The sequence below is a fragment of the Aeromonas sp. s13 genome (assembly GCF_040907905.1).
Classification (GTDB): Bacteria; Pseudomonadota; Gammaproteobacteria; order Enterobacterales; family Aeromonadaceae; genus Aeromonas; species Aeromonas veronii.
This window is the reverse complement of the sequence record NZ_JBFOCS010000068.1, coordinates 57,422-114,294: the sequence shown is the minus strand read 5'-3', so window position 1 is coordinate 114,294 and position 56,873 is coordinate 57,422. Positions and strand designations below refer to the sequence as shown.

Here is a 56,873-nt window from a genome sequence, read left to right as displayed (position 1 = left end):
GCAGTGGTGCCGGGCCGCGCGCCGGATCAGGCGTTGATCAAGCAGCTGGTGCATCTGGTTTATGACGTGCGCCGCGATGATGCCCGTTTCCGTGCCCGACTCGGTCTGCCCAGCAGCTTTGACGAGCAGCGCAAACACTACCCCGAGCGCCGTGAACTATCCTCCCTGCAGGTTGAGGGCGCGTTTGCCGACCAGGCGCTGGGCGAGCTGGGATTTGCGCTGTCACGCCCCTGAATCGGGGACTAGGAGTTGGAAGATAACCGGCAGGGGTGAGCCGTACTGGCTACCTCGCCCCCCTTTTTTACTGAGCTGGCGCAGATACTACTGCGCCGGCTCAGCCATATCAGGCAGCGTCATCTCGCCGTGCGGGAGCCTGCCGACCATGGCGCCACCCGGCGCCATTGCAGCATTATCAGAGGAGAACAGAATGAGCCAGCAGTTTAACGTAGCGGTATTGGGTGCCAGCGGCGCCGTGGGTCAGGCGATGATCGAGATCCTGGAAGAGCGCGAATTTCCGGTAGCGACCCTCTATCCGCTGGCTTCCAGCCGCAGCGCCGGTGATACCGTGCGCTTTGGCGGCAAAAACCTCGAGATCCTCGATGTGGAGGAGTTTGACTGGAGCCAGGTACAGATCGCACTCTTCTCCGCCGGTGCCGAGGTCTCTGCCAAGTGGGCGCCGATTGCTGCCGAACACGGCTGCATCGTCATCGACAACACCTCCTGCTTCCGTTACGACGAAGATATCCCGCTGGTGATCCCGGAAGTGAACCCGGATGCGCTGGCCGATTTTCGCAATCGCAACATCATCGCCAACCCCAATTGTTCCACCATCCAGATGCTGGTGGCTTTGAAGCCGCTGCACGACGAAGTGGGCATTGCCCGTATCAACGTGGCCACCTATCAATCCGTATCAGGCTCCGGCAAAGAGGGGGTCAGCGAGCTGGCAGGTCAGACAGCTCATCTGCTCAACGGCCGTCCGGTGGAACCGACCCTTTATCCGCAACAGATCGCCTTTAACCTGATCCCGCAGATCGACAGCTTCACCGACAACGGCTACACCCGTGAAGAGATGAAGATGGTATGGGAAACCCAGAAGATCCTCGGCGATGCCAGCATTGCCGTGAACCCCACCTGCGTGCGGGTGCCGGTCTTCTACGGCCACGCCGAGGCGGTACACGTCGAACTGCACCAGCCGCTCGATGCCGAACAGGTCAAGGACCTGCTGCGCAGTGCGCCGGGCGTAACCCTGTTTGATGACGAAGGGGACTATCCGACCCCGGTGCGTGACGCAACCGGCAAGGATGAGGTGCTGGTGGGTCGGGTGCGCCAGGATATTTCTCATCCAAGTGGTATCAATATGTGGATCGTGGCCGATAACGTTCGTAAGGGCGCGGCAACCAACAGTGTACAGATTGCCGAGTTGCTGGTTCGCGACTATCTGTAAGGCTGGTCAGATGCCACAGATGCGCAGCAGGGAGTGCTGCGCATCCGGCCTGTGATCAAACCGGGGTGTGACCCATGCCGCACTCCGTCACTTCAAGATTCTGTTGCGATATCAACTGATTAAGTTTTTTCCTACACTCAGGGTCAAGTTGGGTGCTAAATGTGTCGGACTGCTGGCTTGCCAGGCGAGCCTGATTTATATTGAACCGACTGTTTTGGGGTAACTATCCAGATTTTTCAATGTGATAGGGCCGTCATACGAAGGAACGAATATGGGACATTCCCGCATAACATTGGCAACGCTACTCGCATTGGGTCTGCTGGGCACCGTCCAGGCTGAAGACTCGGCGCGGGAGCCTTTTTTTGTCGAGCTAAAAGGCCCTGACGAACCCGCACCTCCCGCCGTCAATTCCCAGCCGCTGGCGCAGCCGGTCGCCAGACCCGTCGCGCAACCGGTGCGTACAACCGCCCAGCCGGTGGTGCGTCAGGTCACTGCCAATGCCGGTAGCTATGGCCCCGTTCGTCCGACCGATACCCTCTGGAGCCTGGCGAGCAAATATCGCCCCTCCAATCGGGTCAGCGTCTACCAGACCATGGTGGCGATTTACGAGAAAAACCCCCGCAGTTTTGCCGATGGCAATATCAACCACATTCTGGTGGGCTCCCGCATTCTGCTGCCGACCGCGGCCGAGGCGAGCGTCATCACTGATGCACAGGCCCGCGCCAAGTTCCGCAGCGACAACGCCAGCTGGAAGGGGTTAAGCCCCAAATATCTGGCTGACAAGCAGGCCCATACCGCCAAACCCGCTGCCGCCAAACCCGTGAAGGTTGAAGCCGCCAAGACCGAGCCGGTGAAGGCTGCGCCTGCGCCGCTGCCAGTGGCGAAAGCCTCCCCCATTCCCGCCCCGGTGGTGGCACCGCAACCGGCGGCTGAAACCAAAGAAGTGGCCAAGGTGAGCGAGCCTGCGCCGAAAGAGGCGGTAGCACCTGCTCCGAGCGCAGCAGAAGGCACCACACCGGCGCCTCTGCCTTCCGATCTGGATAAACCGGTGGGCAAACCGGCCACCGAGATGGCGCTGGCACTGGAAGATGCCAATGCCCAGCTCGGCCAGGTGACCGAGATGAACCACAGGCTCAAGTTGCGTCTGCAATCCCTGACCGAAGAGGTGGAGACCCTCAAGGCCCAGCTGCAGGATCAGACCGCGCTGCAAAAAGAGATTGCCGAGCTCAAGGCCCAACCGGTCCCGCCGGTGGCAGCCGAGCCTGAGCCTGAGAAAAACTGGTTGATGGATCTGCTCTCCTCACCGCTCAACCTCGCCATGATCATTCTGCTGCCGGTGCTGCTGGTATTGGCGCTGGTGACCCTGTGGCTGCGTGCCCGGGCCCGCCGCGAACTGGAAGAGCAGGAGAAGAGCCTCTCCGAATCCACCGCCATGATGATGGATCAGGAGCAGAGCGAGTTTGATGATCTGCTGAGCGTCGATGTGACCGACAACGAGCCGGTGCGCCCGGTGCCGGATCTCAACACCCCGGATGGCTTTATGCCGATGGAGCCTGACGAGCCGGCCGCCAAGCCGGATGTCGATCTGGTGTTCAGCGACGAGGGCGAGATGGAGCTGCAGGGCTTTGAGCCCGAGCGGATGGCGGCCCAGCCAGCCAGTCGTGACCCGGATCTGGTGCCGGATCTCGATCTCGCGCTGGATGAGCCCATTGCGCTGGCCAACGAGCCCGCCATGGATCTGGCCAGCGAGTTCAACCCCAAGCCCAAGGCCGCTGACGAGATCATGAGCGAAGAGGAGCTGCAGGCAGCCCTGTTTGCCGAGCTGGATGCGGATCTCTCAGCCGACCTCGAGCCCGATTTGAGCTCCATCGACGAAGTCGGCTCCGCTGACGACGATCTGGCGAGCTTCGATCTCGGCGATTTCGACAGTGCCCTCGACGAGCCTGCTGCTGGCAAAGATGATAACGCCATTGATCTCAGTGCCGCAGAGGACGCTGACGAGAGTGCGGATGCCATGCTGGCCGAGCTCGGTCTTGAGCCTGTCAAGGCGAAGGAAGCGGAGCTGGATCTGGAGTGGGATCCCAACGAGCTGGCGCTCTCCGATTTCGAAGATGCGTTTGCCGAGGTGGAATCACATCCGGCAGATCTCCAGCCCCGTGAGCAGGCACAGGAGAGTGGCTACGTCGAGATCGACAAGCTGCTGGCCGAAGCGGATGCCACTGCGCCGGAGCAGGAGCCGTATCAGGGCTTCTCGCTGGATGTGGGGCTCGATGGCTTCCCCGAGGTACTGCCGGAATCCACCGGATTTGACGTGGATGCCGACGACGGCGGTGTGGGTGCCAAGCTGGATCTGGCCCGTGCCTACCTCGAGATTGACGACAAGGATAGCGCCCGCGAGCTGCTGCAAGAGGCGGCGGAGCAGGGCAGCGATCACCAGCGCGCCGAAGCCGAGAAGTTGCTCAAGCGGTTGGGCTAAAGCATCTCCCATCACGGGATCAGCAAAACGGGGGCAGCCAGCAGGCTGCCCTCTTCTTTTGGCGATTTGCGATGGGGGTCATGGCCGCGCAGGCTCATAATAGAGGCCAATTGCGCGCGTGGTGGGACTTTTCGGGCTGAGCGCGTATAATCCGCCCCGTTTCTTTCACTGCGTTTTCACAACAAGACAAGTTTATCCATGCGAATTGCCCTAGGTATTGAATATGACGGCAGCCGGTATTTCGGCTGGCAGCGTCAGCGTGAAGTGATCAGCGTGCAGGCTGAACTGGAGACGGCGCTGAGCCGGATTGCCAACCACCCTGTCTCCATCCAGTGTGCCGGACGCACCGATGCCGGTGTCCATGCGACCGGTCAGGTGATCCACTTCGATACCGAGGCGAACCGTGCCGAAGGGGCCTGGACCCTGGGGCTCAATTCCAACCTGCCGCCGGATATCGCCGTGCGCTGGGTCAAGCAGGTGGACGAGAGCTTCCACGCCCGCTTCAGCGCCACCGCCCGTCGCTACCGCTATGTCATCTACAACCACAACTACCGGCCGGCGATCCTCGGCAGTGGCGTCAGCCACTACCACGAGACCATCGATGCGGATTTGATGCACCAGGCGGGCCAGAGCCTGCTGGGGGAGCACGACTTCAGCACCTTCCGTGCCGTCGCCTGCCAATCCAACACCCCGTGGCGCAATGTGACCCATCTTTGTGTCAGCCGCTCCGGCCCCTACATCGTGCTCGACATCAAGGCCAACGCCTTCCTGCACCATATGGTGCGCAACATCACCGGCTCCCTGCTGCTGGTGGGGCAGGGGCTCAAACCGGTGGAGTGGATTGCCGAGGTGCTGGCTGCCCGGGATCGCAATCTGGCCGGGCCGACCGCCAAGGCCGGTGGCCTCTATCTGGTCGATGTGGATTACCCGGCCGAGTTTGCTCTACCGCAGTTGCCGCTCGGCCCGCTGTGGCTGCCCGACTCGGCACCGGGTACGACCAGTTTTTAGTAACTGCGCCCGAAAAATTGTGGTTTAATGACCCGTCATTTGTTGCCATCGAGCTATTAAGTCATTGAACAATCTAGGCTCGATGCGTTTTGTCAGGCACAAAAGCATTAAGGAATTCCATGAGCTGGCTTGAGAAGATTCTTCCCAAGAGCAAGATCACTGCGCCCCGTCGTCACAACATTCCGGAAGGGGTGTGGACCAAGTGCAGTGCTTGTGAACAGGTGCTCTACCGGGCAGAGTTGGAGCGCAACCTCGAAGTGTGCCCCAAGTGTGATCATCATATGCGCATCAGCGCCCGCGCCCGTCTCGAGAGCTTCCTCGATGAGCAGGGTCGTACCGAGATCGGTGCCGAGCTGGAGCCGCAGGATGTACTGAAATTCAAGGATTCCAAGCGCTACAAGGATCGTTTGTCTGCCGCTCAGAAAGAGACGGCGGAGAAAGATGCGCTGGTGGTGATGAAAGGGACCCTCAAAGGGGTACCGGTTGTCGCCTGTTCGTTCGAATTCTCCTTCATGGGTGGCTCCATGGCCTCCGTGGTCGGTGCCCGCTTCGTGCGCGCCGTCGAGGAGTGCATCAAGGAAGGCCGTGGTCTGGTCTGCTTCTCCGCCTCTGGTGGTGCTCGCATGCAGGAAGCGCTGTTCTCCCTGATGCAGATGGCCAAGACCAGTGCGGCGCTGGACAGACTCACCAAGGCGGGCCTGCCCTATATCTCCGTGCTGACCGACCCAACCATGGGTGGCGTCTCTGCCAGTCTGGCGATGCTGGGCGACATCAACGTGGGCGAGCCCAAGGCGCTGATCGGCTTTGCCGGCCCGCGTGTTATAGAGCAGACCGTGCGCGAGAAACTGCCGGAAGGCTTCCAGCGCTCCGAGTTCCTGCTGGAAAAGGGTGCCATCGATATCATCATCGATCGCCGCGAAATGCGTAACCGTCTGGCCAGCCTGCTCGCCAAAATGCTGAATACTCACGTCATCGAAGAGTGAAGATGAGTTCAAACATGCAACAATCCCAAAGCCGGTCGCTTGTCGACTGGCTTTCTTATTTGGAGCAGCTCCATCCGGTCAATATCGACATGGGGCTGGATCGGGTCGGTGCTGTCGCCCGGCGCATGGGTCTCACCCAGCTGCCGTTCAAGGTGATCACGGTGGCGGGCACCAACGGCAAGGGCTCCAGCTGTGCCATGGCGGCCAGCATTCTGATGGCCGCAGGCTATAAGGTCGGCGTCTACTCCTCGCCCCATCTGCTGCGCTTTACCGAGCGGGTGCGGGTCAACGGGCAAGAGCTGCCCGACAGCGATCACTGCGCCGCCTTTGCCGAGGTGGAAGCGGCCCGCGGCGAGATTGCCCTTACCTTCTTCGAGTTCGCCACCCTGGCCGGTTTGTGGCTCTTCTGCCGCGCCGCACCGGATGTGCTGCTGCTGGAAGTGGGGCTGGGCGGGCGGCTCGACGCCACCAATGTGGTGGAGTCCGATGTGGCGATGATCACCTCCATTGCCCTCGATCACTGCGACTGGCTGGGTGATACCCGCGAAGCAGTGGCGGTGGAGAAGGCGGGGGTCTATCGCGCCGGTAAACCCGCCATCAGTGGCGAACCCAATCCGCCTGCGACTATCGCGAGTGAAGCCCAGCGTCTTGGCACCAACCTGCGTCAGGTCGGTATCGATTTTCGTGGCGATGAGCACGAGAGCGGTTGGGATTATCACGGCCTAAACCAGTGGCGGGATCTGCCAAAACCGGCGCTACCGCTGATGAACGCGGTGACCGTGCTGGCGGCGCTGGAATCCCTCGGCTTGCCGCTGCCGGAGTCCGCCATTCGTGACGGGCTGGCCAATGCCCGACTGGCTGGCCGGATGCAGCAGCTGCAAAGTGCGCCGCTGGTGATCGTCGATGTGGCCCATAACCCCCATTCGGCAGCCTATCTGGCCGCGCAATTGCGCAAGATGCCCTGCTCGGGTGTACGCCGCGCCGTGGTCGGCATGCTCAAAGACAAGGACATGGCGGGATCCCTTGCCGAACTCGATGGCCTGATCGGCGAGTGGTATCTGGCCAGTCTCACTGGCCCGCGCGCCGCCACTGCTGCGCAACTGGCTGCGGCGTTGGGGGAGGGCAAAGGGCCTGCCAGGGAGTTTGATGATGTCAGCGCCGCTTATCAAGCAGCGTTGGCCGCATCGAGTCCGGACGATATGGTCATTGTGTTTGGTTCGTTTTACACTGTCGCCGACATTCTGGCGGGTGTCGCCGTCTAGGCCACACCCCGGCTCCCTGGCCTTCGGGCGGGGAGCCAAATCGCATATTGAGTTACGTAAAGGTAGGATTCAACTTGGCCTCGAAGTTTCAAAACCGTCTGGTGGGCACCGTCATCCTGGTGGCCCTGGTTGTTATTTTCCTGCCGGACTTGCTGGATGGTCACAAGCTGGCACAAAAGGAGGAGGCCTTTGCCAAGATCCCGCTGCGCCCCGAGCTGGAGCCTGCCAAGCCTGCGCTGCAGGTCTCGGCAGCCAGCAGCCTGCCCGCCGATCATCTGGCCAGCCAGCAACAGGCCTCTGCGGCCCAGCAGTGGCAAGTGGAAGAGGTGGCTGACCCCATGACCCTCGCCGGTCAGGGCAACGGTGCGCAGCCGGCGACAACCCCTGCCGCACCGGCGCCGGTCCAGCCGCAACAGAATGCTCAACCCAAGCCACAGCCCAAGCCGGAAGTGGTGGCCAAAAAGCCGGTCGAACCGCCCAAGCCAGCCCCCAAGCCGACGCCAGCCAAACCGGTTGAAGTGGCCAAGGCGCCCGCGCCGGCCAAGCCGCAGGCGGGTCAGATCAAGTCCCTCGACGATCTGATTGAAAGCAAGATGACCCAGCCGACCACACCCGCGCCTGCTGCGGCACCGGCACAGGGTAGCTGGATCCTCCAGCTTGGCGCCTTCAAGAACGTCGACAGCGTCAACGCGCTGGTGAGCAAGCTGCGGGCGGCGGGCTACTCTGCCCACACCTCGCCGCGCACACCGGTGCAGGGTCAGCTCAACCGGGTCTTTATCGGACCGGATGTCTCCAAGGCCAAACTGCAGGGGATGCAGGGGCGGATCTCCCAGATGACCGGCCTCAGTGGCTCGGTGGTCTCTTACAATCCGTGACGGCTTGCCGTTGGCAATGGCCCTCTGAAACAAACACCGCGCCACGTGCGCGGTGTTTTTTTATCTGACCGTCGTGATTTTTAAGGACGGCGTCGTACAGGCCACCCCCCGGTTGGGATTTTCGGGCAGTTGGGGTAGTCTGAGCCCTTCTGCTACTCACAGGAGTTCAAGATGATCCTCTCGACGACCCCCACGCTGGAAGGCAAAACCATTCGTGAATACCGCGGCATCGTGGTTGGCGAAGCCATTCTCGGCGCCAATATTTTCAAGGATCTCTTTGCCGGGATCCGTGACATCATCGGCGGCCGCTCCGGCGCCTATGAAAAAGAGCTGGCCCGTGCCCGCGAGATCGCCTTCGATGAGCTGAAAGAGCGCGCAGCGGCCCTTGGTGCCAACGCAGTGGTCGGCATCGATATCGACTACGAAGTGGTAGGGCAAAATGGCAGCATGCTGATGGTCAGCATCAGTGGCACTGCCGTGGTGGTCTGATCGGACATCCGCCTCTGCATGGGCAATGAGCCGATAACCGAGTTATCGGCTTTTTTATTGCCTGTCTGATACGTGGCGGCTGGCAGGAATGTTACTTAACTTATTGATTCTAAATATTTATATTTATTAATAATTCCGCTGACCGGTTTTATTTTTTTTAACTGGGTAGCCCGAGAGGGTCAAGCTAGAGTGCCGCCATCAGGAACGACACCGCTCACGGACGAGGTTCTCTTCTCTTGAAGGCGTATCAAAATGAATCAAAAACCTGCTCTGCTGACCCTTGTCATGTTGGCCATGACCGCCCATGCCGGCAGTGCCCTTGCGGCGCTGCCCAACTTCAGCGCCACCTGTCCCACCGATATCCGGGTCAAGTCGCAAGGGGGCAACGTCTTTATCAATGGCAAGAAGGCGACTCTGAAAACGCTGGCGCCCGCCGCCTATTCGGCCACGAGCGGCAAGGTGGTCATCGGGATCACCTTCGATCTGCCCGCCAGCGAACCCACCCTGGATTACGTCATCAAGCATGATCGCCGGGCCCACGGCTTTTGTACCGTGCACGCCTGGTCGGCGGGCAAGGCAGCCGCACTGCCGATGGCCAAGGGGGACTCGCCCTATCAGGGCAAGTGGATCGCCAAGAACCGCGAGACAGGCGCCACGGTGGCCAATATTCAGGTGGATGGCAAGGAGCAGGTGTGGGTCAACGGAGTCAAGGTGAAGGCCAAGCGGGCCGATGGCGCGCTACAGTTTCGTCAGGGCACCATCCTCTACACCTTGCAGGGGGATCCGCGCATTCGCGATGAGAGCGACTGGAATGACAGCGATGTTCAGAATACCGGCCCCATCCGGCTCGAGTAACAGACACGCCTTGCCACGGCTTGGTCATTGATGCAAAAAACAGAGAGCGGCATGGCCGCTCTCTGTTTTGTTGTCTCTATTGGGTGATAGCCGTGCGGGATTAGATGCCGTGGATGGCGTTGGCTTCCCCATACCAGTCCAGCTTGTCGGCCAGGGTGACCACCGAGCCGATGATGATGAGGCTCGGGCTCTTCACCTGACGGGCCAGTTCGGCCAACTGCTGCAGCTCGCCGCGCACCACCCGCTGACTGAGCTGGGTGCCTTGCTCCACCAGCGCCACGGGGGTGTGACCGGGCATGCCGTGGGTTTGCAGCGCATCCTGAATGCGGGCGGCGTGGGCCAGCCCCATGTAGAACACCAGAGTCTGGCGGGGGGCGGCCAGCGTCGACCACTCCTGGGCGATATTGCCCTCCTTGTCGTGGCCGGTGATGAACTGCACCCGCTGGGCGTGATCACGGTGGGTGAGGGGAATGCCGCTGTAGGCGGCGCAACCCGATGCAGCCGTAATGCCCGGTACTACCGAGAAGGGGATGCCCGCCTCGGCCAGGGTTTCCAGCTCCTCGCCACCCCGGCCAAAGATAAAGGGATCGCCCCCCTTGAGCCGCACCACCTGTTTGCCCAGCTGCGCTTGTTTCAGCAACAACTGGTTGATCGCCTGCTGGGGCACACAGTGGCGGCCCGCCTCCTTGCCAACAAAGATCCGCTCGGCATCCCGGCGAACAAGCGCCAACACCTCCTGCGAGACCAGCCGGTCATAGACCACTACATCCGCCTGTTGCAGCTGCTGCAAGCCGTTCAGGGTAAGCAGCCCCGCATCGCCGGGGCCGGCGCCCACCAGGGTGACGCTTCCCTTGCTCTGTAGTTGCTCATCGAGCAGCTCGGCGACGCTCTGCTCGGCAGCCTGCTGCTGGCCGCGGGCCAGTTGGCGGGTGAGGCGATCGTGGCTAAAGAGCCGCTCCCAGAAGCGGCGGCGGGCCAGCTTGTCCGGAATGAGTTTGACCCGCTCGCGCAGCTTGCCCGCCAGCACCGCGAGCTGGCCGAGGTGTTGCGGCAGCATGGCTTCGAGTTTTTCCCGCAGCTGGCGGCTTAGAACCGGCGCCGCGCCTGCGCTGGAGATGGCCACCATCAGCGGCGAGCGGTCGATGATCGCGGGCATGATGGCGCTGCAGTGGGCAGGAGAGTCCACCACATTGCAGAAGATCTGGCGCAGGTTCGCCTCATGAAAGACCTGCTGGTTGACCTCTTGCTGGTTGGTGGCGGCGATCACCAGCCACTTGCCATCGAGCAGTTCGGGATGAAAATCGGCGGCGCAGACGGTCAGGCGACCCTGCTCGGCCCAGCTCATCAGCTGGGGTTCCAGATGCGGGGCATTGATGGTGATCTTCGCCTTGGCATCGAGCAGCAGGCGCGCCTTGCGCACCGCCACCTCACCGCCGCCGACGATCAGGACCGGCTTGTTTTGCAGCTGACAGAAGAGAGGGAGAAAGTCCATAACAGGCTCCGGATGCTGGCCCGCTCGCAATGCCGCGCCGGGCGAGATAGCAGGGCGCGCCGTGACGCACCCCGGATGGTCGGGGGAAAGATCCCCCGACGGGAATAAAAAAGGGGAAGGGTGATCTACGCCCGGGCCAACGACAGATCCCCACCGGTGTCGGCCACTTGATCACGCTTCCCCAAACGAGGTTTTTCCTATTGCACCGCTTTGACGTGCATGTTGGCGACGTACTGATCTTCGGCCCAGAAGATGCGGTCAGCGACCATGGCTTCCGGGTTGAGGGTGACGCCGCGCAGCACCCGCTCCTTGAACTTGTGATAACCGGCCCGGTCGATAAGGTGACCCATGTGCAGATAGATGGGTTTGCCATCCAGCATCTCGGCCTCGAACTCGAACAGGTTCTTGATCACCGCATGCAGCACCTCTTCGGTCACCCAGTTGAGGAACAGCTTGCCGGTACGGGGGGTCTTCTTGCTGGTGCGCCCCCCCAGCTTGACCATGTAGAGCTGCTTGGGATCCCGCTGCCAAGCCAGGGTCGGGCAGGCCAACACGCACTCGCCACAGCCGATGCACTTGCTCTCCTCCTTGACCGCCTTGCCATGCTTGATGGCGAGGCAATCCACCGCGTGGTGGCTGCATGCCTTGACGCAGGCGCCGCAGCCGATGCAGCGCTCGGCATTGAAGTGGATCTTGGCGATGCCGAGGATACCGAAGTCGGCCATGTTGGCCTTGGCGCAGTCGTTGGGGCAGCCGGCGATCACCATCTTGAGGTGATAGGGGTTGGGGTAGAGGTGTTTCTCCATCCGCTGAGCCATCCCGGTGCAGTCGATATTGCCCTTCTGGCAGATGGTGTTGCCCTGACAGGCGACGATGTTGCGCCCGCCGATGGTCTGGTAACCGGCTGTGGTGTCCTCTACCTCGATGCCGCAGGTCTCCACCTCGATCTCCTTGATAAAGGGTTCGAGGGCGGCGTTGACCTTGTCCATGTCCTGATACTTGATGCCGGGCATCGCCAGCTTCTGGCGGGTGGTGAGGTGGATCAGGCCGTTGCCGTACTGTTCGGCGATCTGCTGGGCCACAGCCAGCAGGTGGGCGGGCATGATCCCGCCGGGAATGCGTACGCTGATCATCGCTTCGCCGCGCACCTTGGAGAGGCGGTATTCGTTCTTGGCGCGGGCCTTGATGATGTCGATATCGAGACTCATGGTGTTCTCCCTCAGTCGATCAGATGCTGGGCCTGGTCAAAACGAAAGACCGGTCCATCCACGCAGATATAGGTGTCGCCCATCCGGCAGTGGCCGCATTTGCCCACGGCGCAGGCCATGCGGCGTTCGTAGTCGACCCAGATGCGATCCTTGGGGATGCCCCGCTCGAGGAAGGCGAGCACCACGAAGCGGATCATGATGGGGGGGCCGACCACGATCACCTGGATATCCTCCTTGTCAGCGAGATCCAGCTGGTCGATGTAGTCGGTGACCCGGCCGATGCGAAACTGCTCGCTCTCCTTACCCTCGTCCAGGGTGACAATGAGGTTCTGCTGCTCGGCCCAGAGCGGCATCTCGTGGCGATAGAGCACCGCCTGCTCGTTCTTGAAGCCGAGGATCATGTCGAGGGACTTCACCTCTTCCGGGTGTTTGCTGAAGCGGCGCAGCAGCCCCTTGACCGGCGCGACGCCGGTGCCGCCCGCCACCACGATGAGGTGCTGGTTGCGGTAGGTCTCCAGCGGATAGCCGTTGCCGTGGACGCCGCGCATCCACACCTTGTCGCCCACATCGAGGGCAAACAGCGCATCGGTCACCTTGCCGACCTTGCGGATCAACAGATCCACATAACCATCGCCATAGTCGGAGACCGAGATGGGCGCTTCGCCCACGGTGGGCAGGGAGATCTCCACAAACTGGCCGTAGTGGACATCAAAGTCGCGTGATACTCGAAAGTTCCACTCCAGCTCGGTGTGGCGCTCGATGGCCAGAATGGTGTAGGCCTTGGGCAGCAGGCGGTTTTCGACCACGTCCTGCTGCGGTTCTGCTGTTGCGGTTTGCTGGCACTGGCACATATCAGTTCGCCCCCTGCGCGTTGTCGGCTGCGATGGTCTGTTCGACCACATCGGTCATCTTGTTGATGATGTTGCTAAAGGAGATGTAGTGAGGGCAGCGATCGTCGCAGCGGCCACAGCCGACGCACATGTGCTCCTCCCCCTGACGGGCCTTGTAGTCGTTGACCTTGTGCAGGGCGCGATAACGCAGGCGCTCGCCATGTTTGGCGCGAAAACCGTGGCCACCGGCCATGTCGCTAAAGCCATCCACCATACAGCTGGCCCACTGGCGACGGCGCTCGCCCTGCTTGGGGTTCTCCGCATAGGTGAGGTCGTGCACGCTGTAGCAACTGCAGGTCGGGCAGGAGGTGGTACAGCGGCCGCAGCCGATGCAGCGGCTGTCGTACTCGGCCCAGACCGGATGAGCGGTGAGGATTTGGCGGATCCGCTGGGGGTCGTCACAGACGCTGTCCGGGGTGCGTACCTTGACCGGGTTGCTCTGGACAAATTCCGGGGTGAAGTCGTCGGATTCACCCAGCTCGGCAAAGTAACCGAGCAGCTCGGGATCCTTCACCTCGATGCGGGCGCCCTCATCGCTCAGACGAATGGCGGCGGCGTAGTCCTGGGTCTTGTTGCTGCCCATGGAGACGCAGAAGCAGTTCTCGAAGCTCTCGCGGCACTCCAGCAGTACCAGCTTGAGCTTGCTGCGCAGCCGGGCGTAGTAGACGTCGCTGTTCTGGCCGTTTTTCAGGTAGACCTGATCCAGCCTGCGCAGGGCGTGGATATCGCAGCTGCGCAAGAACAGCAGGGTGGGTTTGGCCTCCACCTTTGATTCGCGCAGTTCCAGATTGTCGAAGTGGAACAGGGTCTGGGTGATGGGGAGCACCACCTCTTTCGGGGAGAAGTGGGACTTCTCCTGCCACACCAGATCGGCCGGATGGCGGATGCTGTGGTAGGTGACGTTGTCGGTGTCGGAGAAGCGGCCGCCCCGATATTCGGCCGCGGGCGCCATGATCCGGTAATCGGACAGCAGACGCTCGAACAGCTGCGCCAGCGCGGGATGGGTGAGAAGAAACGACATAAATAAACACCTTGTATGAGGGTGAGATGCCCTGGCATAGGGATGAGGAGCGGGCCGGTCAGGATGTCTGGCATCGGTTCTGGCCGCGCTTGCCTCGCCACGGTCTGTTTTTATGACTCATGTTGCTCAACTGACCCGATTGTTATTGTGTTGGCGGCGCGTGCGTCGCGGCAGGTCGGGTCATGCCTGTAAAACCCTTATCAATTGAGCAGGGCGGCCTGATAGCCTGCGCACTTGCCCATCACGTATCCCATCTCCAGCTTGTTGATATCGCGGGTGAAACGGGAGACGGGGAAGTAGTCGGCCGGGGCGATCACCTCGATCTGGCAGTCATCCGGCGGATTGGCGATAAAATCGAGCGCCTCGTTGTAGCTGCGATCCCGCTGCTCCAGCGCCTGTGCCAGCGCGGGGCGGGTCTTGAGCAGAGTGCGGATCATCCAGGGGAAGGGCATCGGCTTGAGCCGGTAGCCAAGCGGCTCGGAGAGGATCACCGTCAGGTGACGGGCACCGCGGCGGTAGGCCTCGATCACCGGGATGGAGTCGGCCACCCCGCCATCTGTCATCGGTACCCCGTGCACTTCCGGGTATTCGTGGGAGGCGAGGGGAATGGCGCAGCTGGCCGGCAGCACCTCGTTCATGTTCTCCGGCTTGACCCGGATGTACTCCGCCTTGCCGGTCAGGGTATTGGTCACCACCGCATAGAAGGGGATGCCGGTCTCCCGGTAGGCGTGAATGTCGAGGGGATACTTGCGGCAGCTGGTGTTCCACAGCCAGTGGATATCCACCAGATTGCCCCCCTTGGCAAAGCGCAGGGGATCCATAAATTGCTGGCTGCACGCCAGTTTGGTCAGGATCTCGTGGCTGCGGCCATGCTGGCTGGCAAGGTAGGCCAGCAAGTTGGTGGCCCCCGCCGAGACGCCGATGGCGAAGTCAAAGGGGCGATAGTCATGCTCGATAAACGCATCCAGCACGCCGCTGGCAAATATGCCGCGCATGGCGCCGCCTTCTACAACCAATGCGCTGGGGGATGCGTTTTTGTTCATGACAGACACCTCATTGATATGCGAGAGAAAAAGTGGGAAAGAGAACGTCCGGGCTGTCAGGCCGACCATTCTGACAACCAACCGGGGTTGGCCATCGCAATGAGGTCATTCTAGGAAGGGGATGGTGTTTAGAATATCTGTTAATAATGAATAAGGTGTTTTTTATTTCTAAACAACTGTAATAAACCCGTTGTGATCAAAGGGGTTGTGTAGGAGTCTCAACGACTCTGTGATGGCTGGATATTGGCAAGGATGAGTGTGTCATGACGTTATTGGTTCCCCCGCTGCTCCGACGTGGCGATACCATCGCTTTTTTCTCCCCCTCCAGTGCAGCGACCGCCTGGGCCCCCAACCGTTTTGCCCGTGCCAGGGCGTTTCTTGAAGGGCAGGGTTTCAAACTCAAGGCCGGTAGCCTGACCGGCCAGCAGGATCACTGGCGTTCCGGCTCGATTGCTGCTCGGGCCGAAGAGCTCAACGCCCTTATTCGCGACCCAGAAGTGCGCTGCATCATGTCGGTGATTGGCGGCAGCAACTCCAACTCCCTGCTGCCCTACCTCGATGTTGAGGCGCTGAGGCGCGATCCCAAGATCATCGTTGGCTACTCCGATGTGACGGCGCTGCTGCTCGGCATCCATGCCCAAACTGGCCTGGTTACCTTTTATGGCCCGGCGCTGGTGGCCTCCTTTGGCGAGTTGCCGCCGCTGGTGGATGAGACGCTGGCCAGTTTTTTACAGATTGCGTTGGCCGACGAAGCTGGCGTCCCCTGCACGCTGCCCACCCCGGCAAAGTGGAGCGATGAACGGCTCGATTGGGAGAACCAGACCCGGGCCAAGCAGTGCCAGCCCAATCGGCTGATCTCGGTGGGCTCAGGCCGGGTTGAGGGGAGGCTGATGGGCGGCAACCTCAACAGGGGGAGCCGAACTTCCCCATTCTGGCGGAGTTTGACTGCGCCCATACCCACCCCATGCTGACGCTGCCGCTGGGCATCGAGGCGGCACTCGATCTCGACCGCCAGCAGCTCACCTTGCTGGAGCCCTGGTGGCGAGCAGAATGAGGGCGAAATGAATGTCAAAAATGGGTGTCAAAAAACAAGGCCGCTGATGCGGCCTTGTCTGTTTTTGTTGGGAGGGATCAAGGCAGGGCATCGGGCCGGAAGCTGGCGCGGATCTGCGGCACCAGGCTTGATGGGTCGAACCCTTTCTCCTCGCCCAACACCGGATGAAGCAGGGGTTTTTCTTCGATGGGGGTGATATCCCCCGCCAGCAGCTGGCGAGTCGCCTGACCCATCTGGTAGAGCTGGCGCACCGGCGCAAACTGGGTCGCCAGATTGAGGGGATCATCTGCGCGGGTGAAGGCCATCATGGGGATCTGGTAGGTGGCATCGCGCGCCGGCTTGTCACCGTGAATCCCCTTGCCGGCGGACATCAAAAACGGCTGGTGATCGCCAAAGGCCACCACCAGATAGCGCTTGTCCGACTGGTCTAGGGTCTTGAGCAGCCGCTCCAGCGAGGCCATGGCATCCACCACCCCGGTGTAGTAGGTGTTGAGCAGCTGGGTGTCGCTCTCGCTCTGGTTCGGGCAGGCGCCGCTGCGCTCCTGCCCCTGATAGCGGGGGCCATCGAAGGGGCCGTGCCCCTGCATGGTGACCGCATAGGCAAACAGCGGTTTGTCATCCTGTTCGCTGCGCTTGAGTATGTGGTCGATGAGCGCATCATCGGAGATATAGAGCCCCTTGTGCTCAAGGGTGGTGAAGCGGGTGTCGAACCAGCGCTCCTCATAGCCAAGCGCCGGGATCGCCTTGGCGCGGCCCCAGAATTTTTCCACATAGGGGTGGGCGAACAGGGTCTGGTAGCCGCTCTGTCTGGCGCTCTGGGCCAGCCCCGGCACCTGCTGCGAGAGGTAGTAGTAGGGCACCACCCCCTGCTTGAGCAAGCCCACCGGCAGGCCGGTGTTCATCTCAAACTCCGCCAGTACCGTCATGCCGCCGGTGGTGGGGGAGTGGATGGTTTTTTGCCACTGCTGCACGCTGGCGGGCAGGGAGAGGGTGGGAGCCGGGGCGCAGATCCGCCCCTTCCAGTCGAGCCAGAGCGACTCATATTGCAGCACGATCACCAGATCCCAGCGCGGCGCTATGCCCTGGGGCGGATAGCTCAGCTGCGGGGCCAGCTCGTTGATCTGCAAGGGGTAGCGAAACACGCTGCCGCTTTGCAGCATCTCGTCCACCAGATTGAACAGATAGAGGCCGGGACCTGAGCGGATGATGTCCCTGTGGTAGTTGACCGCGCGATCCACGTAGCGAATGTTGGCTCCCAGCAGCTTGTTGCCGGTCTGGGTGGCAAAGACGCACAGGGCAAAGAAGGCGACGGTGGCAGCGGCTGTACGCAGCACCCAGCGTGACAGGGCAAAGCGCCAGCAGAGCAACAGTGCCAGCAACACGGTGAAGATGGGCAGGATGGGGTGCTGATCGAGCAGGATCCGCAGCAGCGCCAGCAGGTTGCCAAAATCGTCCCCGCCGAGCGGCACCCCGTAGATGGCGATCTTCATAAAGTTGGCCAGCAGACCTATGCCCGAAAGAGCGGTAAAGACCAGCCCCATATAGAGGTTGAAGCCCACCAGCGCGCAGAGGCTCCAGCCCAGCACCATGCTGCCCCAGGCCAGATAGTAGTGCTCCGGCCGAAAGCCTGACCAGAGCAGAAACTCCCCCAGCTTGAACACCACGAAGCCGTGCAGCAGCACAAAGGTGAGGTTGCCGAGCAGCAGGCTGCCGATGATCCGCCAGCGCAGGCTGCGGCGCAGCTTTGGTAGCACCGTCTTGAGCACGGCGGCGCTCAGGGCCAGCACCAGCGTCAGGCTCACCACCAGATAGGTGAGGTTGAAGCCCTGCTCCGGCAGGGTTTGCAGGATCTGGCTGAAGTCGCCGCTCTCGGGGCGATCTTTGAGCAGCAGACCGATGCGTAGCTGATAGCGGCTGGCCAGCGCATCGTCCGGGGCGCGCAGGGTGCTGTTGAGATCCAGCGAGCAGCGGTTATTGCGGCACACCTGACGCTTATCCACCGCCTGACTCAGCTGGTCAATCCGTTCCCCCTTGTCGTTGAGCAGCTCCACTCGAACCTTGTCCCCCGCTTGCAGCGGCCCTCGCAACTGCCACTGGCTGCGCACCACCAGATAGAGGCCACGGCTGTCGCTTTTATAGAGCAGGGCGTGGCGGGTGAGGGTGGCCAGCGGATTGTCGGCGGGGCCCAACACCAGCGGTTGGGCACGGCCCAGCCAACTGCCGGGATTGATCAGCGGCAACAACAGGGTCAGCAGCAGCAATCCACCCAGCAGGGCAAGCAGCAGAGAGGGCAGACTCAGGACGCGGGGGCGGCCTGAGGAGGGGCGATTCATATAAGCTCATCCTTTGAGCGAGTGAGGGAGAGATCGTTCATCCGCATAGAGTTTGACCCGATGGTGCGGGCCTTGTTTCAGCTTGTCAATTTAATGACCACTTAATGAATATTTGGTTACAGCTCAACCTTGCAAATTGTGATCCCGATCGAGGGGTTGTTCGGAATATGTGATGAAAGCGTCATCATGGGGTTTTGCCACTGGCTTGGGAGAGATCTGCTGTTTAGTCTCTCGATAGCGACTGGAGGTACATGTATGAATCCCAAAGTGATGGCACGTCAGGCCAGATTGCTGCGCATGCTGGAGAGCAAGGAAGAGATCCGGATCGGACGCGAGCGCGACTGCCCGCTGCCGCTGGCCCAACTGGTCAAGCTGAAGGATAGCCATCCGGCTGTGGTCAAGGTCTATCGCCACGGTCTCACCGCCGAGGTGTTTCACCTCAAGGTGGAGGGGCATCACTGGTGCCTCAAGCGGCGCCGTCAGGATTCACTGGTGGCCAACCTCGATGGCAAGACCGCCTTTCTGACCGAGCTGGAGCGGCGGCGCGAAATCGAGGCGCTGCGCGAGCTGCATCCTACTGTCCTCTCCCACGTGGTCTGCACCAGCTTCGGTTCGGCGCGGGCCGGGGTGCTGGTCTCCCCCTGGTTGCGGGGCGTGCCGGTCCATCAGCTCAACGAGCGCAATCTGGCCCAGATGCTGGAGGTGCAGGGGGAGCTGGCCCGCTGGGGCTGGTTTGACTGGGACCCGAGCCCGGGCAACCTGCTCGATGACGGCGAGCAGATCTGCGTGTTCGACTTTGGCTATATGTGGACCTTCGATCCCCGCTTTGAATACAACTCCAACGGTCTGGTCGACCCGCAGTTCCATGTGCCGGAGCGGTTGGAGACCCGTACCCTCTCCGGACTCTGGCTCGATGAGGCCGATCCTCTGCCGCAATTTCGCTACTGGCGTGAACTCTGCCTGAAATGGGTGAAACGGGAGATCCACCACCTGATCCGTGAAGGGGCCAGCGCGCCCGTGCTTGCCCGCCTGCACGCCCTGCAAGGGGAGTGGAGCGCCGCGCTGGCGAGCGACGAGGCGCTGGTCGCCAACTGGTGGCGGGACATGTATCGCAGCCACCGGCTCGATGTGGCCGATGATCTGAGCGGCCAGAGCTGCGGCCCGCTCACCCTGCGTCGCCTCGACTGGTTGATGCAGGCGGTGACGGATCACTATCCGCTGCTGGTGGACAATCTCTCGCCTCAGGAGACGGAGCTCGGCCAGACTGGGCTGCTGGCCCGCTTGCAGCAGCTGCGCCGCGAAGCCGTGGCCTGTCAGTTGCCAGCCACCAGCTTTGCCTGAGCCAATACCTTTGCGGAGTACAAATGAACAGGGCGCCTTGCGGGCGCCCTGTTGCATGGTCTGGTTCGCCTCGCGGTGAGGGTCAGTCCAGCAACTCCTGATGGAGGCGGTTGACGATATTGCCCGCCTCGCTCTCCTTGACCAGGAAGCAGAGGTTGTGGGCGCTGGCGCCGTAGCAGATCATCCGGATGTTGTGCTCGCGCAGGGCGTCAAAGACCTGACTGCCCACCCCGTTCACTTCGCTCATCCGGTTGCCGATGAGCGCCACCAGTGCCAGACCGGTTTCCACCTCCACCTTGCAAAGCTGCCCCAGCTCGGTCAGTACCTTGTCGCTCAGGAGTGGTTCGCCGTTACTCTGGCTGCCGGTGTGATCCAGCGTCAGTGACACGCTCACTTCCGAGGTAGTGATGAGGTCGACCGAGATGCGGTGACGGGCCAGAATGCCGAACACTTCGGCCAAAAAGCCGTAGGCGTGGAACATGTTGAGGCTGTGCAGGGTCACCAGCACCTGCTGGCGGCGCAGGGCGACGGCGCGAAACAGCGGGCTTGAATCTGTGCTGGCGCGGATCCAGGTACCACCGGCGGCGGGGTCTTTGGCTGAGCCGACAAACACCGGAATATTCTGGCGCACCGCCGGTTGCAGGGTGGCCGGGTGCAGCACCTTGGCGCCGAAAGTGGCCATCTCGGCTGCTTCGACAAAGCTGATTTCGGGAATGGGGCGGGCGCGGGTGACGAGGCGCGGATCCGTGGTGTAGATGCCGGGCACATCGGTCCAGATCTCGATACTGGTGGCATCGAGCGCTTCGGCGAGCAGGGCCGCGCTGTAGTCAGAGCCGCCGCGCCCCAGTGTGGTGGTGCGGCCATCGCCATCGGCACCGATAAAGCCCTGGGTGATGATGAGGCTGTCGCCCAGCTGCGGGCCCAGTGTCTGCTGGCAGAGAGTGCGGGTGGTGGCCAGATCGACGGTGGCCTTGCCAAAGCGGCTGTCGGTGCGCATCAGCTGGCGCACATCCTGCCAGTGGGCCTTGATGCCGCGCTGGTGCAGCAGCTCGGTAAAGAGGCGGGTAGACATCAGCTCGCCGCAGGCGATGAGGCGATCGGCCAGCTCCGCATCGGTATGCTGGTGGGCTTGCTGGGCCATGAGGCGAATTTCGTCCAGCTGGCCATGAATGAGGGCGCTCACATCATCGGGGTTGCCGAGATCGGCCAGAATGGCCTGCTGGATCCCGGCCAGTTTGGCCAGTTGCTCGTCGCGGCCCGCTTCGTCCAGCTCACCTTGTGCCAGGGCGACCAGCAGGTTGGTGACACCGGCGCTGGCACTCAGTACCACCACCCGGGTGGCGGGATTGGCCAGCACGATGTCGGCGCAGTGATTCATGGCCGGGAAGTTGGCGACACTGGTTCCGCCAAACTTGGCGACATTGATCGGGCTCATTGCTTACTCCTGTCTTATTTTAAGATTCCGGTTCCATCGGGCAAAAAAGAGAGGAGGAGGCTGAAAATGGCAGGAATGAACGAAGCTATCCCAGCCAGAAGCACTCCACCTGCAGAGCCCATCCCATACCGCCCCTGACAGGGCGCGGTGGGGGATGATCACTACCGATGACAACCCGGGGGATTCAGCCCCCGCAGCCGACGTTGAGGTCACCAGTCTCCTCACTCGTCTCGGCGCTGCTCCCCCTGACCCAAGTTCACCGGACGCTGGCGTCCTCCCTTGGGCTGCCTGGGCAGCGCTCCTCTTCTGGCTCCACCAGGGCGGTGGAGTGCATTTAGAAATACCCTGCGTTGGATTGCACTGTCAATCGAGTTTGTGAAAAAGTTCAAATTGTCAGCTAACTCAACGCAGGATCAATGACTTAGGCAATGGTCTTTGACAAAACCTTGGAACGGCGCTGCCAGTTGTAGAGACGCTGGCGCGCCACCGGCAGATCTTCCACTTCCAGCGGATCGAAGCCCCGCTCCCGGAACCAGTGGATGGAGCGGGTGGTGAGCACGAACAGGCGACGAATGCCGAGCCGCTTGGCCCGCTCGGCCACCTTGGCCACCAGCTGATCACCCCGGTTGGAGTTGCGATAGTCGGGGTGGATGGCGACGCAGGCCATCTCCGCCATCGCCTCTTCCATAAAGCAGTAGAGGGCCGCGCAGCCGATGATGAGGCCATCGCGCTCGATGATGGTGAACTTGTCGATCTCCATCTCCAGCTGTTCGCGGGAGCGGCGCACCAGAATGCCTTCCTCCTCCAGCGGGCGAATGAGATCCAGAATGCCACCGATATCCTCGATGGTGGCGGCGCGGGCCTGCTCGGCACTTTCCCGCACTATCTGGGTGCCGAGGCCGTCACGGCTGAACAGCTCCTGCAGCATGGCGCCATCATCCTGATAGCTCACCAGATGGGAGCGGGGCACGCCGCCGCGGCAGGAGGCAATGGCTGCGCGCAGGTAGCGGGCGGTGCCGGACATCTCTTCGCCAGCCTGCTCCAGCTCCACCAGCAGCTCTTCGGCCTGCTCGGGGAAGAGCTCGGAGATGGCTTCGCCGCGTCTGTCCATCACCCCCTGGGTGCTGCTAAAGCAGATGAGCTTGTCTGCCTTGAGGTCGACCGCCACCCGGCGGGCCACCTCTTCGGAGCTGAGGTTAAAGCTCTCGCCGGTGACCGAACAGCCGATGGGGGAGATCAGCACCAGACTCTTCTGATCGAGCTGGCGGGTGATCCCCTCCACGTCGATGCGGCGCACCCGGCCGCTATGGCAAAAGTCGATGCCATCATCCACCCCCAGCGGCTGTGCGGTGACAAAGTTGCCGCTCACCACGCTGATCCGCGCCCCCTGCATGGGGGTGTTGGCGAGCCCCATGGAGAGCTGGGCGGTGATGTCATATTGCAGGCCGCCACACACTTGCTTGATGATGGTGAAACTCTCGTCATCGGTGACCCGGATCCGCTTGTGATACTGGGCCTCGATACCGGCGCGGGCCAGCGCCTCATCGTTTTGCGGACGTGAACCAAACACCAGCACCAGGCGTATGCCCAGTGTCTGCAGCAGGGCGATATCGCTGACGATATTGGCGAAGTTGGGGTGGCAGATGGCTTCTCCCCCCATCATCAGCACAAAGGTGGCACCCCGATGGACATTGACATAGGGGGTGGATTGCCGGAAGGCATTGACCAGACTGGGTTCGCGTTCACGCACTTGATATTTCTTCCATAAAAAAACAGCGATTGGCTCAATATATGAAAATTAATTCACAAATCAAGATTAAATATTTATTTTGGCCGTTTCTGGTCTACGAGGGGCGGCTTGGCCGTGCGGATTGTGAAAGGGTGACAGACGGTGCAGATGACCGCCGGGGCGAGCGGGGAGGGGTCCGCCGGTTGATCCGGCGCGATAAACTGCTATCTTCGATGCTCCTTTTCGTCAGCTGTGTGATTTCACAGGGTTTTATACAAGGACAGAATTCATGGAACAGATTATTTCACCGGCAGATGCCCTGCCGGGACGGCGCGAAGCGATGGTGATTGGTCAGCAGCATGCGGTGAACGGCAACCCGACCCAGGGTCCCTGGCCCGAGAACATGGCGATCGCCTGGTTTGGCATGGGTTGTTTCTGGGGCGTTGAGCGCCTGTTCTGGCAGCAGCCGGGCGTCTACTCCACCGCGGCAGGTTATCAGGGCGGCGTGACCCAGAATCCCACCTACAAAGAGGTGTGCAGCGGCCTGACCGGTCATGCCGAGACGGTGCAGGTGGTGTTTGATCCGGCGGTGATCAGCTATGGCGATCTGCTCAGACTGTTCTGGGAACAACACGATCCGGCGCAGGGGATGCGTCAGGGCGGGGACATTGGTACCCAGTACCGCTCGGTGATCTTCTATGGCAATGAGAGCCAGCAGATCATTGCCCAGCAGAGCATGGCGGCTTACCAGCAGGCGATGGCGGCAAGCGGCGACAGCCGTGCCATTACCACCCGCATTCTGCCGCTGGCGCCCTTCTACTACGCCGAGGATTACCATCAGCAATATCTGGAGAAAAACCCGGATGGCTACTGCGGACTGGGTGGCATTGGAGTCTGTTTGCCACCCAGCCTGAACCGCTGAACAGGTTTGTAGTCGATTTCTTAATAAAAGTGAAAATAAATGGTCGGAGGAGGGAACTTATTGCGACCAGTCGGGACTAACTAGGTAGCGTCCAGGGATCGGATGCAAAGTCCAGACACATTTCTTGCCTTGATAACCGCCTGATGAATGAACGCACTGGCGGGTTGAAAATGATAGCAAGCAGGGCTGCCCACCAAGGCGGCCCTTTTCCTTATCTGCTGTTCTGAAATCTTGCGTTGGGCGGGAGAGCCGGACGGCAGATCAGCCGATGGCGCTGTCGAACAGGTTCTTGATGAGATCGATAAACTCGATGAGGAAGGTTTTCTGTTCCGGGGTCGGGGCGCGCAGCCAGACGGCAGAGAGCACCTCTTCCAGGTCGGCGACCACTGCGTCGGCCTCCTGCATGATGGCGAAACGCACCTTGGGATCGAGCTGGGGGTTTTGCTCGCAAATGGCCATCAGGTTGCTGGCAACACGGCCACTGACCAGATCTTCGATGGTCTCTTCACCATCGTTCTGCTGCTGGGATTCAAACAATCCCAAACTCTCCACCAGATACTCGATCAGCGAGATATAGCCTTCACTTTCTACCACCATGGTTGCTGCCTCAATACAGTAACAATACGAAAATTAAGCGTATTTTAGTGGCTTGCCCTAGCTTGGCAAGCAGCAGTGCAGGCGATGGCGAGTAAAACTGACTCCGCCCCGCTCCACGCACTCCAGCCCGGTCAACGTAAAGCCATGTCGTAAAAATAGCTCATAACTGAAGGCGCTGGCCTCGGTGGTGATGAGCGTCAGACCGAGCCCTCGGGCCCCCGCGAGCGCCGTAGTGAGCAGCAGATTGCCCAGTCCCTGGCGCTGATGCTCGGCGCTCACATAGAGCAGACTGAGGTGGCCGTCGGGGCTCAGGGTGACAAACCCAAGGGGCACATTTGCCAGCTCCGCCACCCAGCCGTGGTGCTCGCGCAGCTGGCTGACAAAGCCCGGATGTTGTGCACCGAGGGCCCACTGCTCCACCTGTTCGGTGCTGTAGTGCTCGGGGCCGCTGCGTCGCACCGCCTGCTCAAACAGGGTCACGAGAGCGGGGATATGTGCCTCACCAAGGGGGACAATGCAAAGTGCTGGATTAAGTGCTGGGGTCATAAGGTTGGGTCGTCAGTGGGGGAGAGGGGGCGCGGCGCCTGTGGCCGTTTGGCTTTGGGCAGACCCGCGACAACCCGCTCATAGGAGTGGTGCACCCAGCCCTGCCACAGATCATCTGGCAAGGTGCTGTTCAGGGTCACTGTGTTCCAGTGTTGCTTGTTCATATGCCAGCCCGGTTTGACCTCGGGGTGGATCTCGCGCAGCAGCAACGCCAGCTCGGGCTCGCATTTGAGGTTGATGGTGAGCGGCTCGACCTGCCAATCCACCAGCGCAAACATCTTGCCCGCGATGCGGTAGACCAGGATCTCCGGGCCAAACGGGGTATCTTCGGTGGCGCCCGGCAGGGTCAGCAGAAAGTGGCGCAAACGGGTCAAATCCATGGTGGGTTCTCGCGCAAGGGGTGATCCGGGTCATGTCAGGCGCATATCTATCGGCGGGCCTGTTCTGTTAATATGCGCGCAGCCGAGTATACCCCCCATCACCAAGGGAGCCTATTGGATGTTGTATCACAAGACTTTCGAACTGGGTCCCGAGCGGGATTGGGTGGTGTTTGTCCACGGCGCCGGTGGCAGCTCCTCCATCTGGTTCAAGCAGCTGCGCGCCTATCGCGAGCACTTCAATGTGCTGCTGCTGGATTTGCGCGGCCACGGCCAGTCCCACCAGCTGCAACAGGTGGTCAAGGGCCACTACAGCTTTCGGGAAGTGACCGAAGATATCGTTCGGCTGCTCGATCATCTCGATATCCGCCGCGCCCACTTTGTCGGCATCTCCCTTGGCACCATCCTTATTCGCCATCTGGCCGAGCTCTGCCCGGAGCGGGTCAAAAGCATGGTACTGGGGGGCGCCATTTTGCGGCTCGATATCCGCTCGAGGGTGCTGGTGCAACTGGGCCGACTCGGCCAGCATATCCTGCCCTATATGTGGCTCTACCGGCTGTTTGCCTTCATCATCATGCCGCGCCAGCACCATCAGGAGTCACGCAACCTCTTTGTGCGCGAGGCCCGCAAGCTCTGCCAGAAAGAGTTCAAACGCTGGTTCCGTCTCGCCACCGAGGTTAACCCGCTGATGCGTTACTTCCGCGAACGCTCCCTGCCCATACCCACCCTCTATGTGATGGGGGAGGAGGATCATATGTTTCTGGCGCCGGTGCGTGAACAGGTGGCCCGCGATGCCAGCTCCTCGCTGGCGGTGATCCAGCAGTGTGGTCATGTCTGCAATGTGGAGCAGCCGGAGCAGTTTAATCGCCGTACGTTGGCGTTTATTCAATCGCTGGGGAGCGGGAGGAAGTAATCTGTTGATTCATATATCAGCAACTTAGTGTTGGAGCTTAAACAAATATACAGGTATTCCCTATCACAGATGCCTTCATCTGGTAGAACTGGCGGCGAAACAAATGAAAACCTAGCTGGATTAATACACCTGTGGTGTATATATATGGAGATTGTATGCACCATACGTATAATATTTAAAATAGGTTTTCATTAATTATTATGCATCGCATCTAGTCTCTGCGCTTCTCGTTCAATATCAGATAGCTTCGTATATCCACGCGTTAGCAAGGCCGCCATAGCTATGGTTACCCAACAGGCAATAAATGCCATTTCTTCAAGTTGAATGTTATCTATTTGGGAGAATTCTGCGTGATGAACTATCTTAGAACGAGATTTATAGTGGTTTTTTATTTTGGTCTTAAGCTGACTATAATCCTTAAAATCTATATGATGAAAATCCCCATACATTATTATTGATGCGATTCCACGCGCGTTGCGTTCTGTAATGTCTCCTTTTCCTAGAGTGAAAAAACATTCTAAAGCAGACCAAAGTTTTACGAATGCAGACGGATTGGATTGATCCTTTTGAGACTCACCTATCCAATATAGTGATTTAATAATCGCATTTTCTAGCTCATTCCTGTCGGCTTTACTGACTAACGAAGAAATAGTCTCGAAAAACATTTCCTTATCCAAGTGAGTTAATAACTCATTATCTATTTTAAAATCTTGGGTTGATTTTCCATAACTGGTGAATGTTATATCGTGGCTGTATTCATCTTGACGAATGCAACTTGCTGAACCGTATGAATGTGTACAATTATTTATCAATCTTATATTAACTTTATGTATAGACTGTTTATACAGTGCGCATGAATAAAGTCTTATAATCGAAAGGGATAGTTCTGCGTTGAAATAGAATTTTTCCATTGCTACAGAGTTACTACCGTGTTCGCTTCCCATTATTATGAGGCTTTCATGGTATTCACAATTGATATGAGATTTTATATTTTTGTGGTCGTCGCTAGGACCATTCAAGTCAGATTTATCATATATCTTTATTGTTTTTCCTCCGATATTTATTTTGTTCAACCCATCAAGTGATATACCATCGATTCGACAAATAAAGTTGGATGTTTGGATATTTTTAGATAATGCTGTGTCTAGCGATGCAAAAAAATCATGTGCATCTGGCATTAATCTAATTTCAAACCATTTCCCAAGTTCTAATAGAGCAGATTGATATATGTCATTGTAATTCAGAAGTCCTTTGTATTTATTCAGGTTTGAAATTATCTCGCAAATTCTTTCTAATGCAGTAATCCCTTCCTTAGATAGATATAACTCCCGATCCTTGAGCTTTACTCTTGGTGAGAAAATACCTAATTTTATTATATCTTCAATATTTTTAGGTAATGATATCCCCTTGATTGAAAAAATTAACTTGAGATCTCTGTTGATAATTCTAATTTGTTTTTCTGTTAATTCTTTATACAACATCACCTCCAAGATCGAATATGCGTTAAAGGAGTAAAGTATCGAGTGCGTATCCACATATTTAATAGATAATTATTTGATTAAAAATGAGATCAGTATCAAAAATCTGGAGCGGAATGGTGGGGTAAGTAGAAACATAACTTAGTAAATTACAGTATTTATAATGTTCAGTTATACGCATTTAGCCGCAGTTTTTGGAGTTTTTCATATGTATAGAAATGCTGCATATAAAATGGTCATGGATAGAATTGATTGAATCTCTAGCAATATAAATTATGATGAAAAATAGCTACCGCACGGGGTTACAGCTCCCCGAGTACTGCCTTTAACCAGAATGAAAATTGGTAAATCATGGGCTTACCTCGGCTGCTTTTGGGGCTGTGAGGGCCAGATGAGCAAGGTATCAAACACCTACCAACAAAAGTGAGTAAAAAGTTAGTTATCGCTCGGATTTTGAAAGGTTTTTTGACGAGGATCAGACTTGATCCACATTGGCAGCGGGTTGAGTGGGTGCGGGTGTTTAATAAATAAACAGGCAAGGCATCCTTGACGACTGGCGCCAAGTGACAGAAGTGGCTGGGCAATCTCTCTGCTATGCCCTGTTATAAGGGCTATTTGTTTCGGGTCATCGAGCAAACCGGCCACGTTTGTTGACGGTGATCAGTAGCCGGTCATCTCCAGATAACCGACCCCCTTGGCATCCCCAGAGACAGAGACCGCTCCCTCCCAGTAGTCAAAGCGACCGCTCATGGCCTGATTGGGCTGACGGGCTTTGATGGTGAGGCTCATTCCAACGGCTTCCAGCTGCCACTCGACGGGGTAGTGCTGCCCCTTGGGGCCGCGCCAGGTGTTGCCCGGGGTAAGGCGAATCGCGTCGGGGGCGAGCACCCGGCTGCTGCCGTCCCGCTCAATCAAAATGCCGTAGCGGTTCTCAGGCTCGGCTCGGCCTGCCTTGGTGCGCAGGCGAAACAGCATCAGCTCGCGGCCATCATTCAACTGGAGCGAAAACCAGTCCCAGCCTGATTGCCACTCGGCCAATACCGAGCTGCTCCACTCGTGATCAAACCAGCCTTGTCCGGTCACGGTGCGGGTCTCACCATCGCGGGTCAGGGTGCCGCGCAGCGTGAGGCGCGGGTAGGAGTAGTAAAAGGAGGCGTTGCCCGGGCTCTTCTCGCTGTAACCGGCCTTGCCTTGCAGCACCAGCGGCTTGACGGCATTGACGGTGAGGTTCAGCTCGCCAATCTTGCTCTGCACCTTGAGGGTGGCGGGAAACAGCGCTGCCCCTTGCGAGGCTAGTCGCCACTCCCTGAGCCAATATTCTCCGCCGCTGGCCCCCGCCAGCCCCGGCCCCTGCCGACTGGCCCGTTCATCTTGCTGGTGCCTGCCACGGTCGAGATCGGTGATGGCAAACTGCGCCAGCCAGAGTTGGGGGGTGAGCCAGGGGTTGCGGGTGCGGAGTTCTTGTTCGATCCCTTGGCGAAACAGGGTCCACTGCATGCCATATTCTCGCCCCTGCTCATCCTTGAGATTGCCGGTGAGATACCACCACTCGGAGCGGTAATCGGGGTGGGCGGCGTGATCCTCCGGCAGTTTTATGGTTTGCCCCGGCAACACCTTTTTAAAGCTGTCGTTGCCGCCGCCGAGCAGGGCGCCCAGATCGCTGGCAGCGATAGCCCCGCTATAGAGCGTCCAGAGCATACCCAGCGCCAGCGGCCACTCTTTGATCTGTTTCATACCACTCTCCGTGCCGCATACCAGGAGGCCAATACGCCGCGTATCAGGTGTGAGAGCCAGCATGCTGGCGTATCTCGCGGTTGTTGGCTCATACCACTCTCCTTGCCGCATACCAGGATGCCAATGCGCCACATACCGGTGCCAGCAACAGGGCGGTGACCGCATGAAGGGGGGCGGCCTCGAAGGCGAGGCGCCAGCCAAAGGCGCGGGGGTTGACCACCTCGATCAGCACCCAGGCGAGGCCATACCCCACCGGCAGGGCCAGCAGGGCGGTGAGCAGCCCCAATCCCGCCCCTTGCCACACCAGCAGCTGGCGGCAGTGGCGAGGGCTCAAGCCCAGACTCTGCAAGGTCTGCAGCTCGCCACGGCGCGCCAACCCCAGCACCATAAAAGCCGAGCCGATCCCGACAAAGGCGATGCCGAGGATCAGCAGTTTCAATAGCTCGGTCACCACAAAGGTCTGGTCAAACACCTTGAGCGCCGCGCTGTGGATGGCGGGGGCGGAGAGCAGATTGATCTGCTCGCCAAAGCGCTCGCGCAGGCGATCGGCCAGCTGCTCAGGGTCGTTGCTAAAGAGGGCGAGGGATTGCACCGCTCCCGCCTCGAAGGCGTGCAGGATCTGCCCCTTGTCGCTGCCGTAGTCCTGATAGACGCCTGTGACGGTGAACTGTCTTGGCCCCTGCTCGCCGCTGATCGCCAATGTCTGGCCCACCTTGACCCCGAGGCGCACCGTCAGCGGCTCGCTCGCCAGTACCTCGTCAGGATTGGTCGGCCAGCGTCCGGCCAGCAGCGGATAGGCCGCTTTAAGCTGGGGGATAAAGTCCATCTGCGCCCACTCGATGGGCTGCCCCTGCCAGCGGGCAGGGTGAACCGAGCGGCGCGAGGCGGCGCTCACCAGCGGATTGGCGAGCAGGGTCTTAAGGGTTGTATCGCTCAATGTGCCCTTGTTGCCTGCAACCCCCTTGGGGGCGGTGACATAGAGATCGGCGGCCAGACGCTGGCCGAGCCAGATCTCTACGCTTGAGCGAAAGCTCGACACCATGACCCCGATGCCGATGGCCGCCGCGATGGCCAGCTGCAATGCCATCACCGCGATGGCGGTGCGATCGAGGTGATAGAGGGTCTCGGCCACCCCGAGCCGGGCGGTGAGGGGGCCGCCCGCGCGCCGCCGCAACCAGCCAAGCAGGCCGCGCAGGGCATCGGGTAGCCAGAGCGCCATGGCCAGCAGCCAGCCGCCGGCGATAAACAGGGCGCCACTCAGACCCGTTTGCGGCAGCCACAGGCACAGAGCGCACAGCAGCAAGATGGCGAGGGCCAGCACGCGCCGTCGCCACGGGTGAGCGGGGGGACGGCTGCTTCCGGCACGCAGTTCGAGGGGGGATTGGCGCAGCAGTTGCCACCAGCCGGGCAGGTTGGCGGCCAGCGTGCCGAACAGCCCGATCAACAGTGCCTTGAGCAGGCTCACAGGGGAAAGGCGAAGCAGGTCGATGGGGTTGGGCCCATAGAGATCGGCCAGCGCCTGGGTCAGTTGCCCCATCAGTGCCAGCGCCAACAGGCTGCCGAGCACCACCCCGAGCAGGGTGCCGATGGTGGCGAGAATAACGAGCTCTAGCACCAGCCAGCGGAGTACCCGACTCGGCCCCATCCCCAGAATGATCAACTGGGCCAGCTGGGGGCGGCGCACGCTCTGCACAAATCGCTGGGCGTTGAACACCAGAAACAATCCCACCGCCATGGCGAGCAATGACAGCGCCGTCAGGTTAAGGGCCAGCGCATCGCCAAGCTGGCTGGCATCGAGCGCCGGGCTGATGGGCTCAAGCCACAAGGGCTGGTTCGGGTAATCGGTTTGCAGGGTGGCCTGCAGGGTGCGAGCCTCGGCGTCGCTTAGCTTGAAGACGATGCGATCGAGCCGACCCGCTTTATCCAGCAACGGCTGGGCGAGGCCGATGTCGGTTATCAGCAGTCGCTCCATGGGCACGGCGCCCGGCTCGAAGGTGCCCGCCAGCGTCAGGGTCAGAGGGCGGGCGCTGGCGCCATCGTTGCCACCCAATACAAAGCGGCGGCTCTGGCCCGCTTGCCAGCCAAGGCGCTCCGCTTCGGGGGTTGCCAGCCAGATGCTGTCGGCACGGTTTAGGGAAAAGTCGGGCTCGCTCGCGGGTTGGGCGCCAAACAGCTGGCGCAGGGGGCCGGGGTTGAAGAGATCCATCCCCAGCAGTTGAAAGCTGCGCCCCTCTTCATCCTTGAGCCAGCCATGGAGCTGGGGCATGGCATCCAAGGCGGGCTGGCTGGTCACCAGCTGCACGTAAAGCTGCTCATCCAGCCCGCCAGCGGGGGCCAGCCGGTAGTTGGCTTCCCCTGCCAGCTGGCTGCGGGCTGCGACAAAATTGGTGCGGGCACTGTGATTGAGTAGCTCGATGGCCACCACCAGCGACACTCCCAATACCAGCCCGGCCAGACTCATCAGCAGCAACCAGGGGTGACTGCGATAGAGGCGCAGCAGCGCTTTGAGTGGCAGCATCAGCGTGTCTCCGGCTGGCGCAGTCGCCGTTTAGTCATGAAGGGGCCCCTTGAGCTCGATAAGTTGCCCCCCTTCGAGGCGCAGCACCCTGTCGGCCAGCTCGGCATAGGCGGGGTTGTGGCTCACCAGCAGCAAGCCTGCGCCGGTATCGCGCACTGCCGCGATCATTAACGCCATCACCTGTTCGGCATTGTGCTCATCGAGGCTGCCGGTGGGTTCGTCGGCGAGCAGCCACTGGGGCTGATGGATCAGGGCGCGGGCCAGCGCCACCCGCTGTCGCTGACCGCCGGAGAGCTGCTCCGGCCAGGCATGGCGCTTGTGGCTCATATCGAGCCGGTGCAGCAACTGGTCAATCTTTGTCTCATCCGGTGGCAGAGCGTTGATGGCGAGCGGCAGTGCCAGATTCTCGGCCACGTTGAGGGTCGGCAGCAGGTTGAAATCCTGATAGACGATACCGAAATGGCGGCCCCGCAGGCGCGCCCGCTCGTCGGGGGATCGGGTGTCGATCCGGGTCTCCCCCAGCCAGATTTCCCCTTCGTCCGGTGCAATCAGCCCGGCGATCAGATTGAGCAGGGTCGACTTGCCGCAGCCGCTTTGACCCAGCAGCAGGGTGATCTCGCCAGCAGGGAGGGCGAGATCGAGATGGTGGAACAGCGGCAGTCGTTCACTGCCGTTATCGAAGCTCTTGCAGAGGTTGCGCAGGGTCAGCATGGGATAACCGTTTGATGGTCAATGGCTTTCATCATGCTTGGTACGCTAGCACGGCCGGCAATGATCAACACCCCTTACGGTTGATCAAGAGTGCCAGTTAGTGATCAAGGCGGCAAAAGAGCAGTGGATCCTCGCTGGATCCCGCTTGCCCGAGGTGGTTAGAATAGGGGCTTCCATGGGTCACAGGATGAGCAAGGATGTTACACAAGCAAGTCAGTTTTATCATCGATAGCAAGGGCAACAAGCAGGCTGCCGTCGTCCCCATCGAGATCTACAACGAGCTGATGACCCTGCAAAAGGCACTCTCCGACAACCGGCCGGGGGAGCGCGAGCTCTACCACTTCAACGGCAAGGGGGCCGAGGCCCACGGTTATCCGGTGGGCAAGCGGCAAAATCCGGGCTTTATGGTGCTGGCCGGTTCCACCGCCAATGGCGAGGATGCCGCCTCTCTGCGTGAAGCGGTGATCGAGCTGCGTCACGAACTGCTGGAGAAGGGGGTCATAGTGCCCCGCAGTCAGGGCGGCTTTGTCTTTACCGCCGATCAGCTGTTCAACAGCCCGAGTCTGGCCGCCAGTCTGGTGGCGGGCAATAACCGCAGCGGTCTGGATGCCTGGCAAAACAGCGCAGGCTATACCCTCAAGCAGTCGGGTTTCGGCAAGAAATAATCCCGCGTTTCGACAGCAAACCAATTAAGCGTTAATTGACCTGGATGAATTTTTCTTTTCATCCAGGTGCTAGCATCATTGCCAGACGGTTCTAAAAGGAAGAGACCATGTCTGCGCTCACCCCTGTTATTTTGCTGCTGTCCCTGTTTATCCCTCCCGCCCATGCCAGTAGTGGCCCAGTTCTGTTGACATCCTCCTCAATCGGACTTTTTTGTGTCGGATTGTTTGTCTTGGCCTACGCCCTGGTGATGGCTGAAGAGTATCTGCAACTGCGCAAGTCCAAACCCGTGCTGGTGGCCGCCGGGGTGATCTGGATCCTGATCGGTATCGCCTATGCACAGCAGGGGATGAGCCCTGTCGCCGAGCAGGCATTTCGCCATACCCTGCTGGAATATGCCGAGTTGATGCTGTTCCTGCTGGTGGCGATGACCTATATCAACGCCATGGAGGACCGGCGGTTGTTCGATGCCCTGCGCGCCTGGCTGGTGCGCTCCGGCTTTCACCTGCGCACCCTGTTCTGGTTGACCGGCGGACTTGCTTTTTGTATTTCGCCGGTAGCAGACAACCTGACCACAGCGCTCTTGATGTGTGCCGTGGTGTTGAAAGTGGCCAACGGTGATCGACGTTTTGTCAATCTTGCCTGCATCAACATAGTGATAGCCGCCAACGCCGGAGGGGCGTTCAGTCCCTTTGGCGATATCACCACCCTGATGGTGTGGCAGGCGGGCAAGGTGCAATTTGGCCAGTTCTTCACCCTGCTTATTCCCTCTCTGCTCAATTTTCTGGTCCCGGCCATCCTGATGAGCCTGATGGTGCCGCGCCATGTGCCGGAGGCTGATAACGAGGTGGTCGATCTCAAGCGGGGGGCCCGCCGCATCGTCGCGCTGTTCTTGCTGACCATCATCACGGCGGTGCTATGCCACAGTTTCCTCCACCTGCCACCCGTACTAGGCATGATGCTGGGGCTCGGTTATCTGCAGTTTTTCGGCTTCTATTTGCGCAAGTCGCTGCCACGATCCCTTGCCCGCAAGCGTGCGCTCTATGAACGCAATGGCGATGAGGTGCGGTTGCGTAGTCTGGGTTCTGTGGTGCCATTTGACGTGTTCAACAAGGTGGCCAAGGCGGAGTGGGATACCTTGCTCTTCTTCTACGGGGTGGTGATGTGTGTCGGTGGGCTGGGCTTTATGGGGTATCTGGAGCTGGTATCACATTGGTTGTATGCCGGTGGGGAGCCCACCATGGCCAACATCTTCATCGGGGTCTTGTCGGCCATCGTGGATAACATTCCGGTGATGTTTGCCGTGCTGTCGATGAACCCGGATATGGCGCTGGGGCAGTGGCTGCTGGTGACCCTGACCGCCGGAGTGGGCGGCAGCCTGCTCTCCATCGGCTCTGCGGCCGGGGTGGCCCTGATGGGACAGGCCCACGGCATGTATACCTTTTTTGGCCACCTGAAGTGGCTGCCTGCCATCTTGCTCGGTTATCTGGTGAGCATAGGGGCGCACCTCTGGCTCAACAGTGCCCAGTTCTGAACGTCCGGCCGCCAGTACGAAAAGAGGCTTCCGTTGACGGAAGCCTCTTTCGTTTTCCTGACAGGAGGGAGGGGATCAATCGCCTCGCTTGCCGGTCAGCAGCCAGTAACTCAGGGTGGAGCCCACCCCGCAGCAGGCGATGGCGATGGCCATCGGCAGTGGCGAGTGGGGCGGATTGAGGTTGACCAGAATGCCGACCAGGGCGCCGATGCCAAAGCGCAGGGTGCCCGCCAGTGCCGAGGCGGTGCCCGCAGATTGCGGGAAGTGGCCCATCAGGCCGGTCATGGCGTTGGCGCCCACCAGACTGATATGGCCGACAAACAGTACCACCGGAATGACGATGCCCCACAGGCCGCCGGTCTGGCTCCAGGCGTTGTAGACCAGCAGGGCGCCCGCGCAGGGCAGCACCAGCAGGCCGTATTGCAGCATCCGCTCGGCGCCCACCCCTTTCACCAGTCGGCTGTTGACGAAGGTGACCACCATCATCAGCAGGATATTGAGGCCAAACAGCCAGCCGTAGTGCTCGGTCGGCACCTTGAAATACTCGATATAGACATAAGGGGAGCCGCTTAAGAAGGCGAACATGCCGGAGCTGGAGAGGGAGCCGCACAGCACATAACCCATGGCGCCGCGATGGGAGAGCACCCCCCAGTAGTTCTTGAGGATCTGGCCCAGATTAAGGGGCTGACGGTGCTCCGGTTTCAGGGTCTCCTGAATTTTCCACTGCATCACCAGACAGATCAGCAGGCTGATCCCCACCAGCAGCCAGAAGATCACCCGCCAGTCGGCGTGGGCACTGATATAGCCGCCCACCACTGGGGCCACCAGCGGCGCCAGCGTCATCACCAGAATGACGAACGACATGGCACGAGAAAATGCATCCTTCTCGAACAGATCGCGCAGCAGGGCATTGACCACCACAGAGCCTGCCGCGCCGCCCGCCGCCTGCAACATCCGATAGGCCAGCAATTCGGGCAGGGAGTCTGCCATGGCGCAGCCCACCGAGGCGATGGCAAACATCACCAGCCCCGCCAGGATCACCGGCTTGCGGCCATAGCTGTCGGCCAGCGGGCCGTAGAAGAGCTGGCCGATGGCAAAGCCGCCCAGAAAGGCGCTGATGGTGAGCTGGGCGCCGTCGATGCTGGTGGCCAGATCCCGGGCGATGGCCGGAATAGCGGGCAGATACATATCCACCGCCAGCGGGGTCAGACCCGCCAGGGCGCCCAGCAGGATAAACAGGAAACGGGGGGAGAGGGCGGCAGCCTGAGCTGTTGGCGATTGGGGCATAGGGTGTCCAGTTGATGCGAAACGTCGGGTTGAAAAGCGCGAAAAAAGCAGTCTATCAGTTTTGTCGCGGCTATGGATCCGGTATGGCGAGCCAGAGTCCGGGCTCGGCGGCAAAGCGCGGGGCAAACCAGTGCTGGCGCACCGCAGTGGGCATTTCGTTCGCGGTGATGGGGCGGCGACTGAGGCGGCAGGCTCCCTGAGAGAGCGCCAGCGCCGCATCTCCCTTGTACCAGCCGTCCGTCACCGGCAGTGCCGTGGTCTCCCGCAGCAATCTTACGCCCCACTGGGTCACCAGCGCCGGACACGCTTTTTCTGCCAGTTTTGCCGCCTGCACCATGGCGGGCGGACGGGGCAGGGTAAAGGTCACGCTGAGCAGCAGCAATCCGGCCACCGCGACCACCCCCTCGCCACGGCGCGGCAGCCAACCTGCCAGCAGCACAATACCGAGCAGGGTGATGGGGGCCAGATGGCGGGGATTGTCGGGATTCTGTCCAAACAGGGTCCAGAGCAGCAGGGCGAGCCAGTAGAGTGTCCAGAGTGGGGAGAGGGCGGCAGGGTGGTTTTTTGATCTTTGCCAAAGCGGCAGTACCAGCAGCGCCCCAACAGCCAAGGGCCAAAGCGGGGTGAGCTGATCGTTGAAGGTGCGCGCCCAGCTCAGCAGCCGATCGCCGTGGGCCGCCGCCGTGTTGCCCCACAGGGTAAAGTGGCCGTCGGTAAAGCGCCGCCCCTCGCTGAAATAGGCCCAGCCATCGGCCTGCCAGACAAACAGCAGGCTGATAAGCCCCACCAGCACGATGGGAAGCACAAATTTGATGCGTGTTCCCTTTTGCGCCATCCCCAGCCACAGGGGCAGCAGCGCCAGCACAAAATAGGAGGGGCGCAGCGCCAGCATAAGGCCCAGCAGCAGACCCGCCAGTGCAATTCTGCGCTGCTGTAAGGCCAAGAGCGACCCGAGCCAGGCGGCGAGCGCCGGCCCGTCCGAAAGGCCGGAGAGCGCCAGGGTCGGGGTGAGCGGCAGGGCCAGCACCAGCAGCCAGACGGGGGCAAGCAGGCTTGGCCGTTGCCACAGCATCACCGCCAGCCAGGCGGCGAGGGGGGCCAGCAAACTGCTACCGAGCAGACTTGCCCACTGCACCGCGCGGGCCGGATCGTCCACCGCCAGATTGATCAGCCGCGCCAGCCAGATAAAGGCGGGGTAGCCCGGAAAGTGGGGGGAGAACTCCAGCACGCTAAAGCGCGTCACCCCGTGGGCGAAATTGAGGGCATCGTCGGAATCGAGGGCCACCGGGAAGGTCAGCAGCCAGCCGAGCCAAGCCAGTTGCAGCAGGATCAGTAACAGGAGCAGTAAGTTGGGGCGATTAGCGAAGCGTAATCGGCCATTGTGACGCCCCCCTTCTCCCCATGCGGGAGAAGGGTTGGGGATGAGGGGGGCCGTCGTCATCGATGAGAGGCCATCAAAGCGGTGCCAGCACGGCCATCAGCGCTTTTTCTGCATCGCTAAAGGCGGCGGCATCGGCGGGCTTGGCGCCCACCCCGAATACCCCCGGGTTACCGATGGCATCCAGCACCTTGGCCAGCGCCTGCTCGGCCGCCTTGCGATTCCCTTCACTGAGTGATGGGAGGATCAGATCGAGGAAGCGCTTGCTCTTGACCACCAGCACCTTGGCGGTCTGGTAGTCGCCAAGATTCTGGCTGGCCCCTTCGAGGCGGCGCTCAATCTCCGCTTTATAGGCGCGATTAAGCAGGGCGGCGGTGGCGGCAGCGTCTTTGGCCTTGATGGCTGCGGCCAGCGGCCCTTGCAGCTCCACCTTGTGGTGCTGTTCCAGATAGGTCAGCTCATCGGCAATCTCGCTCAAGGTGGCGCTGGCATCATTGCCGCCAGTGGCGGCGCCCAGCAGCGCTTCGCGGGCGTCGATCAGTGGCTCCTTGCCGGCGGCGGCGTAGGAGTAAGCCTGCGCCTGCCCGCTCAGGGTCAGCAGCAGGGTGAGGGCGAGTAAACCCGGGCGTATGGTCATCCTGTTCTCCTTACTTATGCCAATGGCGCGGCACTCATGCCACGCTCTGGGTTTCAATCACGGTGTTTTCGTTGCGATGGTTAAAGATGGCATGGCGCCTGTCCACCCCGTCGATCACCATGTCGGCGGCCATCATCCCCATCTCCATGGCGGTGTCGGTGAAGATGTAGCGGAATGTCCCCTGACGGCCGGTCATGATGAGGTTGGTGATCGGCATCAGCGCCTTGATGGCTTCGTTGCGGCGCGCCTGATAGCCCAAATCCATCAATGGATAGGCGTACTCGCTACGCGCTTCAAAAGTTTCATCGCCAAGCTTGGCGGTATCGACACCGAGGCTTGCCAGATCGGCGGTGACCCGACCGCGTAGATCAGAGAGCGGCGCCTGCCAGGTGGCATCCCCGGGATTGCAGGGGATCTCCAGCATCACCGAGGTTTGGCCCTGGGGCGTCATAAAGGGGCTGCGGCGGCGCGGCTCCTGCAGGCGGGTGGCCAGAATATGGGGGTCGGAGAGGTACTGCCAGGTGTTGTCCGACAGGTTCTCTGTTTTAAGCGGCATATTGACGAAGCGAAGCGACCGGTATTGGAGATCGCACGGCAAGCCAAGATGCTGGCAGGTGAGCGGCAGCGGCAGGGTGGAGATCACCTGATCAAAGCGCTCACTTTGCTCAACGTCATCTTGTTTCCAATACACCCGTTCGATGCGGCCATCGGCCTGCTCAAGGCGGGTGATGGTGGCGCCGGCTTTCAGCTCAACCCCTTCGGCTACCAGCCGCTCCCCCAGAGTGGTGAAGATCTGGCCGAAGCCATATTTGGGGTAGCGATATTTGCGGGCATAGGTGCGCACCGAGATACTGCCGTTGCGTCTTGGCAGCAGGCGGCGCGCCACGTCTTTGAGATCGATGAGGCTGATGCGCTGACCGGCCCAGTCGGCGGAGAGCTTGTCCGGGTTGATGCCCCACAGCTTGCCGGTGTAGCCCTCGAAAAACTGACGGTAGAGGGTGCGGCCAAAGTGGCTCTGGATCCACTCGGCAAAGCTCGCCTTGGCAAAATCATCCGGCTTCTTGCTAAAGGGCAACAGCAGCAAGTCTTTTACCGCACCGGCCATCAGGGCGAGCGGCGCCGTCTTGAGCAGGTTGGGCAGGTTCAGGGGGTAGTCATAGGTGCGTCCGCCAAAGCGGATGACGCTCTTGCGCTCGGCGTGGAGCAGATCGTCCCCCATCAGCTCGTCGATAAAGGCGAGCAGCTCGGGGTTCTTGGTGATAAAGCGGTGGCCGCCGTAGTCAAAGCGATACTCCCCATCGCGCCCCTTGAAGGTCTGGGTGGCGCACATGCCGCCGACCACCGGCTCCTGCTCGAACAGGGTGACGGCAAAACCGGCGCGGCGCAGGCGCCAGGCCGCCATCAAACCGGCGGGGCCAGCGCCCAGCACTGCAATGCTTTTCTTGTTGTTATCGCTCATGACCTATTCCGAAACAGCTTGATAGATAAGGGAACCGCGCCAAGGCGCGGCTCCCGAATGGTGTTGTTACCCCGTGGCATTGTTGCCATATGGCGTGCGGGCTTAGCCCTTGCCAGTCGCGGCACTTACCTGTGGGCGGTAGCTGCGCTGCCAGAGGGTAACGAAGATCGCCAGATAGAGGGCCCAGGTCAGCAGCTGCAAGCCAGCGGGTGAGGCATTGTAGCCAAACAGGGCGCGCAGGAAGGTACCAAATACCCCCTGATCGTCGAGAATGTGGCTGATATCGAACACCGGCGTGGTCCAGAAGGTGATGATCTCTGCCGCCTGCAACATGTTGACGGCGGACGACAGCAGACCTGCGGCGATGATGATGATAAGCAGGCCCGTCCAGCGGAAGAAAGGCGCCAGCGCCACCTTGCGGGTGGATCGCAGCAGCCCCCACACCAGCGCGATGGAGACCAGCAGACCCGCCAGCGCGCCCATCAGGCCGGATTGCAGATCCACCCCTTGACCGGAGTAGAGCAGGGCGGAGAAGAAGAGCACGGTTTCAAACCCTTCGCGCATCACTGCAAGGAAGGCAAGCAGCACCAGACCAAACAGGTTGCCGCCATCGATGGCCGCATCGATGCGCGCCGTGATGGCCCCCACCTGGGATTTGGCCTGCTTTTGCATCCAGATCGCCATATAGGTGAGCACCAGTGTGGCAAAGATGAGGATCCCCGCCATCAACAGGTGGTTGTAGCGCTCGCTCTCGAACTGGCTCACCACCACCTGGAACAGGAAGGCGACGACAAGGGAGGCGACAAGGCCAAGCCCCACCCCCAGATAGATGAACTTGTTGTAGCGGCTCGCCCCCAGCTTGGCGAGGTAGGAGAGGCAGATGCCGACCAGCAGGAAGGCTTCCAGCCCCTCGCGCAGGGTAATGAGAAAACTTGCAAACATCAGGATTGAGGCTCCGTAGCGGGCGTGACGGGGAGAGGCTGCAAGGTAAGTTGCAACCGATTTAGCTGCACTATGGGTGGCTCCGGCAAGCTCGGCTCGGCGACGCGCACCGCATCATTGACCCACTTGGGGTAGGTGCGGAAATTGAGTTTGATATCGGCCTTGAAGGGCCCTTGGGCATCTGCTGGCAGCGGCCAGGCTTCATCGCGCCAGCCATCGGCCGGAATGCGGGTATCTTCCAAGAGCTTGGCGTAGCGCCAGAACTTGAGCCCCACCGGCTTGCCCTCGGTATCCCCGAACACTTTTCTGAACAACCGAGCATTCTCAGGGACAGCGCCATCCACCGGCTGGCCGCTGGCAAGCACCACCTTGCCGGTGGCGTCGGTGACGGTCAGCTCCAGCCAGAGTTCACGGAAATCAGCTACGCCAGTGGGCAGAGCATGGCCCGCGCCAGTATTGGCGACCCGCACCACCAACTGCTGGCTATCGGCAGCCTGTTCGATACGGGCGGAGAGGGTAGCGCTGGAGCGCAGCAGGGCCAGACTCTCCTGTTCAAGCCCAGGATTACGCAGCCCCACCAGCTGGTGCTGGGCGCCGGTAAAGTTGTGGCGATAGAGCCGCGTTTTCATGGTGCCGTTTTCCGTGGACTGGCCCGCCACCGGCGCGCCGCCATTGCCCGGCTCCGGGTTCATATGGCAGTCGATACAGGTGCGCCGCTTGGCGGGATCCTCGGCCTTGGCGAAGCTGGATTTTTCCCACTCGTCCCAGGTGTTGACGATGTTGGCGCCGGTGCCCGGGGCAAACTCGTTGTGGCACGACTTGCACAGAGCCGCGTCGCGGTAGAAATCCTTCTGATAGGAGGCTTTGTGGGCCGCCGGACGGGCGTTGATCTGCCGCTCAGCCAGCCAGTGCTGGAGGCTGCCGCCCGGGGCATCCTCGAACACATAGCTCTCACGGTCTTTCAAATTCACCGTAAAGGCGCTGTTGCCGCCCGCATCTTCCACTTTGGTGATGCGATGGCAGAGCACGCAGCCGGTCCCTTCCTCCACCACAGGTTCGCCCGCCTTGTGGGCGGCAATCAGCGAGGCGCCGCCCTGCTCGAACATGTGGGAGCCCTTGGGCAGATCCATCTGGCCTGTCATCACCTGCTGGGGCATATGGCAGCCCTGACACCACTGGCCGAACGCTTCCCCTTCGGTTTCGCGGGCCAGCGCCTGCACCACCTTGTAGTAGGGATGGGAGTTGCCCATCAGCCGGTGGTTGCTCTCGCTCCAATCTTTGAAGGCCTGTTGGTGGCAGTTCTGGCAGGAGGCGGAGTTGAGCCACTCCTTCGGGTGGGTAGTCGGCGCCCTGGCGGGATCCGTGCGCGGGGCATCGAGCCGCAGCCAGTTGGCGAGATAGGGGAGGTTGCCATCGGCGGTGACGAAAGCGTGTAAGTCCTCCATCATCGCTTTCACTTCCGGTTGGGGCCTCGCGGGGTCAACTGCCTCGGCCCCATCGCGGGTGTCGTGGCCCATGCCGCCCTGGGTCTGCTGGGTCATGCGCAGGTATTCGCCGACAAAATCCCCCGCCACCATGTTGGTGAGGTTGGCGTGGCCGTTGATGGCGTTGTCGCCGCTCTTCTGGCGGTGAGCCGCCATCAGATAGCGGTTGGTGAAGTTGAACCCATCCAGATGGCAGGAGTTGCAGCTCATCCAGTTGTCTCCCGCCATGGGGAAGCGTGAGTTTGCGGCGGTGTTGCCAAGGTTGAATAGCCGCTCGCCGCGCTGAAGCGGTTCGGGGCGCGGATCCGTTTCCACCAGCTTGGCGAAGTGGGGCACATCGACGGTGACCCGGGCAAACGGGCCGCTGCCGCCGCTATTGAGGCGGGTGAGATCCTGTCCCATGGCGTTATGCACCAGAATATGGTCACCGTCGATCAGCAGATCCCGCGGATTCTGGCCCGGCAGGTGGCGCAAGAGCTGGGTCGCCTTGGCGCCCCCCTGAAACTTCTTGCGGCGGTGGCGGTTGTTGTTGGACTTGCCGCTGCGGGAGAGATCAAACACCAGCAGATCTTCCGAGCCCGCAAGGGTCAGATAGACCCGCTTGCCGTCGGCGGCAAAGCGCGCTGCGAACGGGTTGGAGACGATCTGGCTGCGGTTGCCGACGCTTGGCAGATTGATCTGCAAAAAGAGCTGTTTTCTTTCATCGACCCGCTCTTTCTCCTCATCGAGATCGATGATGGAGACAGCCGGAAAGACGGTGCTCTGAAACTGGAAGGGGTGATCAAAGCTCCACAGCACATGGGGCAGCCAGGCCTCGCTGCCATCTGGGGAGAGGGCGATGCCATCGAGCAGGCGCGGCAAGCCTTGAGAGTCGCTCGGCGTGTCGCTATGGGTCTCGGCCAGGGTAATGAGCTTGGGCTTGGGAAGCGAAGCTCCCTTGGCGCCGTGGCCGAGCTTGGCGAGATCATAGATGGCGAGCTGGCCGGTCATGGCGTGGGTGAGCAGCAGGCGATCGTCGTCGGTCAGGGCCAGCCCACGGGGAGTCTCGGCGGTTTCTGCATCCAGCTGGAGGTTGCCGGCGGTGTCGTAGGCCTGCAGACGAGCGGATTCGAACAGGGTGACCCAGAACCACTGCCGCTTGACATCGAAGATGACCCCATAGGGGCGGTGGCCGGTGGGGATCGTCTTTTCCAGATCGAGATCATCATCCAGCAGCAGCAGGCGATCGCCGCTGTAGTCGGTGACCAGCAGGGTACCACCATCGGCGCGGGCCAGCTGGCGCAGATCGCCCCCCAGCGGCACCTCTTTCAGGCGCTTTCCGCTATCGCGCTCCAGCAGGGTGACGGAACCTGCGCTCAGGTTGGCGGTGACGAGGCGCGGGCTTTGCCCCTCCTCATAGGCGATCATCCCGGCGCCCATCTGTTGGGCCAACGCAAAGGGGCTGGCCAGCAGCAGGAGGAGGGCCAGCAGGGGTGACAAATATGCAGAGAACGAAGACTTCAACATGGGATTAGGTGCGCCATTTCAAGATGGTCCAGCGCCAGGCGTGGCGCAGCACCAGAGGAGTTAACGCCAACGCGCTCAACCAGTGGGCCCAGCTGGCGAGGTTGCCGATGGCATCGCCCGGGGTGCCGTGCAGCACCAGCAGCAGGCCGCTGGCCAAACAGATCAGCAGCAGGGCTTCAATAATCCGCCCCGTGGTGCGTAAAAAGGGTTTGTTGCTGCGGTGCAACAAGCTGCGATGGGAGAGCCAGAAAGCGCCAAATAGCAGCGGGAACAGGGTGAGCGAGAGCATCACATGGAAAAACAGATTCCAGCGTGCCAGCGACCAGAGCGGGGTCAGCGGCTCCCACAGCAGCAGGCCGGAGAAGAACATCAGATAGAGGGTGCCCTCGGCGGCCTGATGGTGGTAGGCCAGCCACTGCCTGAATTGTCGGGGTGAGAGAGAAAGGCTTGTCATAAAGGCTCCAGCACCCGGGCGGGGCAGCCCGGGGGGAGCAAGTTTATAACGCAGTAAGAGTAATGAAAAGTGTTATCAATTGTATTGCTGGTGAATCAAGGCTGAACAAGCACTGTGATCAAGCTCGACTATTTATGCTCCGCCATCCGCTCGGTCACCGCATAGATGAGCGCGGCCAGCGAGAAGGCGAGAAACACCACCACGGACCACTTCATATCGACTTCATTGATGATGCCATCTTCGAGAAATGCCTTGAGCACCTCCACTCCGGCAATAGTCACCAGCGAGTTGATGACGATGAGCTTGAGGGAGGCAAAGTTGATCTTGCTAAGCCAGTTGCTGCTAAGGGAGGCGCGCTGCTCTTCCGTCTGGATAAATTGCACATAGCCACAGATAGCAACCAGGATCAGCATCTGGGCCACCAGTATAAAGTCCACCAGGGTCAGCACGCCGGTAATGAGGTCCAGATAGGGGATCTCGAAAATGTTTACAGAAAGCTGATAGAGCTGCATGGCAAATTTCACCATCAGCAATACCACGCAGATGAGAATGCCAATGTAGAAGGGGAACATCATCAATCTGCTGCCATTGAGCATGAAATTGAATCGACGCATGAGAACTCCGATGTTGGGAACAGGGGTAAATAGAGTGAGTATGGCGCGAGCAGCCCGCAGCGTTGCAAGGCCGTGGGGACTGATTATGCCGGGTCGCCCCCTGCTTGCGCCTATAAAAAAATAAAAAGCCATCATAAAAAATAAAACCGCATCCCGCTGTCTTATTTGTGATTTTTCCCTGCCGTAACATGCCGCTTCTCAATTCAGGGGGGCGACTGCCTCCCTCCTATTTATCAGGCTCGGCCCACTCTTGTGGCCGCTTGTCAGGAGTGTTGCGATGCGTATTGGTCTGCTGTTGAGTATGGGGATGCTGGTTGCAAGCGGGGTTCAGGCACAAGAGCTGGGAGCCATTCCTGAGGAATCTGGCTTTTCCGGCAGTGTGCTGGCGGGGGCCAGCGTTGGCGAGACCAAGTCCAATTTTGCCACGGGGAGTGCAGGTAGCGAGCGGATTGACGCTCTGGGTGGTACGGCGCAGCAGCGCCACCTTGATCCGGTGATCAACGGGGATCTGCGCTACACCTTTGCCTCCACCGGTAGCCAGCTGTTTCTGGGCAACCTCATTCAGGATGCCATTCGTGGCGACGGTACCCAGCAGTTCGGGCTGCGCCAGCAACTGGGGGACAAGGGGCTCGTGGCCGGTTCGCTGGTTTTCAATGCCACCCCGGTCAAGGTGTGGCGCGATCCCTTTGCTGTGGGTGTAGCTCGTCAGGAAAGTGATGTGCGATCCCACGGCGCCCGTCTGGCGTGGGACAACATCTGGGGCAGCGCGTTCAGTGGCAGCGTCACCAGCCGCGACGTCAAGGTGGACGAGGAGTCCAGCGGCGAGCAATATGGTCGCGCTGTGATGGATATGCTGGATCGCAATGGCCGGGTCAACTCCGCCGAGGTCTCCTACCAGTTCCGGCTAACAGACGATCAGTTCCTCGAGCCAGCATTGCGCTATGAGAAGGCTGATCTGGCAGGTAGCGCCGAGTCTTATGTGAGCAAGGGGTTGCAGCTCACCTACGCCAAAACCTCACCTCGCTGGTCGTTCGTCAGCAACCTCTATCTGGGCAAGCGCGACTATGACGAGGCCAATCCGCTGTTTGGCCTGCGTGCCGACAGCCGCGACATGGCTATCGATGCCACCCTCTTCTGGCACCAGCTGTTTGGCATTGCGCCGCTCTCTGCACTCCTGAGCGCCAGCTACGCCAATGCAGACTCCGGGATCGACTTTTACGATATTCGCGCCACCAGCATCACCACGGGTCTGCTCTACCGTTTCTGATCCCGGCATCCGGCGGTGAGATGAGGTGCATACAAAGGGGCTGGTCAATCCAGCTCTTTGTTTATGGGATGGCGCTCAATAGACAATTCAAGCTGTATGCAGGTTGGTCATCACATGCAGGCAAGAGGCGTTATGACAGAGGGCATTTGAAGGGCGCGCGTGACAGGGAAGGAGGCGAACAGCAGATACGAAAAAGCCCAGCCAAAAGGCTGGGCTTTAGAATTTGGCTCCCTCGACAGGACTTGAACCTGTGACATACGGATTAACAGTCCGCCGTTCTACCGACTGAACTACGAGGGAATTGGCTCCTCCTACTGGACTTGAACCAGTGACATACGGATTAACAGTCCGCCGTTCTACCGACTGAACTAAGGAGGAATTGCCTGTCTCGTTAAGACGGGGCGAATATTAATGACCAGGGCGGCGGGTGTCAACCCGCGAATTTCTCGAAAACCGGATTTTCGGATTGTTTGCCCAAAAGTTGCGCTTTGCGGTTTATTTTCAGCACAATCAGTCCCTTGCCATCGCTCCCCCCAACCGGCGCAGGGGGCATTGGTTCGGTTCGCATCAACCTGATGATGACAGCATGATGTCGCGAACGTGCTGGTAACCAGGTGAGGCTCAAATGGTAATCTTTGTGGCTAAAAGGGGGAGAGCTGGAGTCAAGATCGGCGATTTGGCGGTAAATGGGCCAAATCATGGGGCAGAGTGCTTTTCATTGATCCTGCCCATCGAAAAAATGACCCGTCTGGAGTAAGGTTACGCAGGATACCATCGCCGCGTCGACAGCCCTGCCGGCCCTTGATGATGATCGGGCGCCGGATCTCTCCGGCCTTTATCTCCCTCTTCTGGTATTACGATATACATGCACAAGCAAGCCTCTTTAAATAGCGTGAAGCTCGCCATAGCCTTACGCCAGTCCTGTATTGATGAACCCTACAGCATGGCCCGCTTCGGCCGTGATCTTATCGCCGGTGTGACGGTGGGCATCATCGCCATCCCGCTCGCCATGGCGCTGGCCATCGCCAGCGGTGTACCGCCGCAACACGGTCTCTATACCGCCATCATCGCCGGTATCGTGATCGCCGTGACCGGTGGCTCCCGTTACTCCATCTCCGGCCCGACCGCTGCCTTTGTAGTGATCCTCTACCCGGTCGCCCAGCAGTTCGGGGTTGGTGGTCTGTTGATGGCGACGCTCATCTCCGGCCTCTTTCTGGTGGCGATGGGGATGGCCCGTCTTGGCCGCCTTATCGAGTACATTCCCCCGTCAGTGACGCTGGGCTTTACCGGTGGTATCGCCATCGTGATCGCCACCTTGCAGATCAAGGACTTCTTCGGCCTGAGCGTGCCCGAGATGCCGGAAACCTATCTGGGCAAGGTCGAGGCGCTGGCCGCCGCCCTGCCAAGCTGGCAGTGGGGCGATACCCTGGTGGGGGTCGCAACACTGGCCGTGCTGCTGCTCTGGCCGCGCCTGCGTCTGCCTGTGCCCGGCCACTTGCCCGCGGTGCTGGTCGGGGTAGGTCTGGGTTTTGGCCTCCATTACTTCGGGGTGGATGTGGCCACCATCGGCAGCAAGTTCAGCTATACCCTGGCCGATGGCACTCAAGGGATGGGGATCCCGCCCATCGCGCCGACCCTGGTGATGCCCTGGGCCTTGCCCGGACCTGATGGCTTGCCAGTTGAATGGAACCTGGCGGCTGTTGAGCGGCTGCTGCCTGCAGCCTTCTCCATGGCGATGCTGGGGGCGATCGAATCGCTGCTCTGCGCCGTGGTGCTCGATGGCATGACCGGTCGCAAGCACAGCTCCAACGCCGAGCTGGTGGGACAGGGGCTTGGCAATATCTTCGCCCCCTTCTTTGGCGGCATTACCGCTACCGCCGCCATCGCCCGCTCTGCTGCCAACGTGCGTGCCGGCGCTACGTCCCCCATCTCGGGGATTGTCCATGCGCTGGTGGTGCTGGCCGCCATTCTGGTGCTGGCCCCCTGGCTCTCCTGGTTGCCGCTCTCGGCCATGGCTGCCTTGCTGCTCATCGTGGCCTGGAACATGAGTGAAGCGCACAAGGTGGTGGAGCTGATCCGTCGCGCCCCCAAATCCGATGTGCTGGTGCTGCTGGTCTGCCTGTCGCTCACCGTCATTTTCGACATGGTCATCGCCATCACCTTCGGGGTGATCCTGGCATCCCTGCTCTTTATGCGCGAAATCGCCAAGATGACCAAACTGCACGACTTGGCCGAGCACAAACGCTATGCCCACGAGGTGCCGGACAACGGCCTGCTCTACAAGATCAACGGCCCGCTCTTCTTCGCAGCGGCCGAACGGGTCTTTGCCGAGCTGGAGGCGCAAGTGAAAGGGCACCAGGTGCTGGTGTTGCAGATGGAGGCGGTTTCCATCCTCGATGCGGGCGGCCTGTCAGCCTTCCTCCACTTTGGCAAGCAGATGGCCAAAGCCGGGGTCGAGTTGCGGGTGGCCGAGTTGCAGTTCCAGCCGCTCAAGACCCTGGCCCGCGCCAAGGTGCGGCCGCAGCCCGGCAAGCTGGAATTCTACGGCTCGCTGGAAGAGGCGCTCAAAGGTGAACATTTGCACGAAGCGGCAGTAAATTGATTGAAAGGGATACGAAACGGCATATTTTTGGTCACTTGGTTCGGATATTGAGCAAACGAACGCAAAAAGTAAAAATTGCATTGACCAAAAGCCATCGTATCCCTTACATTACGCCCCGTCGCCACTGCATGGTTCGCCAGCGAATGTGCAGCTCAAGCACATAAAGCAGTGAGCAAAAATTTGGTGAGGTGTCCGAGTGGCTGAAGGAGCACGCCTGGAAAGTGTGTATACGGCAACGTATCGAGGGTTCGAATCCCTCCCTCACCGCCAAATATAACCCGTTGAATTTCAACGGGTTTTTTTCATTTCCAGACTTACGTGATTTTTTCCTGGATCAACTGGGTGGAACAATCATGTATCTGAGTAAAAATGCCTCCGGCACCTACTACACTCGTCTCCCGCTGCCTAAGTCACTACGTGACAGTGGCTTGCCCTTCGCTATCCGTACTTCCCTTTGTACCAAAAATCGTCAGCTCTCCGTAGACCGAAACCAGGCTGTGGCAGCTCGTACTCGTGCACTTATCGCGGCTACCCCTGCTGATACCGCCCCTCGCAGTTTCTATCGCTGGATCCGTGCCGATCTAGACGCTTTCAAAGCAGCGGGGTTCATCCCTCCTCAAACACCTAGTGAACAGTTAGCTTTCTAAAGCCCTTGGTCATCCACTTTGTGTGGACGACGAGGAGCTCATCGATGAATCTCTGGCTCAGTCCCCACGGCATCTGGTATTACCGGAAAGTCACCACGCTCCCCTGTGGTCGTCGTAAAGAGATCAACAAATCCCTGCATACCCGAGACAAGCTGACGGACCGTGCAGCTGTTGCGAAGCGGCTTGCCTGTGTGCGTTCTAAAGCTAAGCCAGTTGTGCAACCCACAAGCGAGCCAGATAACCCTCAACCTCAGCCGAATATCAAGCCTGCTGTTCCGGCGGCCAAACCGCTTGCTCCGCTGTTGTCGGTCTCGTGTGACCGCTAGCAAAAAGAGAAGGCCCTCTCCTGGACACCGAAAGAACTCAGCAACCAGAAGAACTACATCGGCTGCTTCATCAAGGCGCTGGGTAAAATTGCACTGTGCGATGGCGAATGGATTTGCTAACGGATGTGTCAACTTACTGGTCAAGCGTGACGGGCCTTAGTCGGCTGCCATTGCCGACCACCATGGAGGCGGCGGTCAGTAACAGGGCACTGCCCATAAAGGTGGCCCTGATAGAGAGGGAATCCAGTAACCACCCCCCCCACGGCAGCCCCCAACGTGATCGCCAGCTGAATAGCTGCCACCATCAGGCCTCCACCGCTCTCGGGTGAATCTGAGATGCCCTGGGTGATCCAGGCTGACCAGGCGACCGGAATGGCGGAGTTAAGGGCGCCCCAGAGGATCAGCATCAGGGCCACACTCCAGAAGTGATGCTCCACCGCCAGCAGCGTCAGGGTGATAACGCCTAGCACCAGTGGCAACCAGCGCAGCATCCGGTAAAGATGACGGCGCAGCAGCATGCTTACCGCTGTGGTGCCGACAAAACCGGCCAGCCCCAAAGCCAGCAGCAGCGCCGAGAGTTGTGGCAGGTCGACCTGGGTGCGTGTCTCCAGGAAGGGGCGAAAATAGGTAAAGGCACTGAAGGCGCCGGCAAAGGTCAGCGTCACGCCCATGATGGCAATGGCGACGTTGGGTCTGTGCATAAGGCGAAATGCGCTGTGCGGGCGTGCTTGGGAGTGCATGGAAGGCAGGCAAAGTACCATCCACAGCAGGTTGATCACTACCAACGGTACCAGCAGCCAGAACACGCCTCGCCAGCCGATCAGTCCACCCAAGTAACTGCCAATGGGGGCCGCAAAGGCGGTCGCGACCGCATTGCCGGTATACAGGATGCCCAACGCTTTGGGGACGGATTGGCTGGAGACCAACCGCATGATGGTGGCGGTTGCCAGCGCCCAAAAACCGCCGATAACGATCCCGAGCAGAGCGCGTGCCACCATCAGCACGGTAAAGTTGGGGCTTAAGGCGATCACGATTAAAGAGGTCAGCATCACGACGGCTAGCCCCATGAGCACATGACGTCGGTCCAGCCTGTGAGATAGAGGTGCGATCAGCAAACTGGTCGGGACGGCAAACAGGCCGGAGATGGCAATAGCAAGACCGGCCATGCCATTGCTGGCACCTAGATCGGTGGCGATCGGCGTCAGCAGGCTGACCGGCATAAACTCGGCGGCAATGAGCAGTGCCACACACAGGGACATGGCAGCAACCGCAGACCAGTGTTCGTTGACGACAGCGGGTGTATGTGATGATAACGATGTTACGTTCATGGCATGACCTGAAAGTGAAATATGGGCTTATTCGATTGCTTCGATCGTGATGCTGGCGGCCGAGGTTGTGGTCAGGTGGGAGAGACCCGATTCAATGCGCCCTAACTTAATCAGTCCGGTCGAATAGCCAAAGTCCCGATAGAAGATCGCCAGATTGCCCCACGGGGCGTAATAGGTGAGATCCCCCACGTTCGGGTCAATGCCTTTTGGGGCGCCCTGTGTGGTCAATTTGCGGGGCAGATAAGCAATCTTCTCGGTGTCGGCGTAATCCTCGAGGGGCAGTGTCAGGGGGAGCATGGCAAAAAAGTCCCGGGCGTTGTGACTATCTTCCAGGGTGGCCGTGATGATCTGGCTGGCTATCGTCATCTTGATGTTCATACTATCTGCCTTGTTCTGAGCCTTAGCACTTGTAGCGGTTGCTGTGCTGGTCACCCCCAGCAACAGATCCATCGCGCCAACAAACACTCCTCTGATCATTGAGCTTCTCCCTATGTGACGTGAATAGTGGCGTCGAAACCAGTGAGAAAACGCGGCGAAGAGGCCGCCGCGTTTTCGACGCTTACTTCATGTTGGTCTTGAAGAACTGCTCGAACTTGGCGAACGGGATCTTGCCAGCCTGGTTGTCATACAGGTCGACATGATTGGCGCCAGGCACAACGACCAGCTCTTTTTGCTTGCTGCCAACGGCCTTGAAGGCATCTTCGGCAAAGTAACGAGAGTGAGCCTGCTCACCGGTCACGATCAGGGTGGGAATGGATATTTCGCTTGCATAGCTCAGCAGCGGCATATTCATGAATGACAGCGGCATGGTAGTGGTCCAGGCCCCGTTGGAGTTGACAGAACGGGCATGGAAACCACGCGGTACACGGTAGTAATCGAAGAACTCCTTGAGTACCGGGTGCGGGTTTTCCGGCAGAACCTCTGGCAGGGTGCGGGCGGCAGCGGTGACATTTCCCTTGTCATCGACATAGAGGTCGTGATTGCTATGGGCATAGGTGCCACTTTCCGCGTCTTTCCAGCGTTGTTCATTCAGGTATGCCAGCACGGCTCGGCGATCGGCGGTGGAATATCGATCCTTGCCATCGCCCACCCCATGCCCCATGGCCCGGCTCATGTCATACATCACGCTGGTTGCCACCGCCTTGATGCGGGTGTCGCCAGCGGCGGCATTGAGGGCCATGCCACCCCAGCCGCAAATCCCCAGTAGACCGATACGGTTGCGGTCGACCTCTTTTTGCAAGCCAAGAAAATCGACGGCGGCGCTGAAATCTTCGGTGTTGATGTCTGGCGAGGCCACATCACGCGGCTGGCCGCCACTCTCACCGGTGTAAGAGGGGTCAAACGCCAGCGTGACAAAACCACGCTCAGCCAGGGTTTGGGCATAGAGGCCGCTCGACTGCTCTTTTACGGCACCAAATGGGCCGCTCAGAGCAATGGCCGCCAGCTTGGCGTCTCCCCGGTTTTTCGGCAGATAGAGGTCAGCCACCAGAGTGATGCCGTAACGGTTCTTGAAGGTGACCTTGCGATGATCGACCTTGTCGCTTTGGGTGAAGGTCTTGTCCCATTGGGTGACCATGGAGACTGGTTCAGTGGGGTTGGTTGTTTGGGCATGACTCAATGTAGAGACTCCGGTTAATGCGGCGCCCAGCAGCAGGGTAGACGCGATAGCTGTCAGTTTCTTGGGGAGAACATTCATGGCAAAGTTCCTCGAAATCGGATTTCTGATGCGTGGTCCTGGTGGTGGAGGGCTGGTTCTGTGAACCACGACACACAGTCTAGTTAGAACTAATAGTGATGATTATAGGCGGTTTTTTGATAACATTAATGCTTGCTTGTTCTAAATTAAGACGTCTGACGCGCACCTGACTCAGGTCGTGGCGGACAGGAATATAGGGGGTGAACAAAATGACAGGCCGCGAGAATTACAACGATCTCCACGTCTTTATGCTGGTCGCTCGGGAAGGGAGTTTTACCAAGGCCGCAGCTAGGTTGGGGCTTGCCCAGTCCGGGGTCAGCCGAACGATTCGGGATCTCGAGGCCCGGCTCGGGGTGCAGCTTCTGATGCGCACCACCCGCAGCCTCTCCTTAACCCAAGCGGGTGAGCAGTTGTACCGCACGGCGCAGGGCTGTTTTCAGTCCCTTGATGCGGGTCTGGCCACGCTCGCCCACTATCGTGATACCCCTTCAGGCACGGTACGGATCAACGCCAGCCAACATGCCATCGACAAGGTGCTGCTTCCCAAGCTGACCATCTTCAGGCAGCGTTATCCCGATATTCGGCTGGAACTCATCAGTGAAAGCCGCTTCGTGAACATCATCGATGAGCGCTTTGATGCTGGCGTGCGGCTGGGTGACGAGGTGGATGAGGGGATGGTGGCCGTGCGCATTACGCCTGATCTGGAGATGGTGATGGTAGCCACACCAGATCATTTTCTTCAATACGGATTTCCCCAGGCGCCTGCCGATCTGGCGGGACATCCCTGTATCGCTTACCAATTTGCCGATGGCAGCCTCTATCAATGGGAACTGTGGCAAGAGGGGAAGGCGATTAAGCATCGACCACAGGGGCAGTGGGTCTTCTCTGACAGTTATATGGAGGCGGCTGCTGCCAAAATGGGGCTGGGACTGGCCTATGTGCCAGAGGAATTGGTGAGCGATGAACTTGAGCGCGGCATCTTAATCCAGGTATTGAAACCCTATAGTCACCGTTTGGCTGGTCTGTACCTCTATTATCCCCACCGCAATGTTTCACCCGCATTAAGAGTGGTTATTGATGCATTAAAAACATAAATATAGTCATTCACTCTGGTCTGGACGTTGTAGGGAGGGGATTACTAGATCTGTACAGATCAAAAAATCCCTGCATACCCGAGACAAGCTGACGGCCCGTGCAGCTGTTGCGAAGCTGCTTGCCTGTGTGCGTTCCAGACCCAAGCTCATTCAGTTGCCTGCAGAGGTCAATGTTGCCCCACATGAGCAATCAGTAGCCCGGAATCAGGGGGGGGGGGTTATTGTTTGGTGACACGCATGGCTGCGTTGTATTTGAGCCGCCCATGGGAAATATGTCTGTTTATCTCGCTTAGCAGCGTCTCTTTATTGATGGGCTTGGTGATATACCCGTTCATGCCATGGGAAAGATAGTATTGCTTGGATTCCGGCATCGCATCAGCCGTCAGGGCGATGATGGGGATATCTGCCCAAGGCATCTGGGAGGTGCGGATCCGGGTGGTGGCCACCAGGCCATCCATCACTGGCATCTGGACATCCATCAACACCAGATCAAATTCGGTGTGACCCAGTTTCTCCAGCGCCTCTTCTCCCTGAACGGCCAGTGTGACCTGATGGCCCACGGAGTCGAGCATGGCGCCGATCACCTTGCGGTTGGTGGCATTGTCATCAACCAGCAAGATGCGATAGCTCTCCTGATCCAGCGGCTTGGACGGCAGGCAAACAATCGAGGGGGTCGTGGCTCTGGCGGGCCAGATGTAGGTAAAAGTACTGCCATGTCCCTCGCTGCTCTCTACCGAGATATCGCCGCCCATCAGGCGTGCGAGGTTACGGGATATTTCAAGTCCCAGGCCCGATCCGCCATATTGGCGGGTGATCGAGACATCCGCCTGGGCGAAACGTTGAAACAGGTTCTTTAGCTGACTTTTGCTCATGCCTATCCCGGTGTCCTGGATTGAGATGCGTATCGAGTGGCGATCCTGCTCCAACAGGGTGCTATCAACGCGAATATTGACCTCTCCCTGATGGGTGAACTTGATGGCGTTGCTCACCAGGTTGAAGAGGATCTGGCGCACCCTCAGCGGGTCGATCATCAACCACTCCGGCGTATCGGGGGCGACAGTGAGTGTCAGCTTGATCCCTTTTGCATCGCAGTTGCTCTGCATCAGGGCCCGGATATCCTCCAGCAGCTGGGGCAAGTGATGGGGGGCCAGTTGCAGCTCGATCTTGCCCTCTTCCAGCTTGGATACATCCAGAATGTCGTTGAGCAGACCGAGCAGATGGTTTGCCGATTCGCGCGCCGTCTCCAGATAGTCTCGCTCCCTCGGATCCATATCCCGGTCGGCCAGCAGTGAGAGCATGCCGAGAATGCCATTCATGGGGGTGCGAATTTCATGGCTCATGTTGGCCAAAAAGCTGCTTTTGGCTCTTGTGCCGGCCTCTGCCGCCTGATTTGCCCGCAGCAGTTTGTCATTGAGCTGCTGCATCAGTTTGTGCTGCAGAAACGAGATATTCATTTGCCGCCAGATCAGCAGGGCGAGCACAAAGAGCAGCGCAAATTGCAGGGTTGCGATGAGTGTCGTCGTGATGATCTGCTCCCTCACGCTGTCGCGACGCGCCACATCAAACAGGGTCGCCTGCTGGTTCACCTCCAGAGTCAGCTGATGGAGCAGGGGGAGCAGGGAGGCAAGCTGTTGGCGCAGCTCCTGATGGGCAAGATTGTCGAGCGGCTTGGTGGCTTCCGGGCCGAGCCAGATATCCGCCAGAGAGATGTAGGATCGAATGGCTTTGCTTGCCTGCTGGTAGATCTCTGTTTGCTGAAGCAGGCTGCGATCCTTGCTCTCCAGCACCAGATCCATGCGGCTGACCAGAATATCGTATCTGAGCTGGAAGGTCGGTTGCGACTCATGGAGCAGCGAGCTTTGAAAACGCAGCGCTTCGTTATAGAGCTGGAAATAGTTCCACATCACGTTGTCTTCGCCCTGGCTGGTACTGCGCTGCAGATCCTGAAATTGCCGATACTGAATGGTACCAATACCGGCAAAGGCTAGGAGCAGCACACAAAGCACCACAAACAAGAAACGTTGACTGGCCGCCATGGAACGCATGATGGGATCTACTCCACTTTTATCGCACTGATCTGCCAGATAGCCCGACCGTAATAGAGCTTGTTTTGCAGTTCGGGATATTGATCGAACGGATAGACAAGGAACAGCGGCCCTTTGTCACGCACCGACAGTGGCTTGCCATTGATCGTGCGGGCGAGGATGACCCGATACTGCTCGGCATCGCTTGTCGGCACCTGTACCGAGTAGTCATTGAGCGCGGTAATGGTGAGCTGTTTGCCGGTTGCCCCGACCTTGGCCAATACATCTTGCAGCAGCGGGCCGCGAAAGGTCTTGGCTTCGTCATACCAGGGGGTATGGGTTTTGATTTCGTGTACCGGTAGTTGATCCAGCATGGCGCTGTCCCACAGGGCCAGAGACTGATGAGTGGGGCTGCTGATGGCGCCTTCAACCTTCAACACGGCGCTGTCAGGGGAGGGGGCTGCGTATGCGGTGCCGCAAAGGGCTGCCAACAGTGGTGCGATGTAAAGGCCTGCTTTCATGATCTCTCCTTCCTGGAATATGGCGGCATGGGGGCCGAGCCAACGGTGGCTTGTGAAGTGTGTCCAAAGGCAAGCAATAATCGGGCCCAGTCTAATGGGCTTGAATTATCAGCCATTTAGCCTGTTATCGGGCGATCTCGGCCCAGGTGAATTGCAGTTTGCAACGTGCGGGGGAGGTCAATTGCAATTTGGCAATCAAAACGAGGAGTGGGTGTCGGCGAATAAGGCGCAAAGAGTATCATTTGGATAACAAGAGCCGTGGCACTGCCCGGCATAACATTTGCAACGTGCTGAATGCCGTGACAGCAAATAGTCTGAGAATCGACAAGGAGCTAGCGATGGAAAGCATGACTTACACCCTTAATGATATCCAGGTAGTGGTACTGGAAAACGAGTTTGACGCGATGGCCGTCAGTGAGCTCCGCCCGTTGTTTGAAACCCTCTCGACCCACCCGGGAGATATCCTGGCCGATATCAGCGATGTTCATTTTATCGACTCGTCAGGGATCGGAGCCTTGGTATTTCTCTATAAAAGATTGATTATGAACGGGCATCAGATGGCCCTTGTCTGCGGACCCGGTCAACCCCATGACCTGCTGGAGATGCTGCATATCGACCGGGTGATCCCCTGCCATGAGAGCATCAAGGCCTACATGCGTTCCCGTGGCATGATGGC

The 56,873-nt window shown here is 59.6% G+C and carries 47 protein-coding genes, 3 tRNA genes, 1 pseudogene and 1 riboswitch (2 of these 52 running past the window's edge); of the genes and pseudogenes, 21 read left to right on the top strand and 30 right to left on the bottom strand.

Annotation, left to right across the window (positions count from 1 at the left end):
* From AB5Y82_RS13935 to AB5Y82_RS13895, 9 genes are all read left to right on the top strand, one after another.
* Nucleotides 1-234 carry the final stretch of a 4-phosphoerythronate dehydrogenase gene (locus AB5Y82_RS13935; RefSeq protein ID WP_159143566.1) on the top strand. The gene continues 888 nt to the left of window position 1, outside the view, so only the last 234 of its 1,122 coding nucleotides appear in the window; its start codon lies beyond the left edge, outside the window; the stop codon is at nt 232-234.
* Between the two features lie 193 nt (nt 235-427).
* Nucleotides 428-1,444: an aspartate-semialdehyde dehydrogenase gene (locus AB5Y82_RS13930; protein ID WP_040066449.1), complete on the top strand. Its 1,017-nt coding sequence runs from the start codon at nt 428-430 to the stop codon at nt 1,442-1,444.
* 271 nt (nt 1,445-1,715) lie between these two features.
* Nucleotides 1,716-3,920, top strand: a complete 2,205-nt coding sequence (locus AB5Y82_RS13925; protein ID WP_368174127.1) for a FimV/HubP family polar landmark protein — start codon at nt 1,716-1,718, stop codon at nt 3,918-3,920.
* Nucleotides 3,921-4,118: 198 nt separating this feature from the next.
* Nucleotides 4,119-4,928, top strand: a complete 810-nt coding sequence (gene truA, locus AB5Y82_RS13920; protein ID WP_159143568.1) for a tRNA pseudouridine(38-40) synthase TruA — start codon at nt 4,119-4,121, stop codon at nt 4,926-4,928.
* 119 nt (nt 4,929-5,047) lie between these two features.
* Nucleotides 5,048-5,911, top strand: coding sequence for an acetyl-CoA carboxylase, carboxyltransferase subunit beta (gene accD, locus AB5Y82_RS13915; RefSeq protein ID WP_005333765.1), 864 nt, complete (start codon nt 5,048-5,050; stop codon nt 5,909-5,911).
* Nucleotides 5,912-5,913: 2 nt separating this feature from the next.
* On the top strand, nt 5,914-7,173 hold the full coding sequence (gene folC / locus AB5Y82_RS13910) for a bifunctional tetrahydrofolate synthase/dihydrofolate synthase (protein WP_162632545.1): 1,260 nt from the start codon (nt 5,914-5,916) through the stop codon (nt 7,171-7,173).
* A gap of 74 nt (nt 7,174-7,247) precedes the next feature.
* Nucleotides 7,248-8,048: a cell division protein DedD gene (dedD, locus tag AB5Y82_RS13905; RefSeq protein WP_005352757.1), complete on the top strand. Its 801-nt coding sequence runs from the start codon at nt 7,248-7,250 to the stop codon at nt 8,046-8,048.
* A 171-nt stretch (nt 8,049-8,219) separates the two neighbouring features.
* Nucleotides 8,220-8,537, top strand: coding sequence for a heavy metal-binding domain-containing protein (locus tag AB5Y82_RS13900; protein WP_005333757.1), 318 nt, complete (start codon nt 8,220-8,222; stop codon nt 8,535-8,537).
* 252 nt (nt 8,538-8,789) lie between these two features.
* Nucleotides 8,790-9,392 carry a hypothetical protein gene (locus AB5Y82_RS13895; protein WP_064338209.1) on the top strand — a complete coding sequence of 201 codons (603 nt, stop codon included), beginning with the start codon at nt 8,790-8,792 and terminating at the stop codon, nt 9,390-9,392.
* 100 nt (nt 9,393-9,492) lie between these two features.
* On the opposite strand, the gene cysG is transcribed toward AB5Y82_RS13895, so the two are convergent.
* The 5 genes from cysG to AB5Y82_RS13870 all read right to left on the bottom strand — a co-directional run bounded on the left by cysG (nt 9,493) and on the right by AB5Y82_RS13870 (nt 15,046).
* Complete coding sequence (cysG, locus tag AB5Y82_RS13890) at nt 9,493-10,884, bottom strand: siroheme synthase CysG (protein ID WP_201902487.1); 1,392 nt, start codon at nt 10,882-10,884, stop codon at nt 9,493-9,495.
* 197 nt (nt 10,885-11,081) lie between these two features.
* A complete protein-coding gene (gene asrC, locus AB5Y82_RS13885) occupies nt 11,082-12,092 on the bottom strand; it encodes a sulfite reductase subunit C (protein WP_201902486.1) in 1,011 nt (336 codons plus the stop codon).
* A gap of 11 nt (nt 12,093-12,103) precedes the next feature.
* Nucleotides 12,104-12,943: an anaerobic sulfite reductase subunit AsrB gene (asrB, locus tag AB5Y82_RS13880; RefSeq protein WP_021229668.1), complete on the bottom strand. Its 840-nt coding sequence runs from the start codon at nt 12,941-12,943 to the stop codon at nt 12,104-12,106.
* A 1-nt stretch (nt 12,944) separates the two neighbouring features.
* Nucleotides 12,945-14,003: an anaerobic sulfite reductase subunit AsrA gene (gene asrA, locus AB5Y82_RS13875; protein ID WP_159143570.1), complete on the bottom strand. Its 1,059-nt coding sequence runs from the start codon at nt 14,001-14,003 to the stop codon at nt 12,945-12,947.
* A gap of 200 nt (nt 14,004-14,203) precedes the next feature.
* Nucleotides 14,204-15,046: a patatin family protein gene (locus AB5Y82_RS13870; RefSeq protein WP_042080448.1), complete on the bottom strand. Its 843-nt coding sequence runs from the start codon at nt 15,044-15,046 to the stop codon at nt 14,204-14,206.
* A 263-nt stretch (nt 15,047-15,309) separates the two neighbouring features.
* On the opposite strand from AB5Y82_RS13870, the pseudogene AB5Y82_RS13865 reads away from it, so the two are divergent.
* Nucleotides 15,310-16,100 (top strand): annotated as a pseudogene (locus AB5Y82_RS13865) (S66 peptidase family protein).
* 77 nt (nt 16,101-16,177) lie between these two features.
* On the opposite strand, the gene AB5Y82_RS13860 reads toward AB5Y82_RS13865, so the two are convergent.
* Complete coding sequence (locus AB5Y82_RS13860) at nt 16,178-18,433, bottom strand: LTA synthase family protein (RefSeq protein ID WP_368174126.1); 2,256 nt, start codon at nt 18,431-18,433, stop codon at nt 16,178-16,180.
* Between the two features lie 255 nt (nt 18,434-18,688).
* On the opposite strand from AB5Y82_RS13860, the gene AB5Y82_RS13855 reads away from it, so the two are divergent.
* The gene (locus AB5Y82_RS13855; protein WP_069555058.1) at nt 18,689-19,774 is read left to right on the top strand and encodes a hypothetical protein; all 1,086 of its coding nucleotides are present in this window, start codon (nt 18,689-18,691) and stop codon (nt 19,772-19,774) included.
* 82 nt (nt 19,775-19,856) lie between these two features.
* On the opposite strand, the gene lysC is transcribed toward AB5Y82_RS13855, so the two are convergent.
* Together lysC and argA are read right to left on the bottom strand one after the other, a co-directional pair.
* Nucleotides 19,857-21,209, bottom strand: coding sequence for a lysine-sensitive aspartokinase 3 (gene lysC, locus AB5Y82_RS13850; protein ID WP_368174125.1), 1,353 nt, complete (start codon nt 21,207-21,209; stop codon nt 19,857-19,859).
* A gap of 90 nt (nt 21,210-21,299) precedes the next feature.
* A riboswitch (Lysine riboswitch) is annotated at nt 21,300-21,523 on the bottom strand.
* 107 nt (nt 21,524-21,630) lie between these two features.
* Nucleotides 21,631-22,959, bottom strand: a complete 1,329-nt coding sequence (argA, locus tag AB5Y82_RS13845) for an amino-acid N-acetyltransferase (RefSeq protein ID WP_005345063.1) — start codon at nt 22,957-22,959, stop codon at nt 21,631-21,633.
* Between the two features lie 268 nt (nt 22,960-23,227).
* Between argA and msrA the strand changes: the two genes are divergently transcribed.
* Nucleotides 23,228-23,860 carry a peptide-methionine (S)-S-oxide reductase MsrA gene (gene msrA, locus AB5Y82_RS13840; protein WP_368174124.1) on the top strand — a complete coding sequence of 211 codons (633 nt, stop codon included), beginning with the start codon at nt 23,228-23,230 and terminating at the stop codon, nt 23,858-23,860.
* A gap of 261 nt (nt 23,861-24,121) precedes the next feature.
* Here the strand turns inward: msrA and AB5Y82_RS13835 are convergent, their stop codons facing one another.
* From AB5Y82_RS13835 to AB5Y82_RS13825, 3 genes are read right to left on the bottom strand one after another with little or no spacing between them, the layout of a single operon-like run.
* Nucleotides 24,122-24,457: a DUF3802 family protein gene (locus AB5Y82_RS13835; RefSeq protein ID WP_005333735.1), complete on the bottom strand. Its 336-nt coding sequence runs from the start codon at nt 24,455-24,457 to the stop codon at nt 24,122-24,124.
* A 57-nt stretch (nt 24,458-24,514) separates the two neighbouring features.
* The gene (locus AB5Y82_RS13830) at nt 24,515-25,003 is read right to left on the bottom strand and encodes a GNAT family N-acetyltransferase (RefSeq protein WP_368174123.1); all 489 of its coding nucleotides are present in this window, start codon (nt 25,001-25,003) and stop codon (nt 24,515-24,517) included.
* Nucleotides 25,000-25,383, bottom strand: coding sequence for an MmcQ/YjbR family DNA-binding protein (locus tag AB5Y82_RS13825; protein ID WP_368174122.1), 384 nt, complete (start codon nt 25,381-25,383; stop codon nt 25,000-25,002). The genes AB5Y82_RS13830 and AB5Y82_RS13825 overlap by 4 nt, the downstream gene beginning before the upstream one ends.
* A 118-nt stretch (nt 25,384-25,501) precedes the next feature.
* On the opposite strand from AB5Y82_RS13825, the gene AB5Y82_RS13820 reads away from it, so the two are divergent.
* Nucleotides 25,502-26,293: an alpha/beta fold hydrolase gene (locus AB5Y82_RS13820; protein ID WP_368174121.1), complete on the top strand. Its 792-nt coding sequence runs from the start codon at nt 25,502-25,504 to the stop codon at nt 26,291-26,293.
* A gap of 191 nt (nt 26,294-26,484) precedes the next feature.
* On the opposite strand, the gene AB5Y82_RS13815 is transcribed toward AB5Y82_RS13820, so the two are convergent.
* The 4 genes from AB5Y82_RS13815 to AB5Y82_RS13800 all read right to left on the bottom strand — a co-directional run bounded on the left by AB5Y82_RS13815 (nt 26,485) and on the right by AB5Y82_RS13800 (nt 32,734).
* Nucleotides 26,485-27,774, bottom strand: coding sequence for a hypothetical protein (locus tag AB5Y82_RS13815; RefSeq protein ID WP_368174120.1), 1,290 nt, complete (start codon nt 27,772-27,774; stop codon nt 26,485-26,487).
* Nucleotides 27,775-28,431: 657 nt separating this feature from the next.
* On the bottom strand, nt 28,432-29,505 hold the full coding sequence (locus tag AB5Y82_RS13810; RefSeq protein ID WP_368174119.1) for a lipocalin-like domain-containing protein: 1,074 nt from the start codon (nt 29,503-29,505) through the stop codon (nt 28,432-28,434).
* Nucleotides 29,506-29,593: 88 nt separating this feature from the next.
* Nucleotides 29,594-32,023: an FtsX-like permease family protein gene (locus tag AB5Y82_RS13805; protein WP_368174118.1), complete on the bottom strand. Its 2,430-nt coding sequence runs from the start codon at nt 32,021-32,023 to the stop codon at nt 29,594-29,596.
* Nucleotides 32,024-32,053: 30 nt separating this feature from the next.
* On the bottom strand, nt 32,054-32,734 hold the full coding sequence (locus AB5Y82_RS13800; RefSeq protein WP_368174117.1) for an ABC transporter ATP-binding protein: 681 nt from the start codon (nt 32,732-32,734) through the stop codon (nt 32,054-32,056).
* 197 nt (nt 32,735-32,931) lie between these two features.
* Here AB5Y82_RS13800 and AB5Y82_RS13795 point away from each other — a divergent pair, with 197 nt between their 5' ends.
* Together AB5Y82_RS13795 and nhaD are read left to right on the top strand one after the other, a co-directional pair.
* A complete protein-coding gene (locus tag AB5Y82_RS13795; RefSeq protein ID WP_005333716.1) occupies nt 32,932-33,399 on the top strand; it encodes a DUF4357 domain-containing protein in 468 nt (155 codons plus the stop codon).
* Between the two features lie 107 nt (nt 33,400-33,506).
* The gene (gene nhaD / locus AB5Y82_RS13790; protein ID WP_158112250.1) at nt 33,507-34,931 is read left to right on the top strand and encodes a sodium:proton antiporter NhaD; all 1,425 of its coding nucleotides are present in this window, start codon (nt 33,507-33,509) and stop codon (nt 34,929-34,931) included.
* A 75-nt stretch (nt 34,932-35,006) separates the two neighbouring features.
* Here nhaD and AB5Y82_RS13785 read toward each other — a convergent pair whose 3' ends face one another.
* The 8 genes from AB5Y82_RS13785 to AB5Y82_RS13750 all read right to left on the bottom strand — a co-directional run bounded on the left by AB5Y82_RS13785 (nt 35,007) and on the right by AB5Y82_RS13750 (nt 44,692).
* Entirely contained in the window at nt 35,007-36,218 is a 1,212-nt protein-coding gene (locus AB5Y82_RS13785; RefSeq protein ID WP_042055658.1) for a Bcr/CflA family multidrug efflux MFS transporter, read from the bottom strand.
* 70 nt (nt 36,219-36,288) lie between these two features.
* The gene (locus AB5Y82_RS13780; protein ID WP_368174116.1) at nt 36,289-37,659 is read right to left on the bottom strand and encodes a hypothetical protein; all 1,371 of its coding nucleotides are present in this window, start codon (nt 37,657-37,659) and stop codon (nt 36,289-36,291) included.
* Between the two features lie 13 nt (nt 37,660-37,672).
* Nucleotides 37,673-38,233, bottom strand: coding sequence for a hypothetical protein (locus tag AB5Y82_RS13775; RefSeq protein ID WP_368174115.1), 561 nt, complete (start codon nt 38,231-38,233; stop codon nt 37,673-37,675).
* A gap of 34 nt (nt 38,234-38,267) precedes the next feature.
* Nucleotides 38,268-39,692, bottom strand: coding sequence for an NAD(P)/FAD-dependent oxidoreductase (locus AB5Y82_RS13770; RefSeq protein ID WP_368174114.1), 1,425 nt, complete (start codon nt 39,690-39,692; stop codon nt 38,268-38,270).
* A gap of 102 nt (nt 39,693-39,794) precedes the next feature.
* Nucleotides 39,795-40,634, bottom strand: coding sequence for an FTR1 family protein (locus AB5Y82_RS13765; protein ID WP_368174113.1), 840 nt, complete (start codon nt 40,632-40,634; stop codon nt 39,795-39,797).
* Entirely contained in the window at nt 40,634-43,624 is a 2,991-nt protein-coding gene (locus tag AB5Y82_RS13760; protein ID WP_368174112.1) for a YncE family protein, read from the bottom strand. The genes AB5Y82_RS13765 and AB5Y82_RS13760 overlap by 1 nt, the downstream gene beginning before the upstream one ends.
* 4 nt (nt 43,625-43,628) lie before the next feature.
* A complete protein-coding gene (locus AB5Y82_RS13755) occupies nt 43,629-44,078 on the bottom strand; it encodes a hypothetical protein (RefSeq protein ID WP_368174111.1) in 450 nt (149 codons plus the stop codon).
* A 128-nt stretch (nt 44,079-44,206) separates the two neighbouring features.
* Entirely contained in the window at nt 44,207-44,692 is a 486-nt protein-coding gene (locus AB5Y82_RS13750; RefSeq protein WP_005333692.1) for a YqhA family protein, read from the bottom strand.
* A gap of 277 nt (nt 44,693-44,969) precedes the next feature.
* Between AB5Y82_RS13750 and AB5Y82_RS13745 the strand changes: the two genes are divergently transcribed.
* Nucleotides 44,970-45,959, top strand: coding sequence for a DUF2860 family protein (locus AB5Y82_RS13745; RefSeq protein ID WP_201902473.1), 990 nt, complete (start codon nt 44,970-44,972; stop codon nt 45,957-45,959).
* A gap of 224 nt (nt 45,960-46,183) precedes the next feature.
* Here the strand turns inward: AB5Y82_RS13745 and AB5Y82_RS13740 are convergent.
* Nucleotides 46,184-46,259: transfer RNA gene (locus tag AB5Y82_RS13740), tRNA-Asn, on the bottom strand.
* A 2-nt stretch (nt 46,260-46,261) separates the two neighbouring features.
* Nucleotides 46,262-46,337: transfer RNA gene (locus AB5Y82_RS13735), tRNA-Asn, on the bottom strand.
* A 487-nt stretch (nt 46,338-46,824) separates the two neighbouring features.
* Between AB5Y82_RS13735 and dauA the strand changes: the two genes are divergently transcribed.
* The 3 genes from dauA to AB5Y82_RS13720 all read left to right on the top strand — a co-directional run bounded on the left by dauA (nt 46,825) and on the right by AB5Y82_RS13720 (nt 49,534).
* Nucleotides 46,825-48,561: a C4-dicarboxylic acid transporter DauA gene (gene dauA, locus AB5Y82_RS13730; RefSeq protein WP_069528347.1), complete on the top strand. Its 1,737-nt coding sequence runs from the start codon at nt 46,825-46,827 to the stop codon at nt 48,559-48,561.
* A 182-nt stretch (nt 48,562-48,743) separates the two neighbouring features.
* A tRNA-Ser gene (locus AB5Y82_RS13725) sits at nt 48,744-48,831 on the top strand.
* A 421-nt stretch (nt 48,832-49,252) separates the two neighbouring features.
* On the top strand, nt 49,253-49,534 hold the full coding sequence (locus AB5Y82_RS13720; protein WP_236319469.1) for a hypothetical protein: 282 nt from the start codon (nt 49,253-49,255) through the stop codon (nt 49,532-49,534).
* Nucleotides 49,535-49,674: 140 nt separating this feature from the next.
* Here the strand turns inward: AB5Y82_RS13720 and AB5Y82_RS13715 are convergent, their stop codons facing one another.
* The 3 genes from AB5Y82_RS13715 to AB5Y82_RS13705 form a co-directional block, all read right to left on the bottom strand.
* Nucleotides 49,675-50,793, bottom strand: a complete 1,119-nt coding sequence (locus tag AB5Y82_RS13715) for an MFS transporter (protein ID WP_368174110.1) — start codon at nt 50,791-50,793, stop codon at nt 49,675-49,677.
* Between the two features lie 96 nt (nt 50,794-50,889).
* A complete protein-coding gene (locus tag AB5Y82_RS13710; protein WP_368174109.1) occupies nt 50,890-51,339 on the bottom strand; it encodes a cyclophilin-like fold protein in 450 nt (149 codons plus the stop codon).
* A gap of 82 nt (nt 51,340-51,421) precedes the next feature.
* A complete protein-coding gene (locus tag AB5Y82_RS13705) occupies nt 51,422-52,558 on the bottom strand; it encodes an alpha/beta hydrolase (RefSeq protein WP_043819738.1) in 1,137 nt (378 codons plus the stop codon).
* A gap of 209 nt (nt 52,559-52,767) precedes the next feature.
* Between AB5Y82_RS13705 and AB5Y82_RS13700 the strand changes: the two genes are divergently transcribed.
* Nucleotides 52,768-53,652 carry a LysR family transcriptional regulator gene (locus AB5Y82_RS13700; RefSeq protein WP_021230264.1) on the top strand — a complete coding sequence of 295 codons (885 nt, stop codon included), beginning with the start codon at nt 52,768-52,770 and terminating at the stop codon, nt 53,650-53,652.
* Nucleotides 53,653-53,870: 218 nt separating this feature from the next.
* On the opposite strand, the gene AB5Y82_RS13695 is transcribed toward AB5Y82_RS13700, so the two are convergent.
* Nucleotides 53,871-55,697 carry an ATP-binding protein gene (locus AB5Y82_RS13695; protein WP_368174108.1) on the bottom strand — a complete coding sequence of 609 codons (1,827 nt, stop codon included), beginning with the start codon at nt 55,695-55,697 and terminating at the stop codon, nt 53,871-53,873.
* Between the two features lie 8 nt (nt 55,698-55,705).
* On the bottom strand, nt 55,706-56,197 hold the full coding sequence (locus AB5Y82_RS13690) for a molybdopterin-dependent oxidoreductase (protein ID WP_043819743.1): 492 nt from the start codon (nt 56,195-56,197) through the stop codon (nt 55,706-55,708).
* Between the two features lie 242 nt (nt 56,198-56,439).
* Between AB5Y82_RS13690 and AB5Y82_RS13685 the strand changes: the two genes are divergently transcribed.
* Nucleotides 56,440-56,873, top strand: the 5' portion of a protein-coding gene (locus AB5Y82_RS13685) for an STAS domain-containing protein (RefSeq protein WP_368174107.1). Its footprint extends 13 nt past the window's final position; only the first 434 of its 447 coding nucleotides appear in the window; its start codon is at nt 56,440-56,442; its stop codon lies beyond the right edge, outside the window.

Excerpts from the sequence above, each read along its gene's own strand:
- AB5Y82_RS13930 (WP_040066449.1), top strand. The coding sequence starts at position 428 with ATGAGCCAGCAGTTTAACGTAGCGGTATTGGGTGCCAGCGGCGCCGTG.
- AB5Y82_RS13925 (WP_368174127.1), top strand. The coding sequence starts at position 1,716 with ATGGGACATTCCCGCATAACATTGGCAACGCTACTCGCATTGGGTCTG.
- truA (WP_159143568.1), top strand. The coding sequence starts at position 4,119 with ATGCGAATTGCCCTAGGTATTGAATATGACGGCAGCCGGTATTTCGGC.
- accD (WP_005333765.1), top strand. The coding sequence starts at position 5,048 with ATGAGCTGGCTTGAGAAGATTCTTCCCAAGAGCAAGATCACTGCGCCC.
- folC (WP_162632545.1), top strand. The coding sequence starts at position 5,914 with ATGAGTTCAAACATGCAACAATCCCAAAGCCGGTCGCTTGTCGACTGG.
- AB5Y82_RS13900 (WP_005333757.1), top strand. The coding sequence starts at position 8,220 with ATGATCCTCTCGACGACCCCCACGCTGGAAGGCAAAACCATTCGTGAA.
- AB5Y82_RS13895 (WP_064338209.1), top strand. The coding sequence starts at position 8,790 with ATGAATCAAAAACCTGCTCTGCTGACCCTTGTCATGTTGGCCATGACC.
- cysG (WP_201902487.1), bottom strand. The coding sequence starts at position 10,884 with ATGGACTTTCTCCCTCTCTTCTGTCAGCTGCAAAACAAGCCGGTCCTG.
- asrC (WP_201902486.1), bottom strand. The coding sequence starts at position 12,092 with ATGAGTCTCGATATCGACATCATCAAGGCCCGCGCCAAGAACGAATAC.
- asrB (WP_021229668.1), bottom strand. The coding sequence starts at position 12,943 with ATGTGCCAGTGCCAGCAAACCGCAACAGCAGAACCGCAGCAGGACGTG.
- asrA (WP_159143570.1), bottom strand. The coding sequence starts at position 14,003 with ATGTCGTTTCTTCTCACCCATCCCGCGCTGGCGCAGCTGTTCGAGCGT.
- AB5Y82_RS13870 (WP_042080448.1), bottom strand. The coding sequence starts at position 15,046 with ATGAACAAAAACGCATCCCCCAGCGCATTGGTTGTAGAAGGCGGCGCC.
- AB5Y82_RS13860 (WP_368174126.1), bottom strand. The coding sequence starts at position 18,433 with ATGAATCGCCCCTCCTCAGGCCGCCCCCGCGTCCTGAGTCTGCCCTCT.
- AB5Y82_RS13855 (WP_069555058.1), top strand. The coding sequence starts at position 18,689 with ATGAATCCCAAAGTGATGGCACGTCAGGCCAGATTGCTGCGCATGCTG.
- lysC (WP_368174125.1), bottom strand. The coding sequence starts at position 21,209 with ATGAGCCCGATCAATGTCGCCAAGTTTGGCGGAACCAGTGTCGCCAAC.
- msrA (WP_368174124.1), top strand. The coding sequence starts at position 23,228 with ATGGAACAGATTATTTCACCGGCAGATGCCCTGCCGGGACGGCGCGAA.
- AB5Y82_RS13835 (WP_005333735.1), bottom strand. The coding sequence starts at position 24,457 with ATGGTGGTAGAAAGTGAAGGCTATATCTCGCTGATCGAGTATCTGGTG.
- AB5Y82_RS13830 (WP_368174123.1), bottom strand. The coding sequence starts at position 25,003 with ATGACCCCAGCACTTAATCCAGCACTTTGCATTGTCCCCCTTGGTGAG.
- AB5Y82_RS13825 (WP_368174122.1), bottom strand. The coding sequence starts at position 25,383 with ATGGATTTGACCCGTTTGCGCCACTTTCTGCTGACCCTGCCGGGCGCC.
- AB5Y82_RS13820 (WP_368174121.1), top strand. The coding sequence starts at position 25,502 with ATGTTGTATCACAAGACTTTCGAACTGGGTCCCGAGCGGGATTGGGTG.
- AB5Y82_RS13815 (WP_368174120.1), bottom strand. The coding sequence starts at position 27,774 with ATGTTGTATAAAGAATTAACAGAAAAACAAATTAGAATTATCAACAGA.
- AB5Y82_RS13810 (WP_368174119.1), bottom strand. The coding sequence starts at position 29,505 with ATGAAACAGATCAAAGAGTGGCCGCTGGCGCTGGGTATGCTCTGGACG.
- AB5Y82_RS13805 (WP_368174118.1), bottom strand. The coding sequence starts at position 32,023 with ATGCTGCCACTCAAAGCGCTGCTGCGCCTCTATCGCAGTCACCCCTGG.
- AB5Y82_RS13800 (WP_368174117.1), bottom strand. The coding sequence starts at position 32,734 with ATGCTGACCCTGCGCAACCTCTGCAAGAGCTTCGATAACGGCAGTGAA.
- AB5Y82_RS13795 (WP_005333716.1), top strand. The coding sequence starts at position 32,932 with ATGTTACACAAGCAAGTCAGTTTTATCATCGATAGCAAGGGCAACAAG.
- nhaD (WP_158112250.1), top strand. The coding sequence starts at position 33,507 with ATGTCTGCGCTCACCCCTGTTATTTTGCTGCTGTCCCTGTTTATCCCT.
- AB5Y82_RS13785 (WP_042055658.1), bottom strand. The coding sequence starts at position 36,218 with ATGCCCCAATCGCCAACAGCTCAGGCTGCCGCCCTCTCCCCCCGTTTC.
- AB5Y82_RS13780 (WP_368174116.1), bottom strand. The coding sequence starts at position 37,659 with ATGACGACGGCCCCCCTCATCCCCAACCCTTCTCCCGCATGGGGAGAA.
- AB5Y82_RS13775 (WP_368174115.1), bottom strand. The coding sequence starts at position 38,233 with ATGACCATACGCCCGGGTTTACTCGCCCTCACCCTGCTGCTGACCCTG.
- AB5Y82_RS13770 (WP_368174114.1), bottom strand. The coding sequence starts at position 39,692 with ATGAGCGATAACAACAAGAAAAGCATTGCAGTGCTGGGCGCTGGCCCC.
- AB5Y82_RS13765 (WP_368174113.1), bottom strand. The coding sequence starts at position 40,634 with ATGTTTGCAAGTTTTCTCATTACCCTGCGCGAGGGGCTGGAAGCCTTC.
- AB5Y82_RS13760 (WP_368174112.1), bottom strand. The coding sequence starts at position 43,624 with ATGTTGAAGTCTTCGTTCTCTGCATATTTGTCACCCCTGCTGGCCCTC.
- AB5Y82_RS13755 (WP_368174111.1), bottom strand. The coding sequence starts at position 44,078 with ATGACAAGCCTTTCTCTCTCACCCCGACAATTCAGGCAGTGGCTGGCC.
- AB5Y82_RS13750 (WP_005333692.1), bottom strand. The coding sequence starts at position 44,692 with ATGCGTCGATTCAATTTCATGCTCAATGGCAGCAGATTGATGATGTTC.
- AB5Y82_RS13745 (WP_201902473.1), top strand. The coding sequence starts at position 44,970 with ATGCGTATTGGTCTGCTGTTGAGTATGGGGATGCTGGTTGCAAGCGGG.
- dauA (WP_069528347.1), top strand. The coding sequence starts at position 46,825 with ATGCACAAGCAAGCCTCTTTAAATAGCGTGAAGCTCGCCATAGCCTTA.
- AB5Y82_RS13720 (WP_236319469.1), top strand. The coding sequence starts at position 49,253 with ATGAATCTCTGGCTCAGTCCCCACGGCATCTGGTATTACCGGAAAGTC.
- AB5Y82_RS13715 (WP_368174110.1), bottom strand. The coding sequence starts at position 50,793 with ATGTCCCTGTGTGTGGCACTGCTCATTGCCGCCGAGTTTATGCCGGTC.
- AB5Y82_RS13710 (WP_368174109.1), bottom strand. The coding sequence starts at position 51,339 with ATGATCAGAGGAGTGTTTGTTGGCGCGATGGATCTGTTGCTGGGGGTG.
- AB5Y82_RS13705 (WP_043819738.1), bottom strand. The coding sequence starts at position 52,558 with ATGAATGTTCTCCCCAAGAAACTGACAGCTATCGCGTCTACCCTGCTG.
- AB5Y82_RS13700 (WP_021230264.1), top strand. The coding sequence starts at position 52,768 with ATGACAGGCCGCGAGAATTACAACGATCTCCACGTCTTTATGCTGGTC.
- AB5Y82_RS13695 (WP_368174108.1), bottom strand. The coding sequence starts at position 55,697 with ATGCGTTCCATGGCGGCCAGTCAACGTTTCTTGTTTGTGGTGCTTTGT.
- AB5Y82_RS13690 (WP_043819743.1), bottom strand. The coding sequence starts at position 56,197 with ATGAAAGCAGGCCTTTACATCGCACCACTGTTGGCAGCCCTTTGCGGC.